Raw genomic sequence first — 57,671 nt, forward strand, 5'->3', positions numbered from 1 at the left:
CTGGAAGATCGAGAGGTCGATCGCCTGGCTGTTCGGCTACCGCCGCCTCACCGTCCGATACGAACGCAAGGGCTCACACTTCCTCGCCTTCCTCGTCGGCCTGGCCGCCGCCCTGACCTGCTACAAGAAGCTGGCGAAGGCCACCACGTGAGACACCCTTTAAGACCGTGTCCTATGTGGTGAGGCGGAGAAGTCGTTTGTAGCAGCAGAGGGCGGCGGCGAGGCCGAGAAAGGCCAGGTAGTTGCGGGGATCGCGCTCGTAGCGGGGGCTGAGTCGGCGGTAGCCGGACAGCCACGACATGGTGCGCTCGATGACCCAGCGGCGACGGCCCAATCGTTCGCTCGACTCGATGCCTTTGCGTGCGATCCGTACGCCGATGCGTTTGCCGCGTAACCATTTCCGCAGGTCGGCGCGGTCGTAGGCTTTGTCCGCGTGGAGGCGCTGGGGCTTGAAATGGCGGCCGCGGTGGGGGTCGTGTCTCGTTTGGTGACCCTCGACCATGGGCTTCGGCCCTTCGCTGTCGTGGGTGTTGCCGACGGAGACGCCGACAAGGAGGGGCAGTCCGTTCGCGTCCGACAGGACGTGCATCAGGAACCGGCGGTGGGCGGTCGGCTTCGAGATCCCGAAGCACGGCGGCAACGCCCGCCAGGCACAGCCGGACACCAGGACGTAGATGATGGCAGCGAACAGCGTCTCATCAGGTGTGTCCGGTGTCCCGCCGCCCTGCGGCCGCGCTTTCGACGGTGGGATCAGCGGCTCTGCGATCTCCCACAGGCCGTCCGGAACAATCCAACTCCACTTACCCCGCCCCCTGATGAGCCCAACGACCGCCTCCCCACGTAGGACACGGTCTTAGTCAGCTTTCTTGAAGCACTTTGAGTACACATTTACGTCAAGGAGGGGGGTGTTGCCGTCGAGCCCCTTGAGCCACCTGATCTCAAGTTGGCTGCGGGTCTTCCGGTGAACGGCCAGGACTTCGGGGTTCTTGTTCCGGCTGCCGTCGTCCCCGTCCTTCACGATCTTCCACCCCTGTTCGGGCAGAGATCGCTTCAAGTTGGAAAATGCCTCGCCGAGCTTGCTGTTGTCGATTCCGTACATGGACCAGGGATGAATGACCCAGACCGCCTTTCCGCCATCACCGCTACAGGCCGTGGTGGATGGTCCGGGTTCGGTAACTTTCCCCTTTACTTTGAACATCTCCAGTACGCGATTGGAGAGCGACGACACTTCGCCTTCCATAACGGAGACGTCGCGCACCGGAAGAGGTTTGTCTTCACCCCTGGCCATTGAACACCCGGCGGCGAGAAGGAGTAACGACATCACAAGCATGGCTATGAGCCCTGTTCGCCGAGCCTCGCGCCATCTATTCGAGCCTGACATCTCCATACCTTCCCGCAATGACATCGGCTTGGTTGCGCAGGCTTGCCGAGGCGTGCCCCTGCCGGTAATCCCATCAGGAATTCTGCCCCTTGGTGATGCCGGCGGCGGCGTTCCGGATCACGCGGGGAACAAGGTCATCGTCAGCGCCGGGAAACCCGGGCGCGGCTAATACACCGTGTTCAGGTCCGTTCCCTTCGGCGCCCTGAAGCAGCCGGAGACGACCGTGACCGAAAGAAGGGGTTCCTTCTTTCCGGACTCGCCGGTGACTTGCAGGGACGCGTTGACGGAGAACCGTTCGGTCCGGGAGTCCGCGGTCAGTTCCAGGTTCTTGTTGGGACTGCTGTCGGGCCCGTAGTCGACAATCTTCCAGCCGTGGCCCGGCAGCCTGTCCTTGAGCCTCTGGAATCCCGCCTTCAGTTCCTCGGGCCCCACCTGGTAGATCGACCAAGGGTGATATGCCTTGTACAGGTGGTCCGGGTCCTCGTCACACGCGGAGATTCCGGGTCCCGGTTCGGTGACCTTGCCCTCCTTGACGGCGATCATGTCGAGGATCTGGCTGGAGAGGGAACTCGCCTTCTCACGGGCCTTTTCCACGGAAAGGGTGGGGGGCTTGGAGCCGGGGTCGTCCTTCACGTCCTTGGAACATCCTGTCAACAGAAGCGGAAGCGCCGCGGCGACGGTGAGAGTCGCCCGCCGTAGGCCGGGCCGGTTCCTTGCCGGACTCACGTCATTCCTTCACGTTGCCGTACTTGCCGACCACCACGGCCGCCTGATTGTTCAAAGACATGGAGTTCTCGTCCCAGTAGCCACTGTGGCCGCCGGTGTCGACGTCCATGCGATGCGCCCCGAAGGACTCGTCGGAGGGGATGGAGATGATCGGCCCGGCGTTGTAGGGGATTCCGTGCCACGTCGATACGCCCATCTTGCGGCCTCCCAGAGCCTCTTGCCCGAGAACGGGGACCGGGTCGCTGCGAGCCGCCTCCGACCACACGTGGTCGCTTCCGACGTCGAGATCGGAAGCGTCACCGACCAGCATGCCAGGGCTGCCGACCACGACCATGTCGTCGGCGGCAATGTGGCCCGGCAGCTTCGCGGTCGCGCCCACCGTGGTGGTGCCGTAGCTGTGGGCGACCAGCGTGGTGTGGCTGCTGTCGGCGCCGCCCTGGGCGGTCTGGAGGCCGTCCATGAAGTTGTTGAGCGCGGGCGCCCCGTCGTAGGCATAGTGGCGTGCGAGGGCGTTGGGAATCTGGTCCGGGGCGTCGTAGCCGATCCAGGTGATCGTGGAGGTGGTCTCCCCGGGGGATGCCCGCTGCGCAGCCTGCCACAGCTTCGACATGCGGTCGATGTCACCGTGCGCGTTGGCGAGGCCGGCCCCCGTCCCCGGCACATAGACAGCCGTGTTGTCGGCGGTGTCGGGGTTTCCCGTGGCGACGATGGCGCGTCCGTCACCGTCGGTGTCGAAACCGAGGAGGTAAGCCTGCGGCAGCCCGGATGCCGGGTTGCCCTTCGTGTTCTTGCCCGGCATGCCGCTCGCGTCGAGGCGGGCCTGGATCGCCGCCATGCCCTTCATGTCGTCGCTCAGCTCGACCCACCTGCGCCACTGCGGGTTCACCACAGCGACGGGCGGGTCGCCCTTCTGGATGTACTGGGGCGGGTTCGCGGGCAGTCCGTCGAGTGCGAGCTGGGTCTGCGCCATCTCCTGGGCGAGCACCATCCGGTTCGACGTGTCGCGGGCGATGCTCGGAATGCCGTCAAGTGCGCCCACCTCTGCCGGGTACAGCGTCATGTACTCGTCGCGCTGCTCCTGGGTGAGATGGTCCCACCATCTCTTGTTGTCTGCCGGGGTCTTGCCGTGTGGGATGTCGCCCTTGTCGACCAGGCCACCGGCGGCCTTCTGCACCGCCCTCGTGTCCTTGCCCTCGTCGGCGAGCATTTCCTTGGTCACTGCCAGCCCGGCGGGTGCCTTGAGCCTGCGCAGCACCGCGGCGTAACGGCCGTCGATCTCGGCGGCTTCGTCGACGGCCGTGGAGATTCGCTCCGCGATGTCCTCCGCCCTGCCCTTGTTCTCGTTGCCCTGTCCCTCACCCTTGCCCGGCAGGAACGGCAGTTGTGAGCCCGGGGTGGCCTTACCGGTGCCCGGTAAGAGAGGGGCGGAGTCGGGATAGGTGACCGAGCCGTCCGGGTTCACGGTGAAGCCCAGGGTCTCGGCGTCTTCGAGGGCCTGCCTGAGCTTGCGCTGCGGGGCGGCCAGCTCCTTGCCAAGCGCGTCGAGTGTGGTGCGGATCAGGCCGCACTCGCTGTGCAGGTACTGGTAGTTGTCACTGAGCCGGTTCAGCCGTCCGACCGCGGCGTCGGGTGTCTCTCCATTCTGAGTGCCGCGGACGGGTGCGGACATCTCCTGGTCGACTCTGATGCGGGCGGCGTCGGCACGGTGGCTGACGTTGCCCCAGCCATCGGCGGCGTCCTCGTACTCGCTGATTCTCAGATCGCGCAACTGCTGCCATGTGGGCATCAGGGTCACCTGGCCCAGTCGGGCCTGTTGGGGAGGTGTACGCGGCCGACCTTGTCCTTGACGCCATGGTCGACCTCGCCGAACCTCTTGCCCGTCTTGCCGAGCGTCCCGTGCAGGCGGTCGCACTCGTCGCGAACCGCCGTCAGGCGCGCCTCCCAGGTCGGCTGGATCTCCTTCAGCGCGGCCGTGCAGTCGAAACCCTCGGTGCCGCCTCCGACGCCGTCGTCCGACTTCTTCAACGCGGTGAGGCCCCTCTGGGTGGAGGTGCGCAACTCCCTGGCCACTGCGGCTGCTCCGGTCCACGGGGTGGCGGTGACCAGCAGATCGGGACCGCCGCCCGCGGCGGTGGGTGCGGGGTGACCACCCTCGCCCGAGGAGCTGTTGAGCCGCATGCGTGCGGTGTGCCCATCGACAGCCTGCCTCTTGAACTGTTCCCACTCAACCCACGCCATGTACACGTCCCTCCCCACTGCCCGGGCTCCAGCCCGGAGAGCACCGCAGTTGCTGACGCTCGCCAGGAGCACCGCCGGACAGGTTACGGGCCGAACGCGCTGCGTCACCTCCGTAGGGGCACGCAACCCTGGACTGGGTATCCGTACCTAGGTGTACCGGCCTGGACGCTTGTTCCTGCGGGGGCTCGGGTAGGGGTGACGCAGTCCGGCCACGCCCCCGGAGGGCGTGGCCGGACTGTGTGCATCGGACGGGGCGTCAGGTCCTCACAGGATTTGGATCGCGGTGACCTTCGGGGGGCGGTTGGGGAAGGTGATGTCGTGCCAGCGTTCGATCTTTACCGAGTCGCCGTTGGCGTCGTAGTAGATGAGGTCGTTGTTGCCGGTGGAGATCCGGTCGACCCACCACCCGCCGAAGTCGGTCTTCCCGGCGTTCGCGTAGCAGTCGACGCTCTGGGTGCCGCCGCTGTGCGACCAGATCTTCAGGAAGTTCTCCCCACCTACGCACTGGACGTGGTTGATGGCGAAGGCGTTGCCGCTCGGCACGCCCACGGAGAGTGCGACGGCCACGGCGAGCGCCGCTCCGAGGGACCGAGCGGCCCTCTTGTATGTCGAAACCACGGATTCCCCTTCACGCATAGCCCGGCACAGGTGCCGAACCGGTCGACGGTCTCGATGTCACGCTATAGGGGAATACGGCGAAAGCGGCCTTGAGCTGGGTAAACGCACCGAAATGGTGATTACCGGGCGTGAAGCCGTGGCGCGGTAAGCCGGGAGCATCCGCGGTTACTTCTTCACCGTCAGCGGAAGCAGCTTCCTTCCCGTGGGGCCGATCTGGATGGACGTGTCCATCTGGGGGCACACCCCGCAGTCGAAGCAGGGGGTCCAGCGGCAGTCGTCGAGTTCCGTCTCGTCGAGGGCGTCCTGCCAGTCCTCCCAGAGCCAGTCCTTGTCAAGACCTGAGTCCAGGTGGTCCCAGGGCAGGACCTCCTCGTAGCCGCGCTCACGGGTCGTGTACCAGGCGACGTCCACGCCCTGTTCCGGGAGGGTGCGGGCGGCGCACTCCATCCAGCGGTCGTACGAGAAGTGCTCGCGCCAGCCGTCGAACCTGCCGCCGTCCTCGTACACCGCGCGGATCACGGCGCCGACCCTGCGGTCGCCGCGGGAGAGGAGGCCCTCGACGATGCCGGGCTTGCCGTCGTGGTAGCGGAAGCCGATGGAGCGGCCGTACTTCCTGTCGCCGCGGATCTTGTCGCGGAGCTTCTCCAGGCGGGCGTCGGTCTCCTCGGCGCCGAGCTGCGGGGCCCACTGGAAGGGGGTGTGGGGCTTGGGCACGAAGCCGCCGATGGAGACGGTGCAGCGGATGTCGTGGGAGCCGGAGACCTCGCGGCCCTTCTGGATGACGTTCATCGCCATGTCGGCGATCTGGAGGACGTCCTCGTCGGTCTCGGTGGGGAGGCCGCACATGAAGTACAGCTTCACCTGCCGCCAGCCGTTGCCGTAGGCGGTGGCGACGGTGCGGATCAGGTCCTCCTCGGAGACCATCTTGTTGATGACCTTGCGGATGCGCTCGCTGCCGCCCTCGGGGGCGAATGTGAGGCCGGAGCGGCGGCCGTTACGGGTCAGCTCGTTGGCGAGGTCGATATTGAACGCGTCGACACGGGTGGAGGGCAGCGAGAGACCGATCTTGTCCTGCTCGTAGCGGTCGGCGAGGCCCTGGGCGATGTCGCCGATCTCGGAGTGGTCGGCGGAGGAGAGCGAGAGCAGGCCGACCTCCTCGAAGCCGGTCGCGCGCAGGCCCTTCTCGACCATGTCGCCGATGCCGGTGATGCTGCGCTCGCGGACGGGGCGGGTGATCATCCCGGCCTGGCAGAAGCGGCAGCCGCGGGTGCAGCCGCGGAAGATCTCGACGGACATCCGCTCGTGCACGGTCTCGGCGAGCGGGACCAGCGGCTGCTTGGGGTAGGGCCACTCGTCGAGGTCCATCACGGTGTGCTTGGCGACCCGCCACGGCACGCCGGAGGTGTTGGGCACGACCCGGGAGATGCGGCCGTCCGGCAGGTACTCGACGTCGTAGAGCCCCGGGACGTAGACGCCGCCGGTCCTGGCGAGGCGCAGCAGCAGCTCGGGGCGGCCGCCGGGGCGGCCCTCGGCCTTCCACGCGCGGATCAGCCCGGTGATCTCCAGCACGGCCTGCTCGCCGTCGCCGATGACGGCGGCGTCGATGAAGTCGGCGACGGGCTCGGGGTTGAACGCGGCGTGGCCGCCCGCGAGGACGACCGGGTCCTTGTCGGTACGGTCCTTCGCCTCCAGGGGGATGCCCGCGAGGTCGAGCGCGGCGAGCATGTTGGTGTAGCCGAGTTCGGTGGAGAAGCTGAGCCCGAAGACGTCGAAGGCACGCACGGGGCGGTGGCTGTCGACGGTGAACTGGGGCACCTTGTGGGTACGCATCAGCTCTTCGAGGTCGGGCCAGACGCTGTAGGTGCGTTCGGCGAGGACGCCGTCGCGTTCGTTGAGGACCTCGTAGAGGATCATGACGCCCTGGTTGGGCAGGCCGACCTCGTACGCGTCCGGGTACATGAGGGCCCAGCGGACGTCGCAGTCGTCCCACTCCTTGACGGTGGAGTTCAGCTCGCCGCCGACGTACTGGATCGGCTTCTGTACGTGCGGCAGGAGGGCTTCGAGCTGGGGGAAGACCGACTCGGGAGACATCAGGGGGACCTTCGCTCGGGGCGCTGGGGACACGACTCCCCCAGCGTAACGGCTTCGGGGCGGGCCACCGGCCGCCGACGGGGGCCGCCGGGCGGGCCCCGGCGCCCCCGGCACGGCGGGCGCCGGCAGGCGGTCAGCCGAGCCGCCTGCGCAGCCGCGGCCGTGACACCCGGTGCCAGACGCGCGGCAGTTCGCGCTCTCCGGCCTCGGCGCACTGTTCCTCGCGCCCATAGAGCAGGCCCCAGGTGAAGGCGGTCTCCCCGGCGGCGTGGGCGCTGACGGCGAGGGCGCGCAGGGCGTCGCGGATGACGACGCTGTCGTGGTGGTCGCCGAGCAGTTTCTGCTGGTCCTTCACCCGGCGGGCGAAACGCGCCGCGGGGCGGCCGAGCGCGGGCCGTGCGGCCTCGGCGGCGTAGCGGGCGCGCTTGGCGGCCTTGCGGGCGTCGTGCAGGGCGCGGTCGCGGGTCTCGCCGGGCCGCAGGGCGAGGGCGTACTCGGTGCGGCGGGCCAGGCGCGCGTAGTCCTTGCGGACGCGGCGGGCGAGGACGGGGCGGGGCGCGGCGCGCGCGGCGCGGGTGAGCGGGGGCGCGGTGGTGAGCGTGTCGAGCCGGTCGAGCAGGGCCAGGTAGCGGTCGCTGTCGAGGACGGCGACGCTGCGCAGGTGGGCGTCGAAGCGCTCGCCGACGTCCCAGGCGCGCAGCCGGGCCTCGACGGGGCCGAGGAGCAGCGGGGTGGGCACCTCGGCGACCTGGGCGCGCAGCCGGTCGGCCAGGACCTCCTGGTCGCGGTCGGCGCCGAGTTCTGCGGCGAGCCACTTCAGCTCGTCGGCGAGGGGCCGGGTGACGGCGGGGTCGAGGAGCGGGCGGTACGAGCGCAGCGCGGAGCGCAGCCGCCGGGCGGCGACGCGCAGGCGGTGCACCGAGTCGGGCAGGTCGCGGCGGACGGCGGGGTCGAGCGCCATGATCCGCTCGGCCTGGGCACGTATGTACGCCATCACGTGGTCGCCCGCGGTGGCAGGTTCGCCCGGTTCCGGGGCGGGGGGTGTGGCGAGTGCCCTGGCCAGTTTCGACGGGGAGGAGGACGCCCGCAGCCCGGCGTCGCGCAGCCGCCGTCCCACGTCGCGCAGGACGGTGCGGGGGGCGCCGTCGGCCAGTTCGACCTCGACCTCGGTCCAGGCGCTGGTGGTGACGGGGGCGAGCAGCCGGGCGGCGCTGACCCGGTCGAGGCTGACCTCGGCGAGTGCGGTGCCGTCGGGCCCCGAGAGGACGGTGGTCTCGCGGGCCGTGCGCAGTCTGGCCACGGGGCCGAGGGCCCGGCCGCGGGTGCGGGCCCTGGTCAGCTCGGCGAGACGGGTGGGTACGGGGGTGGCGTGCGGGCCGGGTTCCGCGTCGCCGGGGGCGAGGGGGACGTGGATCTCCTCGCGTTCGTCGGCGGCGACGGGGAGCTTCAGGTGCCAGCCGGCGTCGTGGCCGCCGGTCCTGCGGCGCAGGGTGATGGCGGCGCGGGCGAGCGCCAGGTCCTCGGTGTCGTAGTAGACGGCGTCGAGTTCCGCGCTGTCGTCGGTGTGGGCGGCGGTGACGCCGGGCACGCTCGTGAGGTCGGGGAGGGCGGCGCGGCCCTCGCCGACGGCGTCCGCTATACGTCGCTTGAATTCAAACTTCCGTTCCACTTCGTGTTTGGTTTCCGCCATGTGAGGCTGATAGCCGCCTATGGCGGGGTCTAATCACATGCGGGACGACGGTGTGGCGGGCCCGTGGCGGGTGTGGGCGGCCGGGGACCGTGTCGCAGGCCATATTCCGGTCGTGGGCCGAGCGTGTCTACGATGGGCGGCATGTCCGCACCCGCCCGTCTGCTCGCTCTCGCGCTCTTCGCGAGTTCGGCGTGGTGCGTCGACGACGGTCTCTGTCGCCGCTGACCCGAGCCCGTGGGCCCGGTCCTGTGGCGCGGCAGGCATGTGCGCACGCGGCCCAGGACGGCCCTCTCCGCCACCCCCCTCACGCCCCTTGGCCTCCCCTGCTTTTTTCTCCCCGTCCGCTCGTGTGCCTCAGGCGCGCTCCCGTCCCGTCCCCGGAGAGACCGTGACCACCACCCCCTCCCCCGCGCCCACGCGCCTCGTCCCCGGCCCGCGCCGGGGCCCCGGGGTGCTGCTCGCCCCCGTGCTGTCCCCCGCGCCGACCCGGGTGCCCGCGCCCGAGGCTCCCGAGGCGCCGCCGGTGCGGCGGCTGCCGCTCGCGGTGTCGCTGCTGGTGGCCGCGGGGCTCGACGCATACGTCTTCGCCGCCCACGGCGCGAAGCCGGGCGTTCTGCTGCTGCTCGGCCTGGGGCTCGGCTTCGCGCTGTTCCACTCGCGGTTCGGCTTCACCTCGGCGTGGCGCCAACTGATCGCGGTGGGCAACGGGGCGGGGCTGCGGGCGCACGCGCTGCTCCTGGGCACCACGGCGTCGCTGTTCGCGCTGGTCATCGGCACCGGTACCGGGCTCTTCGGGTCGGTGCCCGCGCCGTCGGCGGGTCCTGTCGGGGTGGGGCTGCTCGTGGGCTCGTTTCTCTTCGCGGTGGGGATGCAGTTGGGCGGCGCATGCGCCTCCGGCACGCTGTTCGCGGTGGGCTCGGGGCAGACCTCGATCGTGCTGACCCTGGGCGGCTTCATCGTCGGATCGACGCTCGCGGCCTGGCAGTTCGGGCTGTGGGGCCATCTTCCGGCGTTCGACCCGTATGTGCTGTCGGACCACATCGGCTGGTTCGGCTCCTGGGCGGTGACGATCGCCGCGCTCGCCCTGGTCGTGGCCGTCAGCCGGGTGGTGCAGCGCCGCAGGACGCCGCCGCCCACCGGTGCGGTGCCCTCGGCGCGGCGGCGCCTGGCGCGGGTGCTGCGCGGCTCCTGGCCGCTGGCCGTGGGGGCGCTGGTGCTCGCGGTGCTGGGCGCCGGGGTGCTGCTGGTGTCGGGCGGCGCGTGGGGCATCACGAGCGCGTTCGCGCTGTGGGGCAGCGATGTGGTGGGGGCGCTCGGGGCGCACCCGGCGGGCTGGGAGTTCTGGCGGCAGCCGGGGAACGCGGCGATGCTGTCGGGGCCGGTGCTCGCGGACAAGACGAGCCTGACGGACCTCGGCATCATGATCGGCGCCGCGGTGGCCGCCTCCCTCGGCGGTACGTGGGCGCTGCACCGGGGCATCCCGGCGCGTACCGCGGTCGCGGCGGTGCTCGGCGGGGTGCTGATGGGGATCGGCGCCCGGATGGCGGGGGGCTGCAACATCGGCGCCTATCTGGCGGGGATCGCCTCCGGCAGCCTGCACGGCTGGGTCTGGGGGGCATGCGCCCTGCTCGGCACCTGGGCGGGGCTCAGGGTGCGACCGCTGTTCGGCCTCGCCAACCCGCGGCCCGCCGACGGGGTGTGCTGAGCACCGCCCCGGCGGGGCGGCACCCGGGGGGAGAGCGTACGGAACGGTCTGGGCCCGCTGGCGGTGGACGGCCGGCGCGCGGCGCGCGTGGGAGTCCGGGGAAGGTCCCTCAGGCCGAGACCGGCCGTTGCACGCGGATCGACTGGAGCAGGCCGATGGCCACCCACACCGCGAACATGGAGGAGCCGCCGTACGAGACGAACGGCAGGGGAAGGCCCGCGACCGGCATGATGCCGAGCGTCATGCCGATGTTCTCGAACGCCTGGAAGGCGAACCAGGCGATGATCCCGGCCGCGACCACGGTGCCGTACAGCTCCGTCGTCCCGCGCGCGATGCGGCAGGCCCGCCAGAGCAGCACCCCGAGCAGCAGCAGGATCACCGCCGCGCCCACGAAGCCCAGTTCCTCCCCCGCCACCGTGAAGACGAAGTCGGTCTGCTGCTCGGGCACGAACTGCCCGGTGGTCTGGGTGCCGTGGAAGAGGCCCGTGCCGGTGAGGCCGCCGGAGCCGATCGCGATACGGGCCTGGTTGGTGTTGTAGCCGACGCCCGCCGGGTCCAGGTCGGGGTTGGCGAAGGCGGCGAACCTGTTGATCTGGTAGTCGTCCAGGATGTGCAGTTGCCAGATCGCGACCGCGCCGAGCACGCCCGCGCCGATGAGGCCGAGCACCCAGCGGTGCGAGGCGCCCGAGGCCACGAGCACCGTCAGGATGATCATCACCATGACCATGACGGAGCCCAGGTCGGGCATCAACAGCACGATGAGGATGGGCACGAAGGCGAGCCCGAGCGACTGGAGCACGACGCGGTTGTCGGGGTGCTCCCTGTCCCCCGCGTCGACCCGGGTGGCCAGCAGCATCGCCATCCCGAGAATGATCGTGATCTTGACGAACTCGGAGGGCTGGAGCGAGAACCCGGCGGCGATGTTGATCCATGCATGGGCGCCGTTGACGGTGACGCCGAGCGGGGTGAGGACCAGCAGCACCAGCAGCACCGAGATCCCGTAGAGGATCGGCACGGCGGTGCGCAGGGTGCGGTGGCCGAGCCAGATCGTGCCGATCATCAGGGCGATGCCGATACCGGTGTTGAGCAGGTGCCGCAGCAGGAAGAAGTACGGGTCCCCGCCGTTCAGCTCGGTGCGGTTGCGGGTGGCCGAGTAGACCAGGGCGGCGCCGATCAGCGACAGCAGGACCGACGACAGCAGTATCGGCCAGTCCAGCCTGCGCATCACGGAGTCGCGGGCGAAGGCCCGGGTCCAGCCCTGCCGCTTGGGCCCGTACCCGGAGACGGAGAAGCCGTTGGTGCCTGCCATCAGGTGCGCCTCCACACGACGGGCTCGGCGGGCGCCATCCCGTGGCCGCCTGGCGATCCCCCGCCACCGTCCCGCGGTGGCGCGACGGCCTGGCGCAGTTCGTCGAGGCGGGGCGGCGCGGGTGGCGCGTAGGCGGCGGTCTGGGCGCCGACGGGGGCGTTCTCGGTCTGCGGCACGCCCTGGTCGGTACCGGGGTCGTCCGGGTTGGGCGCGTCGGGCTGGTCGGTGCCGCCGTCGGGCTTGTCGCCCTGGGTCTTCTCGTCGGCGTGCGGGTCGTACGGCTTCACCTTGGGCGCGGGGATGCTGCCGTCCTTCTTTATGGCCGGCAACTCCTTCTGCGGGTGCGGCAGCAGCGCCTTCTTGTCGTCGACTGAGCCGTCCTGGCCGACGCCGTAGAGCGCGTCGTAGATCTTGCGGACGGCGGGGCCCGAGGCGCCGGAGCCCGTACCGCCCTGGGAGATCGTCATGACGACCGTGTAGTCCTTGGTGTACGTGGCGAACCACGAGGTGGTCTGCTTGCCGTAGACCTCGGCCGTACCGGTCTTCGCGTGCATGGGGATCTGCTTCTGCGGCCAGTTGATGAAGCGCCAGGCCGCGGTGCCGCGGGTCGCCACACCCGCCAGTGCGCCGTCTATGTCCTTGTTGAGCTTCTTGCTCATCGGCAGCTTGCCCTGCTTGGTGGGCTCTATGTCGGTGACGTGCTTGCCGTCGGGGCTGACGACCGCCTTGCCGATGGTGGGCTGGTAGAGGGTGCCGCCGTTGGAGATCGCGGAGTAGATCCTGGCCATCTGGATGGGGGTGACGAGGGTGTCGCCCTGCCCGATGGAGTAGTTCACGGAGTCACCGGCGCGCATCTTGTTGCCTTCGAGGCAGTTCTCGTAGGCGATGCGCTGCACATAGTCGCCGTTCTTCTTGCCGGTCTTGCACCAGGACGCCTTCATGGCCTCCCAGTAGTCCTTCTTCCACTGCCGGTCGGGGACCCGGCCGTCGACCTCGTTGGGCAGGTCGACGCCGGTCTTCTTGCCGAGGCCGAACTGGTGGGCGGTCTTGTAGAACCAGTCGGCGGGGTGCTTCTTGGGGTGGTTGCCGCCGTCCTTCTTCCACTCGTCGTAGCTGACCCCGTAGAACACCGTGTCGCAGGAGACCTCAAGGGCCCGGCCGAGGCTGATCGGGCCGTAGTTCTCCGACTCGTAGTTCATGAAGGTCTGGCTGCCGATGTTGAAGGAACTGGTGCAGGGGTAGCGGCCGTCGAAGGGGTGGCCGCCATTGACGGAGGCGGTGGTGGAGATGACCTTGAAGGTGGAGCCGGGGGCCGACTGGCCCTGGATGGCGCGGTTGAGCAGCGGGTAGTTGGAGGACTTGCCGGTGAGCTTGGCGTAGTCCTTGCCGGAGATGCCGCCGACCCAGGCGTTGGGGTCGTAGGTGGGGTTGGACGCCATGGCCACCACCCGGCCCGTCTTGGCCTCCATCACCACGACGGCGCCCGCGTCCGCCTTGTACTTGCTGCCGGTGACCGGGTCGACCTGCTGGCGGGTGGTCTTCATCGCGTCGTTCAGCTCGTACTCGGCGACGCGCTGGACGCGGGAGTCGATGCTGGTGACCACGTTGCCGCCGGGCTGCGCCTTGTCGGTGGAGCCCTTGCCGATGACCCGGCCGAGGTTGTCCACCTCGTAGCGGGTGACGCCCGCCTTGCCGCGCAGCTCCTTGTCGTACTGGCGCTCCAAGCCGCTGCGGCCCACTTGGTCGGAGCGCAGGTAGGGCGAGTCGGTGTCCTCGGCCTTCTTCAGCTCGTCGTCGGTGACCGGGGAGAGGTAGCCGAGGACCTGGGCGGTGTTGGCGCCGCCCGGCGCCCCGTAGCGGCGCACCGCGGTGGGCTCGGCGGTGATGCCGGGGAAGTCCTCGGAGCGCTCCCTGATCTGGAGCGCCTGCTTCGGGGTGGCCTCGTCGGTGATCGGGATGGGCTGGTACGGGGAGCCGTTCCAGCAGGGCTGCTTGGTGTGCGCGTCGCAGAGCCTGACCTTGTCCGCCACCTCTTTGGGGTCCATGCCGAGGACCCCGGCGAGCTTGGTGAGGACCGCCTTGCCGTCGTCGGCCATCTTCAGCAGGTCGGTGCGGGACGCGGAGACCACGAGGCGGGTCTCGTTGTCGGCGATGGGCACGCCGCGGGCGTCGAGGATGGAGCCGCGCACCGCGGGGTCGACAACCTGCTGGACGTGGTTGCCCGACGCCTCCTTGGCGTACTCGTCACCGTTGCGGATCTGGAGGTACCAGAGCCGGCCGCCCAGGGTGAGCAGCAGCGACAGGACGAGGATCTGGATGACGACGAGCCGGATCTGCACCCGTGGGGTGCGCCCGGTCTCGGGAATGTTGCTCACAGGCGCTTGACCCCCTTGATGCGTCCGGCGCGCGCGACGCGCGCCCGCGCGGCCCGCATCCGCAGGCCGCCGCGCTGGTTGCCGATACTGAGCCCGGTACCCGAGGACAGCCAGCCGCTGGCGACGTCGCTCGACTTGCCGGACGGGGACGACGACGAGTCGCCGAGCGGATCGCTCTCGGCGCGCCGGGCAAGCGCCATGATGAACGGCACGGTGAACGGCGCGAGCAGCAGGTTGTAGAGCACGGCGGTCAGCAGCAGCCCGCCGAGGCCGACGTGGCGGGCCGCGGTGTCGCCGACGAGGGCGCCGACGCTCGCGTACAGCAGGGTGCTGGCGAGGGAGGCGGCGCCGACCACGAACAGCGGCCGCAGCGCCGACTGGAGGCGGCCGTTCTCGGGTCTGAAGAGGCCCGCGCAGTAGCCGACGACGCAGAGCACGAGCGCGTAGCGTCCCGCGGCGTGGTCGGCGGGCGGTGCGATGTCGAGGAGGAGTCCCGCGCCGAAGCCGGTGAAGGCGCCGCCGAGGTGGCCGTAGACCATGGCGAGGCCGAGGACGGTCAGCAGCAGCAGGTCGGGGACGGCGCCCGGCAGGTGGAGCCGCGCGAGCACGCTGACCTGGAGCACCAGCGCGACGACCACCAGGGCGGTGGAGAGCAGGATTCGGTTGAGGCGCATGGGTCCAGCTCCTACTGCTCGGGCTGCGCGGGCTGTTCGGGATCGCCCTGGCCGCCGCCGGGTTGGTCCCCGCCGTCGGCGTCCTGGTCGGCGTCCTGGTCGTTCTGGGGGGCTCCGGGGGTGACGGTCACGGTGACGGTGGGCGTCGGGGTGGTCTTGGGCGCGGGCGGCAGCACCTTGTCGCGCGGGTCCTTGCGGGGCGGCTGCACGACGACGCCGATGATGTCCAGCTTGGTGAAGGAGACGAAGGGCTGGACGAGGATCGTGCGGGTGAGGTCGCCGCCCGAGGGGTCGACCCGTACGACCTTGCCGACGGGGACGCCGGGCACGAAGGGGGTGTCCTTCTGGGAGCCGAAGGTGACGAGCCGTTCGCCTTTCTTCACGTCGGCCTTGCCGTTGAGGAGCTGGACGCGCAGCGGCTGGTCGCCGCCGCCGGAGGCGAAGCCCAGCTCGTCGGTGCTCTCCATGCGGGTGCCGACGGTGAAGTCGGGGTCGTTGGCGAGGAGCACGGTGGCGGTGCGGGGGCCGACGGTGGTGACACGGCCGACGAGGCCGTCGCCGTTGAGCACCGTCATGTCGCGCTTGAGACCGTCGCGGGAACCGGCGTCGATGGTGATGGTCCAGGAGAAGCCCTGAGCTGCTCCTATGCCGATGACCTGGGCGCCCTTGATGCCGTACTGCCCGGCCCCTGCCGTCGCCAGCATCTTGTCGAGCTGGCCGACCTTGCTGCGGGTGCGGGCGCTGCTGCCGAGCCTGGTCTTGAGGGCCGCGTTCTCGCGTTCGAGTTCGGCGATGCGGTCGTGGCGGCCGCCGGAGTCGCGGACGGCGGAGACCGCGTTGCCCACGGGGTCGACGACGCCGGCGACGCCGTCCTCGACGGGGCCGAAGACCGTGGCGGCGGCCTGCCTGGCGCCGTCCACCGGTGAGTCCTCGCCGCCCCGGATATCCACCGTGATCAGTGCGAACGCGATGGCGATCAGCAGCACCAGGAGCAGTCTGCTCTCTCGTGTGTCCCTCACGTGCGGCGGCCGTGCCTTCCTCGTCGGAATTCGTGGAGTTGCTGGAGTCGTGGTTTCTGCGGGGAGTCCGGTGGTTTTACGGCGGGTGGAGCGCCGGACTCTTCTCGCTTACGGATGGTGCTGGCGTTATGGACGTCGTTTGCTGTTCTTAACGTTTCGTGTGGCCGCCTGGTGTTCTGTTCCCGGCCGGCGGGTCGCCGTGTTCGCCGGCCGACTGCGCTTTTCTCCTGTTTACCGTCTTCCGCGGCCTTCCCGCCCCGCGGCGGTTCTCGCCGCCAATCAAGGAACCGCCGCACGGAGCGATTCGTCCGTACGGCGGATTCCCCGCGCCCGTGTCACCGCCGGGGCTGTGCGTCGAGCACCTGCTGGAGGGCCTCGAACTCCTCGACGCACTTCCCCGAGCCGAGCGCGACGCTGTCGAGTGGTTCCTCGGCGATGTGGATCGGCATGCCGGTCTCCCGGCGCAGCCGCTCGTCGAGCCCGCGCAGCATGGCGCCGCCGCCGGTGAGGACGATGCCGCGGTCCATCACGTCGCCCGACAGCTCGGGCGGGCACTTGTCGAGGGTGGTCTTGACCGCGTCCACGATCGCGTTGACGGGCTCTTCCATGGCCTTGCGGACCTCGCCCGCGGAGACCACCACGGTCTTCGGCAGGCCGGAGACCAGGTCCCGGCCGCGGATCTCGGTGTGTTCGTCGGAGTCGAGATCGTAGGCGGAGCCGATCGTGATCTTGATCTGTTCCGCGGTGCGCTCGCCCAGCAGGAGGGAGTACTCCTTCTTGATGTGCTGGATGATCGCGTTGTCCAGCTCGTCGCCCGCGACGCGGATCGACTGGGCTGTGACGATGCCGCCGAGCGAGATGACCGCGACCTCGGTGGTGCCGCCGCCGATGTCCACCACCATGTTCCCCGTGGCCTCGTGGACCGGGAGTCCCGAGCCGATGGCGGCCGCCATGGGCTCCTCGATGATGTGCACCTGGCGGGCGCCCGCCTGCGAGGACGCCTCGATCACGGCGCGCCGCTCGACGCCCGTGATGCCCGAGGGCACGCAGACGACGACCCGTGGCCTGGCGAGGTAGCGCCGCTTGTGGATCTTCAGGATGAAGTAACGGAGCATTCGCTCGGTGATCTCGAAGTCGGCGATCACGCCGTCCTTCAGCGGGCGCACGGCGACGATGTTGCCCGGCGTGCGGCCGATCATCTTCTTGGCTTCGGCACCGACCGCGAGGATGCCACCGGTATTGGTGTTGATCGCGACGACGGACGGCTCGTTGAGAACGATCCCCCGGCCCCTGACGTACACCAGCGTGTTGGCGGTCCCGAGGTCGACAGCCATGTCACGGCCGATGAACGACATCTTGTTCCCCATGAGGATGCGTCTGGCCTTCCCAGTTAAGCGTGTGAGGGCTATTACAGGTCGGCGAGGTGGGTGCTGAGTGGCGTGAAGGCTTCCATCGTAGTGCGGCCCGCACGCGCACTGTGCGAGGGTCGGCGCCCCACACAGCCCATGTCAGCAGATGGTCCGCCGCCTCGCTAAGAGAGACGTACCGATGGTGCCACGCGTTCCCCGGATCGGCACGCATATGCAAAGGCGTGGGCGGTTTTCGCCGCGCCGCAGGTCAGCGGCGGGCCGGGCTGACGGCCCGTCAGGAGGCGCGGAGGGTGTTTTTCCGGGAACGCGGGAGGCGCCCCCGGAAATCCGCCCGGAAGGGACATGATCGCTCAGGCGAGGCCGGGAAAGAAGATCTTCATCTCGCGCTGGGCCGACTCCTCGGAGTCGGAGGCGTGAATCAGGTTCTCCCGGGTGACCGTGCCGAAGTCGCCGCGGATGCTGCCCGGCGCGGCGGCGATGGGGTCGGTCGGCCCGGCGAGCTTGCGTACGCCCTCGATGACCCGCTCGCCCTCGACGACCAGCGCGACGACGGGGCCCGAGGACATGAACGCGAGCAGCGGCTCATAGAACGGCTTGCCGACGTGCTCCTCGTAGTGCTGCTCCAGGGTGTCCCGGTCGAGGGTGCGCAGTTCGAGTGCGGTGACTGTCCAGTCGGCCTTGCGCTCGATGCGTCCGATGATCTCACCGACCAGTGAGCGGCGGACCGCGTCGGGCTTGAGGAGGACAAGGGTGCGCTCGGTCACTGTGCTGCTCCTTCAGGTCACAGGGTTACGAGCGAAGGCTACCGCCCGTGGCCTGGCAGGGATTACGCACGGTGGGGCTGAGGGGACAGCCGGGCGGAGAGTGCAGGCACCGTGTCCTGGCGCGGTCTTCGGCCTGCGGGCACCGGGTCCCGGCCGGGTGTCAGAGGTGGCGCCGCGCGGCCTCGACGCTGTCGCCGCCGCTGGTGTTGAACGCGATGGCGGCCTGCGGGGCGTGCTTGCGCACCAGGTTCAGGGCCTCCTCGAACAGCGGGAGCAGTTGCTCCGTCTTGCGCAGTCCGCCGCCGACGACCACGACGTCCCAGGGCCGCTCGGCGAGCGCGGCGGCCAGCGTGGGCGCCGCGCTCTCGTCGAACTGCACGAGCGACATGCCCGCCTCGATCCCATACTCACCGAACCGCGCCAACTCGGCATCGAGCCCCGCCCGCAGAGCGTCCCCGTCGACACCGGGTATGCCTTGCGGGTCGTACCCGATCACCAGTACGGAAGCCATGAGCGAAGGCTATCCAACCCCCCCGACAAGCTCACCACCGGGTCGACCAAGCCCCTGAAGGGGCGCGGGGAACTGCGCACCCAGCCACGACGAGCCGTCGTCCGAAAACGCACCCCGCCCACCCCACCCCCGATCAGCCCATCACCTCACCGGGACGCGACACCCCCACCGGAGGCCCCCTCCCCGGAACCCCCCGGCTCCGCCCCCGCGAGGCGATTCCGCCGCTTCGCGGCATCAATCACGCGCCCATAGTGAATCGATGCCCACCACAGCCCCCCGAAGGCCACCCCGAGAAAGAACATCGCGGGCACCACGAACCCGGACCCGACCAGCGCGACCTGAAGCACCCAGCCCAGCGCAAGACCGCCGGGACGGCCCAGCACTGCGCACAGGAGCACGCAGAGCAGCATGGCGACCCCGCTCACCGTCCACACGGTGGCGCCCGTGAGATCGGGGTCCTTCATGGCCACGAGCCCGGCGAAGCCGATCACGAAGAACTCGCCGATGAGCGTCGAAGCGCAGAGCGTACGCACCCTCAGCCCCTCCCCAGCAGCAGCCTGGCGTCCCCGACGGTGAAGACGGAGCCGCTGACCAGCACCCCGGCCCCGGCGTACTCGCCCTCCTCCTCGGCGAGCGTGATGGCGGCCTCGATGGCGTCGTCGAGCCGGGGCTCCACCTGGACCCGCTCCTCGCCGAAGACCTCCACCGCGAGCGCGGCCAACGCGTCGGGGTCCATCGCGCGCGGCTGGGTGTGCCGGGTGACCACGACCTCGGTGAGCACCGGTTCGAACGCTTCGAGGAGGCCCTTGGCGTCCTTGCCCTCACTGACCCCGAGCACCCCGATCAGACGGCTGAAGCCGAAGACCTCGCCGACCGCGTCGGCGGCGGCGCGGGCGCCCGCGGGGTTGTGCGCGGCGTCCAGGATGACGGTCGGCGAGGTCCGTACGACCTCAAGACGGCCGGGCGAGGCCACCGAGGCGAACGCCTTGCGCACGGTTTCCAGGTCGAGGGTGCGCTCGTGCCGGGTGCCGACGCCGAAGAACGCCTCGACGGCGGCGAGCGCCACGGCGGCGTTGTGCGCCTGGTGGGCGCCGTGCAGCGGCAGGAAGACCTCCTCGTACGCGCCGCCGAGCCCGCGCAGCGTGACGAGCTGTCCGCCGACCGCGAGCTGCCGGTCGAGGACACCGAACTCCAGGCCCTCCCTGGCGACGGTGGCGTCCTGCCCCGCGGCGCGCTCCAGCAGCACCCGGGCGGCGTCCACCGGCTGCTGCGCCATGATCACGTGGGCGTCGTGCTTGATGATGCCGGACTTCTCGACGGCGATCTCGGCGGGCGTGCCGCCGAGCCGGTCCGTGTGGTCGAGGTCGATGGGGGTGATGACGGCGACCTGTCCGTCGATGACGTTGGTGGCGTCCCAGGTGCCGCCCATGCCGACCTCGACGACGGCGACGTCCACGGGCGCGTCCGCGAAGGCCGCGTACGCCATCGCGGTCAGCACCTCGAAGAAGGAGAGGCGGTACTCCTGGCGGGCGTCCACCATGTCGACGTACGGGGCGATGTCCCGGTAGGTCTCGATGAAGCGCTCGGCGCTGATGGCGGCGCCGTCCAGGCTGATGCGCTCGGTGATCGACTGCACATGGGGCGAGGTGTAGCGGCCGGTGCGCAGCTCGAAGGCGGTGAACAGGGCCTCGATCATGCGGGCCGTGGACGTCTTGCCGTTGGTGCCCGTGATGTGGACGGCCGGGTACGAGCGCTGGGGCTCGCCGAGCACGTCGAGCAGGGCGGCGATGCGCTCCACGGACGGGTCGAGCTTGGTCTCGCCCCAGCGGCCCGCCAGCTCCGTCTCGACCTCGCGCAGCGCCCTGTCGAGTTCGGGGTCGGCGGGCCTGGCGGGGATGTCGCCCTCGGGCGGGCCCGCCTGGGTGCGCAGGGTGCGGCTGCCGGCCTCGATCACGGCGAGGTCGGGGTCGCGGTCGGTCTCGGCGGCGACGATGTCGTCGAAACCGGTGTCGTCCGGGGTGCCGTGGTCGCCGTCGGGCGGGGGTTGCTCGCTCACGGGACCAGTCTACGAAGGGCGCGCCCATGCCGGGGAACGCCCCGGTGCCAAGGCGCGGCCCCACCGTGCGAAGGGGGGCCGCGGCCCTGGCGCGGTCAGGCCCTGGGCAGCGCTTCGAGCTGGCCGGTGAGGCGGGCGATGTCGGACTCGGCCTTGGCGAGCCGGGTGCGGATCTTGCCGACGACGTGCTCGGGCGCCTTGGCGAGGAACGCCTCGTTGCCGAGCTTGGCCTCGGCCTGGGCCTTCTCCTTCTCGGCGGCCCCGAGGTCCTTGCTGAGGCGCCCCCGCTCGGCGGCGACGTCGATGACCCCGGAGAGGTCGAGCGCGACGGTGGCGCCCGCGACGGGCAGGGTCGCGGTGGCCGTGAACGCCTCGCCCTCGGGCTGAAGCCGCAGCAGTTGCCGCAGCGCGGCCTCGTGCGCCGCCAGGGCGGTGCCGTCGAGGGTGAGCCTCGCGGGGACCCGCTGGCCGGGCTGCACCCCTTGGTCGGAGCGGAACCTGCGGACCTCGGTGGCGACCTCCTGGAGGGTGCGGATCTCCCGCTCGGCGTCCGCGTCGCGGAAGCCCGCGTCGGCCGGCCACTCGGCGACGACGAGGGACTCGCCGCCGGTGAGCGTGGTCCACAGGGTCTCGGTGACGAAGGGGACGACGGGGTGCAGCAGCCGCAGCGTCACATCGAGGACCTCGCCGAGGACGCGCCTGCTGACCCGCGCGGGCTCGCCGCCCGCCTGGAAGGTGGTCTTGGACAGCTCCACGTACCAGTCGAAGACCTCGTCCCAGGCGAAGTGGAACAGCGCCTCGGAGAGCTTTGCGAACTGGAAGTCCTCGTAGTACGCGTCGACCTCCGCGACGACCGCGCCGAGCCGGGACAGCACCCACCGGTCGGTGGCCTGCATCTCGGAGGGGGCGGGCAGCGGGCCCTCGACGGTGGCGCCGTTCATCAGGGCGAAGCGGGTCGCGTTCCAGATCTTGTTGGCGAAGTTGCGCGAGCCCTGGACCCAGTCCTCGCCGATGGGGACGTCGACCCCGGGGTTGGCGCCGCGTGCCAGGGTGAAGCGGAGCGCGTCGGAGCCGTACTTGTCCATCCAGTCGAGCGGATTGACCGCGTTGCCGAAGGACTTGGACATCTTCTTGCCGAACTGGTCACGGACCATGCCGTGCAGGGCGATGGTCGCGAACGGCGGGGTGCCGTCCATCGCGTAGGTGCCGAACATCATCATCCGCACGACCCAGAAGAAGAGGATGTCGTAGCCGGTGACGAGGACGGAGTTCGGGTAGAACTTCGCGAGGCTGTCGGTCTCCTCGGGCCAGCCCAGGGTGGAGAACGGCCACAGGGCGGAGGAGAACCAGGTGTCGAGGACGTCGGAGTCCTGGTACCAGCCCTCGCCCGTGGGCGGCTCGTCGTCGGGTCCGAGGCAGAGCGTCTCGCCCGCGGGCCCGTACCAGACGGGGATGCGGTGGCCCCACCAGAGCTGGCGTGAGATGCACCAGTCGTGGAGGTTGTCGACCCAGTCGAAGTAGCGCTTCTGCATCTCCTGGGGGTGGATGGCGACCCGGCCGTCGCGCACGGCGTCGCCCGCGGCCCTGGCGAGGGGGGCGACCTTGACCCACCACTGGAGCGAGAGGCGGGGTTCGACGGTGGTGTTGCAGCGCGAGCAGTGGCCGACGGAGTGGACGTACGGACGCTTCTCGGCGACGATCCGGCCCTCGGCGCGCAGCGCCGCGACGATGGCGCTGCGCGCCTCCATGCGGTCCTGGCCCTGGAAGGGGCCCGGGACGGTGATGACCGCGTGCTCGTCCATGACGGCGAGGGCGGGCAGGTCGTGCCTGCGGCCGATCTCGAAGTCGTTGGGGTCGTGCGCGGGGGTCACCTTGACGGCGCCGGTGCCGAACTCGGGGTCGACATGGGCGTCGGCGACGACCGGGATGGAGCGGTCGGTCAGCGGCAGCCTGAGGGTGCGGCCGACGAGGTGGCGGTAGCGCTCGTCGTCGGGGTGGACGGCGACGGCGGTGTCGCCGAGCATCGTCTCGGCGCGGGTGGTGGCGACGACCACACTGTCCTCGCCGTCGCCGTAGCGGATCGAGACCAGCTCGCCCTCGTCGTCCTGGTATTCGACCTCGATGTCGGAGAGCGCGGTCAGACAGCGCGGGCACCAGTTGATGATGCGCTCGGCGCGGTAGATCAGCTCGTCGTCGTAGAGCCGCTTGAAGATGGTCTGGACGGCGTGCGACAGGCCCTCGTCGAAGGTGAAGCGCTCGCGCTTCCAGGCGACGCCGTCGCCGAGGCGGCGCATCTGGCCCGAGATCTGGCCGCCGGAGCTCTCCTTCCACTGCCAGACCCGCTCGACGAACGCCTCGCGCCCCAGGTCCTGGCGGGACTTGCCCTCCTTGGCCAGCTCACGCTCGACGACGTTCTGAGTGGCGATGCCCGCGTGGTCCATGCCGGGCTGCCACAGCGTCTCGTAGCCCTGCATGCGCTTGCGGCGGGTGAGCGCGTCGATCAGGGTGTGCTCGAAGGCGTGGCCCAGGTGGAGGCTGCCCGTGACGTTCGGCGGGGGGATGACGATGGTGAACGGCGGCTTGTCGCTGCCCGCGTCGGCCTCGAAGTAACCCCGCTCGACCCAGCGCTCGTACAGCGGTCCCTCTACCTCAGCCGGGGCGTACTGGGTCGGCAGTTCGGTGGCGGGCGCTGGGTGCTGAGTGTTCTCGGTCACGGGCCAAGTCTAAGGGCGTGCGCCGACGGCTCCGTACCGCCTTTTCCCGGCGTCACGAGCACGTACGGAAACCAGCGGGTTTGGTAACGGTGCGGGACCCGCGTCCCCACATCCACGCCTCTTGAGCGAGGATGTCGGGAAGGAATGAGTTTTGGAGGGGGAATCCCGTCATGAGTCACAACCAGCCGGGCCCGTACGGCGGGCAGCCCCAGCAGCCCGGACCGTACGGCCAGCCGGGCCCCTACGGCCAGCAGCCGCAGGCTCCGCAGCCCGGCTACGGCTACCCGCAGCAGCCCCCGCAGCAGGGGCCCGGCTACGGGTACCCGCAGACGCCCCCGCAGCAGCCGCAGCAGCCCCCGTACGGGGGTCAGCCGGGCACGCAGCCGATGTACGGGCAGCAGCCCGGGCAGCAGAACCCGTACGGCCAGCAGCCTCCCTACGGGATGCCCCCGCAGCCCCCGGCGCCCGGCGGCGGCCGCAAGAAGACGGGAATCATCGTGGCCGTGGTGGTGGCGCTCGCCGTGATCGGCGGCGGTGCCTACTTCCTGACCTCCTCAGGCGACAGCGACGACAGCGCGAAGGGCGGCGGCAGCAACAGCAGCGACATCAAGGACGACGGGCCGCACAAGCTGGACAAGCCGCAGACCGTGCTCGACGAGTACAAGCTGGCGCCCGACTCGATGCTCGGCAGCACCGCCAAGTCGGAGAAGGTCGTGCAGGGCGTGGGCGTGGAGAACGAGGAGTCGGTGATCGGCGCCTACTCCACCGCCGACCTCAGCGGCTTCGACCCGAACGACCCCAACTCGATCCCGGACGACGCCGCGACCGCGAAGGGGCTCACCTTCATCGGCGCCTACGGCAAGATCTCCGACCCCGAGAAGACCCTGGACGCCTTCCTCGCGAAGATCGCGAAGACCACCGAGAGCGGCAACAGCACCGACGGCTCGTCCAAGACGACGCTGGAGGGCAAGCCGGAGCTTGTGCACCCCTCCGGTCTCGACAACGCGCTGATGAAGTGCCAGGCGGCGACGGCCACGTCGACGGACCCGACGACGCAGAAGAAGCAGTCCAAGACGGACTGGTACTGCGCGTGGAGCGACCGCAGCACGCTGGCGATGGTGTCGCCCGGCGACACCCAGCAGGGTGTCTCGAAGGACGCCGCCATCGAGAAGAGCGTCGGGCTGCGCAAGGAGATCCGCGTGGACATGTAGGCCCTGGGCGGCACCCGGGCACCGCGGGCGCGGGGCGCCGCCGGGGAGCCGCAGGGCAGTTGAGACGACGGGAGGGGCGCCGGGCCGTGAAGCCCGGCGCCCCTCCCGTCGGTTCGCGCCGCGGGTGGTGCGCCGCTCAGGCCGACTTCTGCTCGCCGGTGCCCCGGCCGCGCGCGTCCCTGGGGATCAGCGTCGGGTTGACGTGCGAGTGGACGACCTCGGCGGTGATGACGACGCGCGCGACGTCCTTGCGGGACGGCACCTCGTACATCACGGACTGGAGGACTTCCTCCATGATGGCGCGCAGCCCGCGTGCGCCGGTCTGGCGCAGGATCGCCTGGCTCGCGATGGCCTCCAGCGCCTCGCGCTCGAAGTCCAGTTCCACACCGTCGAGTTCGAACAGCCGCTGGTACTGCTTCACCAAGGCGTTGCGCGGCTCGACGAGGATCTGGAGGAGCGCCTTCAGGTCGAGGTTGTGCACGGAGGTGATGACGGGGAGGCGGCCGATGAACTCGGGGATCATGCCGAACTTGACCAGGTCCTCCGGCATGACGTCCTCGAACTGGTCCTTCTCCTCGCGCTCGCGCTTGGAGCGGATCGTGGCGCCGAAGCCGATGCCCTTGGCGCCCGCCCTGCCCTCGATGATCTTCTCAAGGCCCGCGAAGGCGCCGCCGACGATGAACAGGACGTTCGTCGTGTCGATCTGGATGAACTCCTGGTGCGGGTGCTTGCGCCCGCCCTGCGGCGGCACCGAGGCCGTGGTGCCCTCCAGGATCTTCAGCAGGGCCTGCTGGACGCCTTCGCCCGAGACGTCGCGCGTGATCGACGGGTTCTCGCTCTTGCGGGCGACCTTGTCGATCTCGTCGATGTAGATGATGCCCGTCTCGGCCTTCTTGACGTCGTAGTCGGCGGCCTGGATGAGCTTCAGCAGGATGTTCTCGACGTCCTCGCCGACGTAGCCGGCCTCGGTGAGGGCCGTGGCGTCGGCGATCGCGAAGGGGACGTTGAGCATCCGGGCCAGGGTCTGGGCGAGGAGGGTCTTGCCCGAGCCCGTGGGGCCCAGCAGGAGGATGTTGGACTTCGCCAACTCGATGGCGTCCTCGCGCCCCTGGGCCCCGCCGTTCTCCCCGGCCTGGACCCGCTTGTAGTGGTTGTACACCGCGACGGAGAGCGCCTTCTTCGCGGCCTCCTGGCCGACGACGTAGCTCTCCAGGAACTCGTAGATCTCGCGGGGCTTGGGCAGTTCCTCCCAGCGCACCTCGCTCGTCTCGGCGAGCTCCTCCTCGATGATCTCGTTGCAGAGGTCGATGCACTCGTCGCAGATGTACACACCGGGTCCTGCGATGAGCTTCTTGACCTGCTTCTGGCTCTTTCCGCAGAACGAGCACTTGAGCAGATCGCCGCCGTCACCGATGCGTGCCACGAGGTGCTTCCCCAATCGCCTGGGAGACGCCGCGCTCGGGCGACTCCTGGTGCCTCATATCCGACGGTACCTTGCCTGGCCCCCGGTTCGGGCCCCCCTTGGCACGGTTCATGTCTCGCGCGGTGCGCCAAGGGGGGAACCGCTGGTGTCGCCGGTCCTCAGGCGACGGTCGAGTTGTTCAGCTTCCGCGTCGACACGATCTGGTCCACCAGGCCGTACTCCAGGGCTTCCTCGGCCGTGAGGATCTTGTCGCGCTCGATGTCGTCGCGGATCTTCTCGATGGTGGTGGTCGAGTGCTTGGCGAGCATCTCCTCCATCTGGGACCGCATCCGGAGGATTTCGTTCGCGGCGATCTCCAGGTCGGACACCTGACCGCGACCCGTCTCACTGTACGGCTGGTGGATCAGCAGGCGCGCGTTGGGCAGGGCCATGCGCTTGCCGGAGGTGCCGGCGGCGAGCAGCACGGCGGCCGCGGAGGCGGCCTGGCCCATGCAGACGGTCTGGATGTCCGGCTTCACGAACTGCATGGTGTCGTAGATCGCGGTGAGCGCCGTGAAGGAGCCGCCCGGGCTGTTGATGTAGATCGAGATGTCGCGGTCGGGGTCCATCGACTCCAGGCACAGGAGCTGCGCCATGACGTCGTTGGCGGAGGCGTCGTCGATCTGCACGCCGAGGAAGATCACCCGCTCCTCGAAGAGCTTCGCGTACGGGTCGTACTCGCGCACGCCCTGCGAGGTGCGCTCGACGAAGCGGGGGATCACGTAACGCGACTCGGCGGTAGGGCCGGTGTACCTGGCCTGCTCCCGCTCGGCGCGCATACGGTCGTACAGGCCGCTGCCGGGGAAGTCGTTCACTTGGGTCTCCTAAGGGCTGAGGCGGTTGCGGTGGGCTTACGGGGCCGTGGCGCGCCGCGCGCGTGAGGCGCGGGCGGCCGGGCCCTCGTGGCGGGCCTCAGGCCCCCGTGCCGCCGCCGCCCGGCATTCCGGCGGCCGTGGGCATGATGTCGTCGATCAGGCCGTACTCCTTGGCCTCGATCGGGTCGAACCAGCGGTCGCGGTCCGAGTCCCGGGTCACCTGCTCGAAGCTCTGCCCGGTGTGCTGGGCGGTCAGCTCCGCCATGCGCTTCTTGGTGTGCAGCAGCCGCTCCGCGTGGATCTTGATGTCGGAGGCGGAGCCCGCGAGGCCCGCGGACGGCTGGTGGATCAGGATCTCGGCGTTGGGCAGCGCGAAGCGCTTGCCCGGGGTGCCGGCGCTGAGCAGGAACTGGCCCATGGAGGCCGCCATGCCCATCGCGATGGTCACCACGTCGTTCTTGATGTACTGCATGGTGTCGTAGATCGCCATGCCCGCCGTGATCGAGCCGCCGGGGCTGTTGATGTAGAGGAAGATGTCCTTCTCGGGGTCCGCGGCCAGAAGAAGCAACTGCGCGGTGATCTTGTTCGCGATGTCGTCGTCGACCGGCTGGCCGAGGAAGATGATCCGCTCGTTGAGCAGCCGGTTGTACACCTGGTCGCCGAGGCCACCGCCGATGGAGGGCTCACCGGCGGCGGAGGGCATCACATTCGTCACGTATCCACCTGCTCGTCTTGCGACGGCGCCGGGCCGTCTCACGTCTCCTGCGGGGCGGCGGGGCCCCTGCCGTGCCGCCGTGCGGCGGGCTCGCGGGACTCCCCTGCCCTCGTACTGAAGGACCCTAACGCGCAGGCAGGCGGGTGCCATCCCGGTCGGGGAACTGTTCGCTGTCAGCGCAGGTCGCCCCTGCGGGGTGGGGGCATGTCGGTTCGCCTGGGCGGCGGGCCTCCTCGCCTGGCGGCGGGCCGGGCCGTCCTCGCCTTGCGGCGGGCTCCCTCGCCTGGCGGCGGGCTTCCTTCGCCTCGCGGCGGGCCGGGGGTGGTTCGCCTTGCGGCGGGGGGCGTTCGGAGCGGGACTGGGTTCTTCGTGTGCGTGTGCGTGTGCGGGTGGGGGCGTGGGTGTCGGGGGGCGGGGTGAGTGGGGATTCCGCCGGACACTCGCCGTGGGGGTTGAGCGCCGTTGCGGCGGAGGAGGGGTGGGGAGGAGGGGCGGAGGGAGGAGGGGTGGGCGGAGGAGGGGCGGAGGGAGGAGAGGCGGGCGGAGGAGAGGCGGGGTGGGGTGGGCGGAGGAGGAGTGAGGAGAGGAGAGGTGGGCGGAGGAGAGGAGGAGTGGGCGGAGGAAGGGTGGGCGGAGAAGGGGTGGGGGCGCCACGCCCCCCTGTGGGCTCTCTGGCGGTCTCAGGAGCCCCCGGAGCGCCCGGCCCCCGGGAAACCCCACACGTCGCGCAAATGGCCTTCAGGCGGCCTCCTGGAGGCGCGGGGGCGTCTGTCGGTGGCGCGGACACGGCGAAGGGGGCCCGCGCCGGTGGCGTGGGCCCCCTTCGGGGGGTGTCGGGGGTCAGCTCTCCGGCTTGTCCTCCGGGGTCGCCTCCACGGCAGCGGGGGTCTCCGCTTCGGCCGGCTCGGCCAGCTCGGTGGACTCGGCGGCCTCGGCCGCCTCTTCCTCCTCGTCGCTGAGGTCGACGACCTCGCCGTTGGTGTCCTTGACCGTCGCCGCCTCGACGACGACCGCGAGCGCCTTGCCGCGGGCGACCTCGCCGACCAGCATCGGGACCTGGCCGCCCTCGACGACGGCCTGGGCGAACTGGTCGGGGGACATGCCGGAGGAGGCCGCGCGTCGCATGAGGTGCTCGGTCAGCTCCTCCTGGTTGACGTTGAGCTTCTCCTTGTTGACCAGCTCGTCGAGGACGAACTGGGTCTTGATGCCCTTGACCGCCGCGTCCTTGGTCTCGGTCTCGAACTCTTCCTCGGTCTTGCCCTGGATCTCCAGGTACTTCGCGAGGTCGAGGCCCATCTGCCCGAGCTGGTGGTGCTCCAGGTTGTGCTTGCGGGTGTTGACCTCGTCCTCAAGCAGCTTCTCGGGGACGGGCACCTCGACGAGGTCGAGCAGCTTGTCGAGCACGCGCTCCTGGGCCTGGGTGGCCTGGTCGTACTGGCGCGTGTTCTCCAGCCGGTCCCGGCTGTCCTTGCGCAGCTCGTCGAGCGTGTCGAACTCTGAGGCGAGCTGGGCGAAGTCGTCGTCGAGCTCGGGCAGCTCGCGCTTGGCGACCTGGCTGACCTTGACCTTGACCTCGGCCTCCTTGCCCGCGGCGGAGCCGCCCTTCAGCTCGGAGGTGAAGGTGGCCTCCCCACCGGCCTCGACGCCCTTGACCGCATCGTCGATGCCGTCGAGCAGCTCGCCGGAGCCGATGGTGTACGAGACGTCGCTGGCCAGGCCGTCCTCAAGGACCTCGCCGTCGACCTTGGCCTCCAGGTCGAGGGTGACGACGTCGCCGTCCTCGGCGGCGCGCTCGACCGGCGCGGTGGTGGCGAAGCGCTCGCGCAGCTCCTCGACGGCCTTGTCGACGTCCTCCTCGGTGACCTCGATGGCGTCGACCTCGACCTCGATGCCGGAGTAGTCCGGGATCTCCAGGGTCGGGCGGACGTCGACCTCGGCGGTGAAGGAGAGCAGTTCGCCGTCCTTCAGCTCGGTGATGTCGACCTCGGGCTGGCCGAGGACGTTCAGGTCACCTTCCTGGACCGCGTCGGTGTAGAACTTCGGGAGCGCCTCGTTGACGGCCTCGCTCAGCACGCTGTCGCGGCCGAACCGCTGGTCGATGATCCGTGCCGGGATCTTGCCCTTGCGGAAGCCCGGCACCGACACCTGGTCGTTGATCTTCTTGTACGCCGCGTCGAGGCTGGGCTTGAGCTCCTCGAAGGGCACCTCGACAGTGAGCCGAACCCGAGTCGGGTTCAGGGTCTCCACGGCGCTCTTCACGGTTCGGTCTCCTTGTGGCTGACATCTTGGGGTGTGCGCGGGACACGCTGGCGCGTGAGTCGCGACTCGGCCCTGTCCCCCGCGGGAGCTTCCGACGGCCGTCCGACGGCGTCGTGGAGGTGCGCGGACACACGGGCACGCAGCTTGCATAGTAACCGCGCGTGGCACGCGGCCCACAAGATGATCATGGCCCGAGGCCGATGGTCGGGGTGGCGGGATTTGAACCCACGGCCTTCCGCTCCCAAAGCGGACGCGCTACCAAGCTGCGCCACACCCCGTTCGGTGCGACACGTAGGGTACATGGCCGCAGGCAGTGCGGCCGCCGCATTCCGGGGAGCGCCCCGGAGCGCGCCCGGCGGCCGGGCCCGTACGCGCGGGCGGACGGGACGGCGGGAGGCCCGGGGCGTTCGGGAAGCGGTGTGCGGGCCCGGCGCAGGACCGGCTACGATGCATCCGTGCCGCGGGGCCCACGGGCCCTTCACGGTGCGTTTCGCGGGCGTAGCTCAATGGTAGAGCCCTAGTCTTCCAAACTAGCTACGCGGGTTCGATTCCCGTCGCCCGCTCCAATGCACGATCGCGAACCCCTCGTCCGCGGGCGGGGAGGGCTTCCCGAGGGCCGGTTCCGGGCGTTCCCGGACGGCCCTTTTGCGTTTTCCGGACACTTTTCGTCCCCGGGTCGTCCCCGATCGGGACAGTTTTCGTCTCCGGTCGGGACAGTTTCTGTCCCGCCCGTGCCGCCGCCGGTCCCCCTCGCCTCTACGCGACGCGCTCGCCCGTACGCGCGCATGCGTGCGTACGGGCTCGGGCATACGGGGCCGGACCGCCCGGGCCGCGCCGGGAGCGGACCGGGCGGGCGGGTGCGAGGGGGCCCGCCGGGGGACGGCGGCGGGTGGCGGGGCGGCCGGGGCGGGGAGTGCCCGCGGCGCCCGGATCAGAAACTGATCTGGTTGATGGTGTCCGCTATCGAGTCCAGGAAGCGCTGGATCGACGGGGCCATGCCGGTCGACGCGAGGAAGAACCCGAAGAGGACGGCGACCACGGCCGGGCCCGCCTTCAGCGATCCTCCGCGCACCAGGACGACGAGGACAATCGCCAACAGAAGCACCACAGACAGAGAAATGGCCACAACTGATCACACACCCTAGGTCGGTCGCTCTCCCGGCCCGGGGGGTACGACCCCGTACTCCCCCGCCACAGTCATCGTGCCACCAACGCGCCCGCGCTATGCGACGGGTGACACAACGTTGGCACCCCGCGCCGGGAGTTGCGCCTGCAAGCAGGCGCGTTCACGCCACTCCGCCGTCACACCAGACACACGCGCGACTCGTCCACCGTGCGTGTCACGCGCCCCGTCCCGCGCCGCCGCACGGCGGCCCGCAGCCGCCCAAGATCGGGAATTGGCGGGCGTCCCCGGATACCGGGGAAAGGCCGCGGAGGCGGCGTGGGCGGGCGCGGCCGGTAAATGGCGAAGGGGCCGCGGGAGTTCGGGCGCCGGTCACAGACAATTCACAGGGGGCACACAACGCCGACCACGGCGACCGGGGTCGATCATGTGGCGTGGAACACAGCGCGAATACGGCCCCGCCGCCGATGACTTCGCGAATCCCGGGTAGCCGCGTACGGGTAACCAGGGCAACCCCCGGAATACACCCGGGGTTTTACTGACTCGCCGCCTCGACGCTAGGGTGCTTCGAATGTTCCTCGCCGCCATCATCCCCGGAACGGACAGATCGCCGACAGCGGCCCCGCACTGCCGACGGGAGGTCCCGTGACGCACTCGCTGCGCCCCCACGGCAGCGGAGGGACACCGCTTCCCCCGGAGCAGGCCGTAAGGCCCGAGGCCCCCGGGGACACGGAACAGACGCCACAGGACCGGCAGGGACGGGCCGGCGGCCGCCGGGCAGACGCCTCGGGCAGGGGCTCGGCGGGCGGGAAGCCACAGCCGGGCCGGGCCAGGGACGCGTTCTTCGACAACGCGAAGTTCCTGGCGATCGTACTGGTCGCGGTCGCCCATTCCTGGGAGCCGCTGCGGGACGGAAGCCGGGCCGTCACCGGCCTCTATATCTTTGTCTATGCCTTCCACATGCCCGCGTTCATCATCATCTCCGGCTATTTCTCGCGCAGCTTCGACACCCGCCCCGACCGGCTGCGCAGGCTGGTCACGGGGGTCGCGGTTCCGTATATCGTCTTCGAGACCGCCTATCCACTGTTCAAACGGTGGGGTGATCACTCGCCGTCACAGGACATCAGCCTGCTGGAGCCGTATTTCCTGACCTGGTTCCTGGTGGCGCTGTTCATCTGGCGGCTGACCTCCCCGATCTGGCGCTCCATGCGCTGGCCGCTCCCGGTGGCCCTCGCCATCGCCATGGCGGCCTCGGTCACGCCGAGCATCACCGACGGCCTGAACCTCCAGCGGGTCTGCCAGTTCCTGCCGTACTTCGTCCTCGGACTGATCCTTCGGCCCGAACACTTCGCACTGCTGCGCCAGCGAACCGCACGCGTGATCGCGGTCCCCGTGATGCTGTGCGCGGCCGTGTTCGCGTACTGGGCGGCCCAGCACATGAACGACGCCTGGCTCTTCCACCGCGACGCCGCCCAGGAGCTGGGCGCGCCCTGGTGGGCCGGGATCGTGATGACGCTCGCGGTGTTCGGCTGCTCGCTGGTGCTCACCGCCTGCTTCCTCGCCCTGGTGCCGAGCCGCAAGACCTGGTTCACGGCGCTGGGCGCGGGCACGCTCTGCGGCTATCTGCTGCACGGGTTCGTGATCAAGGCGGCGCAGTACTACGGCTGGTACGACGACCACCCGATCGTGCACGACCCCGTCGGCGAGATCATGGTGAGCCTCTTCGCGGCGGTGCTGATCACGCTGCTGTGCACGCCGCCGGTGCGCCGGGTGTTCCGGTTCGTCGTGGAGCCCGAGATGAAGTGGGCGTTCAAGAAGGAGGCCGCGGGCCCTCCCCCGCGCCCGAAGACACCCGCCTCCTCCTGAGAGACCCCGGCCCCACGTGGCCCCGTAAGTGCCCCTCGCCCGCCGCGGGTGAGGGGCACACGCGCGTGTGGCGCGGCGGCGCTCCCGCGCGGGCGGCGCTCACGCGCGTGCCGGGGGGGGTCAGCCGTGGCGGCAGATCAGCAGCAGGGCGCGGTCGTCGTTGACGTCCTTGGCGACCGCCTCGATGAGGTGCCAGGCGGCGCCGTGGAAGCCGCCGGCGACATAGCGGTCGGCCTCGCCCGTGAGGCGGTCGATGCCCTCCGCGATGTCCCGTTCCGCCGTCTCCACCAGGCCGTCCGTGAACAGCATCAGGACATCCCCAGGCCGCAGCGTGCCCTTCGTGGGGTCGAACTGCGCCCCGTCGTACACCCCGAGGAGCGGCCCCTCCGCGGACATCTCCTCCCAGCGCCCCGTGCCCGCGTGGAGCTGGAGGCCCGGCGGATGGCCCGCGGAGAACAGCTCGTAGTCGCCCGACTCCAGGTCGAGGACGAGGTGAATGGAGGTCGCGAAGCCCTCGTCCCAGTCCTGGCGCAGCAGATAGCCGTTGGCGGCGGGCAGGAAGGCATGCGGCGGCAGCGAGCCGAGCAGGCCGCCGAACGCCCCGGAGAGCAGCAGCGCGCGGGAGCCCGCGTCCATGCCCTTGCCCGACACGTCGGTCAGCACGACCTCAAGGGTCCGGCCACCGCCGGTGCGCGCCGCGACCACGAAGTCGCCCGAAAACGACTGCCCGCCCGCCGGGCGCAGCGACATCTCCCGGTGCCAGCCGGGCGGGAGTTTCGGCAGTTTGCTCTGTACCCTGATGCGTTCACGGAGGTCGAAGAGCATGGTCCCGCCGCGCCGCCACGGCACCCCGACGCGGCTGCGGAACTGCGCGATGAGCAGCCCGAAGAGGCCGGAGGCCGCCACCACGAACACCACGCCCGGCGTGACCCTGGAGGGCCCCTCCGTATACGGTCCGAGGCGCACCGACTCCACGATGAGCGCGACGGCCGCGGCCGCGTAGAGGCCGAGCAGGCTGGCGGGGCGCAGCAGCAGGCCGCCGGTGACGATGGGCAGCACCAGCAGCGCCGGCTCGCACCAGATCGGGTTGAAGAGGGTGCAGGCCGTGAGGAACGGAATGGTCAGCAGCAGGCCGACGAGGGCGATCCAGTCGGAGCCGTCGCCGCGGAAGTAGTCGACGCCGGACTTGCGCAGGCCGGTACGGACCCGGTGGAACCGTCTCTTCAACCGGGCCGGGAACGTTTCCGCTGCCGCGCGTCGTCCTGCCATCGCTCGTGGACCCTATCCAGCGAGGCGCCCCCTGTGCACGGGCGGGTTGGGCGCTCCCCCGCCGCGACCGGCGTTCTCCGGCCGCGTCGGCGCGGCGCGTACGGGCCCGCGCGGGGCGCGCGTGCCGCTCCGCGGCGGGGCCGGTGAGCGGCGAAAACTCGCTCGCTGCCGCGGGGGCGGCCCTGGTAGGGATGCCCTCATGGGAACGGAGATTCGAGAACTCAAGCAGAGCGACTGGGCGGTCTGGTTCGCCACCCTGGAGCGGGCGTTCGGCGGTGTGCCCGAGCCGCCGGAGGAGCACGCGCTGCGGAACGCGCTCACGGAACTCGACCGTTCGCTCGGGATATGGGACGGCGCGGACTGCGTCGGCACCTCGGTCGTCAACAGCTTCCGGGTCACCGTGCCCGGCGCCGCGGCCGTCCCGGCCGGGGGTCTCACCATGGTCAGCGTCGCGGCCACGCACCGCCGCAGGGGGCTGCTGACGGGCATGATCCGGCGGCAGTTGGCGGACATGCGCTCCCGTGGCGAGCCGCTGGCGGTCCTGTACGCCTCGGAGCCCGCGATCTACGGCCGCTTCGGCTTCGGCCTCGCGACCAGGGAGATATCGCTGAGCATCGACACCCACCGGGTGCGGCCCGCCGTCCCCGAGGGCACCGACGGCGTACGGCTGCAGTACGCGGCGCCCGCCGACGTGCTGGACGAGTGCGAGGCCCTGTACGCCCGTCTTGCGGCCGAACGGCCCGGGATGCTGGTGCGGATGCCCGGCTGGGAGCGGCTGCCGCTCCTGGACCCGCCCGCGGCCCGTCAGGGCGCCTCGCCGCTCCAGTGCGTCCTCGCGGAGCGGGAAGGCGAGCCGCTCGGCTACGTCCGCTTCCGGCACCGTCCCGAGTCGGACGAGAAGGGCCCGAAGGGGGCGCTCGAAGTCCGGGACCTGGACGCGGTGGAGCCCGCGGCGTACGCGGCGCTGTGGCGGTTCCTGTTCGACGTGGACCTGACGTCGTGGGTGCGGGCCCGCAGCCGCCCCGTGGACGACGCGGTGCTGCACCTGGTGTCCGACGTGCGGCGCTGCTCGCCCCGGCTGCGGGACGCGCTGTACCTGCGCCTGGTGGACGTCGCGGGGGCGCTGCGCACGCGCGCGTACCGGGCGCCCGTGGACGTGGTGCTGGCGGTCGACGACCCGTTCTGCCCGTGGAACGAGGGGCGGCTGCGGCTGAGCGGCGACACCGGGGGCGCGGTGTGCGAGCCCACCCGGGACCCGGCCGACCTGGCGCTGTCGGCGCGTGACCTGGGCTCGGCGTACCTCGGCGGCCTCTCGCTCACGGAGCTGGCGGCGGCGGGCCGGGTGGTGGAGCTGCGGCCGGGTGCGCTGGCGCGCGCGTCGCTCGCGTTCGGCTCCGACGTCGCGCCGTGGGCCGCCCACGACTTCTGACGGCACGCGCGCGTGCCGTCAGGTCAGCGGCGTTGGCAGTCGGGGCACCAGAAGAGGTTGCGGGCGGCGAGACCGGCGGTGCTGATCTCGCCGCCGCACAGATGGCAGGGCTGCCCGGCCCTGCGGTACACGTACACCTCGCCGCCGTGGTCGTCGACGCGCGGCGGGCGGCCCATCGCCTCCGGGGTGTGCTCGGGCCGCACGGTGTCGATGCGGCCCGTGCGCACGCCCTCGCGCATCAGGGCGACCAGGTCGTCCCAGACGGCGTCCCACTCGGCGCGGCCGACGTCGCGTCCCGGGCGGTACGGGTCGATGCCGTGCCGGAAGAGGACCTCGGCGCGGTAGACGTTGCCGACGCCCGCGATCACCTTCTGGTCCATGAGCAGCGCGGCGACGCTGCTGCGGCTGCGGGACACGCGCGCGTACGCGCGTGCCGCCCCGTCGCCCGCGACGTCCGCCGCGCGCAGCGGGTCGGGCCCGAGCCGGTCGTGCACCGCCTGCTTCTCGGCGTCCGTGACCAGTTCGCAGGCGGCGGGCCCGCGCAGGTCGGCGTAGGCCCCGGGGGCGAGCAGCCGCAGCCGCACAGTGTCGGTGGGCGGCGGCACGGGCGGCCCGCCGAGCGCGGTCTTGCCGAAGAGGCCGAGGTGGATATGGACCCAGCCGAGCGGTCCGAAGCCGAGGAACAGGTGCTTGCCGTGCGCCTCGGCCTCGGTCAGCACCGCGCCGTCGAGCAGCGTCGCGGCGTCGGAGAACTTGCCCTGGGGGCTGCTGACGGCGACGCGGCGGCCGCCGAAGCGCTCGCCGTAGCCGGCCGCGAGCCGGTGGATCGTGTGCCCCTCGGGCACGGGCCGCTCCTTGCGCTCGTACGTTCACGGACTCCCGCGCCCGGCGCCGTGACGCGCGCGCGTGAGGTGGCTCAGGCCCCGGGCAGCGGGGGCAGTTCGCGGGTGCGCTCGTAGCCGGTGAGCATGTCGATACGGCGCTGGTGGCGCGCCTCGCCGGTGAACGCGGTGCCGAGGAAGGCGGCGACGATCTTGGTGGCCTCCTCGGCGGTGTGCATGCGGGCGCCGACGGAGACGACGTTGGCGTCGTTGTGCTCGCGGCCGAGCGCGGCCGTCGCCTCGCTCCAGGCGAGGACGGCGCGCACGCCGAACACCTTGTTGGCGGCGATCTGCTCGCCGTTGCCTGAGCCGCCGATGACGACGCCGAGCGACCCGGGGTCCGCGGCCGTACGCTCGGCGGCGCGCAGGCAGAACGGCGGGTAGTCGTCCTGCGCGTCGTACCCGAGGGGGCCGCAGTCCACGGCCTCGTGGCCCTGGTCGGTCAGCCACCGCGCCAGGTGGTTCTTGAGGTCGAAGCCCGCGTGGTCGGAGCCGAGGTAGACGCGCATGGGTCGAGTGTGGCACGTCAGGGGGCGGGCCGCCTGCGCCGGGGTGGCGGGGTGCGGCGAAGGCGCCGGGGCGGTGCTCCGGCGCCTTCGAGGGGGGCGCAGTCGCGGGGGCTCAGTCGAAGATGGGCCCCACCGTGCGGGTGCGCTTGATCTCGTAGAAGCCGGGGGTGGCCGCGACCAGCAGCGTGCCGTCCCACAGCCTGAGGGCGGCCTCGCCCTTGGGCGCGGGGGTGACCACGGGGCCGAAGAAGGCGATCTCCTCGCCGTCGGGTCCTGGCACCGCGATCACGGGCGTGCCGACCTCCTGGCCCACCTTGTCGATGCCCTCCTTGTGGGAGGCGCGCAACTGGGTGTCGTACTCGTCGGATTCGGCGTAGTCGGCGAGCGAGACGGGCAGGCCCACGTCCTCCAGCGCCCCGACGACGGCCTCCTTGGTGTGGCCCTCGCCGCGGTTGTGGAAGCGGGTGCCGAGCGCCGTGTAGAGGTCGCCCACCACCTCGTCGCCGTGCTGGTGCCGGGCGGCGGTCACCACACGCACGGGGCCCCAGGCGGCGCCCATGAGTTCGCGGTAGTTCTCCGGCAGGGTGTCGAGCTTGGGCTCGTTGAGCACGGCGAGGCTCATCACGTGCCAGCGGACGTCGATGTCGCGCTGCTTCCGCACTTCGAGCACCCAGCGGGAGGTCATCCAGGCCCACGGGCACAGCGGGTCGAACCAGAAGTCGACGGGGGTCTTCTCCGACATGTCTCTCCTCGTGATCGCGGTCATCGCCCCGGCTCCCCGAGGGGGCGGCGCGGCGCGCAGGACCGTGACAGACGCCACGGCGCAGAACAGGTGCAACGCGCCCGGGCGGCGCGCCATTCCCCCGGCCCGCGGGCCGTGTCGAAGGCGCCCCGGCGGGTTGTCGCAGGCGCGTGGGAGGATCATCCGTGTTCCGTACCGCGGCGGGCGCTACGCGCGTCGCCGCGGCCGCCAGCGAGTTCGAGGGAGTGCCGCCCGTGCCCGGTGAGAACCTGTCCCGTGACGAGGCCCGGGAGCGGGCCGCGCTGCTGTCCGTCGACGGCTACGAAATCGCGCTCGACGTGCGCTCCGCGCTCCCCGCGGCCGACCCGGGCCCCGGCGGCCGGCCGCGCACGTTCCGCTCCGTGACCACGGTCCGCTTCCGCTGCTCGGAGCCGGGCGCCGCCACCTTCGCCGACCTGCTGGCGCCCGCGGTCACCTCCGTGTCGCTGAACGGCAGGGACCTCGACCCGGCCGCGGTCTTCGACGGCACCAGGATCACCCTGGAGGACCTCGCCGAGGAGAACGAGCTGGTGGTGGACGCCCGGTGCGCCTACAGCCGCACGGGCGAGGGCATGCACCGCTTCGTCGACCCGGAGGACGGCGAGGTCTACCTGTACACGCAGTACGAGCCCGCGGACGCCCGCCGGGTGTTCGCCAACTTCGAGCAGCCCGACCTGAAGGCGCCCTACCGCTTCGAGGTGACGGCGCCCGAGGGCTGGACGGTGTGGAGCAACGGCGCGGGCCGGCAGGCGGACGGCGTCTGGCGCTTCGACGAGACGAAGCCGATCTCCACGTACATCACCGCGGTCGTCGCGGGCCCGTACCACGTGGTGTCGGACACGTACACGCGCACGTTCGACGACGGCACGACGCTTGAGGTGCCGCTCGGCGCGATCTGCCGCAGGGGCCTCGCGCGGCACTTCGACGCGGAGGACGTCTTCCTGGTCACCAAGCAGGGCCTCGACTTCTTCCACGACCACTTCGACTACCCGTACCCCTTCGGCAAGTACGACCAGGCGTTCGTGCCCGAGTACAACCTCGGCGCGATGGAGAACCCGGGGCTCGTCACCTTCCGCGAGGAGCTGATCTTCCGCGGCAGGGTCACCGAGGCGTCGTACGAGCGCCGCGCGGACGTCATCCTGCACGAGATGGCGCACATGTGGTTCGGCGACCTGGTCACCATGCGCTGGTGGGACGACCTGTGGCTGAAGGAGTCGTTCGCGGACTTCATGGGCTCCCTGTCGCTGGTGGAGGCGACCCGCTTCACCGACGGCTGGATCACCTTCGCCAACAAGCGCAAGGCGTGGGCCTACCGCGCCGACCAGCTCCCGTCGACGCACCCGATCGCCGCCGACATCGGCGACCTGGAGGACGCGAAGCTGAACTTCGACGGCATCACGTACGCGAAGGGCGCCTCCGTACTGAAGCAGTTGGTGGCGTACGCGGGCCGGGACGCGTTCATGGAGGGCGCGCGGCGCTACTTCAAGCGGTACGCGTACGGCAACACCCACCTCGGCAACCTGCTGTCGGTGCTTGAGGAGACCTCGGGCCGGGACATGACGGCCTGGACCGAGGCATGGCTGAGCACCGCCGGGCTCAACTCCCTCACCCCGCACCTCGTCCTCGGCGCCGACGGCAGGCTGGCCGAGCTGGCCGTGGTCCAGGAGGCGCCCGAGGCGCACCCGCGGCTGCGCCCGCACCGGGTCGCGATCGGCCTGTTCCGCCTCACCGCGGACGGCGCGCTTGAGCGGTACGCGCGCGTGGAGACCGATGTCGAGGGGCCCCGCACCGTGGTGGCGGAGGCGGCCGGGGCCGAGGCGCCGGACCTGGTGCTCGTCAACGACGACGACCTGACCTTCTGCAAGATCGGCTTCGACGAGGGCTCGCTCGCCACCCTGCGCGAGCACCTCGGGGACCTCACCGACCCGCTCGCGCGGGCGCTGTGCTGGTCGGCGCTGTGGAGCCTGACGCGCGACGCGCGGCTGCCCGCGCGCGACTTCGTGGCGCTCGTGCTGCGCTTCGCGGGCCGGGAGAGCGACATCGGCGTGCTGCAAATGGTGCACACCTGGGCGCGTTCGGCGGTGGAGACCTACGCGGACCCGGGGTGGCGTGCCACGGGCGGGCGGCTGCTGGCCGAGGCGGCGGCCCGCGAGCTGCGCGCGGCGGAGCCCGGCGGGCAGCACCAGCTCGCGTGGGCCGCGTTCTTCGCGCTCGTGGCGTTCGACGAGGCGGATCTGGCGACGCTGCGTGGGCTGCTCGACGGCACGGAGAGCGTCGCGGGCCTCGATGTCGACCAGGAGCTGCGCTGGAGCCTGCTGAGCACGCTGGCGGCGCACGGCGCGGTGGACGAGACGGCGCTGACGGCCGAGTGGGAGCGGGACAACACGGCGTCGGGCAGGCGGCACCAGGTGCGCTGTCTGACGGCGCGCCCGTCCGCCGAGGTGAAGGCCCGTGCGTGGGAGTCCGTCGTGGAGTCGGGCGAGCTGTCCAACGCGCTCGTCGAGGCGGTCATCGCCGGGTTCGCGCAGCCGTCGCAGCGCGCGCTGACGGCGCCGTACGCGGCGCGGTACTTCGAGGTGATCGAGCGGGTATGGGCCGAGCGCACCATCGAGATCGGGATGCGGGTGGCGCGCGGCCTCTACCCGTACCTCCAGGACAGTTGGGACACGGTGCGCGCCACCGACGCCTGGCTTGAGGCGCGGCCGGGCGCGCCCGCGGCGCTGCGCAGGCTGGTGCTGGAGTCGCGGGACGACCTGGCGCGTGGCCTGCGGGGCCAGGAGTGCGACGCGGCCGCGGGCTGAGCGCCGCGTCCGGCGCGGGGCGCGCACGGCACCGGGCCGACGGGCCGGATTCGCCCCGGTGTTCGGGAAACCTACCGGGTCGTCCCGGTTCGGGTACGGGCGCGTAACAGCGGGTCGGCCCGGGTGTCGCGCCCCGGGCGGCGGGCATCGACGCCGCATGAGACGCGACACCCCGAATCCCGCACGCCCCCTGAGCCATCTCGGCGCCCTCCAGTACGGGGTGCTGTCCGCGGCGGAGCTGCGGCAGCACGGCGTCACACCCGCGCAGGCCGCGGCCCGCTGCCGCGGCGGAGGACCCTGGCGGCAGGTGCTGCCCGGTGTGTACCTGCTGCACCCGGGCCCGCCGACCGGCGGCGAGCGGCTGCGGGCCGCGCTGCTCTACGCGGTCCCCGCCCCCGCGCGGCGCGACCCGTCGCGGGTGCCGCCGCAGCCGCCCCTCGGGGTGCGGCCGGGCGAGGCGCCCGGCGGGTTCCGGGGCGTGATGGTCACGGGCCTCGCGGCGCTCGCGCTGTACGGGCCTGGCTGCGGCGTGCCCGCGGGGTTTCTGGAGGAGGGCGCGGTCGACGTCCTGGTGCCGCACACCCGGCGGCTGCGCGGCACCGGTTTCGTACGGCTGCTGCGCTCGCCGCGGCTGCCGATGCCGGTGCGGGTCGGGGGGCTGCCGGTCGCGCCGCCGCCGAGGGCGCTCGCGGACGCCCTCGCGGGGCCCGGGGACCCTGCCGCGGCGCGGCTGCTGCTGCCCGCGGCGGTGCGCGGCGGCCTGTGTGAGACGGGGCCGCTGATCAGGGAGTTGGGCGAGGCGGGGCTGCTGTCGCGGCCCGCGGTGGCGGACACGGTGGACGCGCTACTCGCCGAGGGGCGGGCGCGCGCCGAGGACCTGCTGTACCGCACGGTGCGCGGGCACGGGCTGCCTGAACCGCTGTGGAATGTCGGCCTGCGGCTGCCGGGGGGCGGTCCTGGGCTCGGCGGCGTGGACGCGTACTGGCCCGCGCAGGCGGTGGCCGTGGAGCTGGACACCCGGGCCGCCGCGGGGCCCGCGGACGGCGGGCGCTGGGCGGCGGGCGCCCGCAAGCGCGACCGCCTCGAACGGCTGGGGATCGCCCTGGTCCGGCTGACCCCCCGGGGTCTCGGGGAGTATCCGCGCCAGCAGGCGCAGCGGATCGGCGCGGCGCTGCGGGCCGCGCGCGGGCGCAGGCCCCCGGCGTACGTGGTGGTGGTGCCGCGGTGACGGCCGCTCAGCGCGCGGGCAGCAGCAGTTCGGTGTTGCGGTCGTGGGCGGCGCCCGCCAGGTCGGTGCGGCCGCCGGGGGCGTTGAAGGCCAGTTCGCGGTAGAGCGCGGCGAGGCCGGTCTGGGAGAGGTCGGTGTAGTCGGTGCCGTGCGGTGCGGCGGCCTCGACGAGGGTGGTGATCAGGGAGAGCGTGCCGTCGCGATTGTCGGTGATCTCCACCACCCGGGCGAGCTGGGGGTAGTCGACGTGCGAGGCGGTGGTGACCTCCCAGAACGAGCCGTGCGGGGTGATCTCGTTGCGGTGGCTGTGGCCGTTGACCCAGGCGAGCACGGAGGGGTGGCGGCCGAGGAGGCGCACGAGGTCGTCGCCGTCGTGGCGGGTCTCGCCCGGGTGGGCCGGGTCGGGGTTGGCGTTGCCCATGGTGGTGCTGGTGTGGTGGCTGAAGACGACGGTGCGGGTGCCCGCGTTCTCCGTCAGCGTCCGTTCGAGCCAGGCCAGTTGGCCGGCCCCGACGGAGCCCTCGTAGAAGCCGCCCGGGTCGGTGGTGTCGAGGCTGACGCCGAGGATGTCGTCGCTGATCCTGAAGGTGTAGTACTGCGTGCCGTCCGCGGTGTTGGCCTCGGTGTAGCCGTGTCCCACGGGTCCAGGGCCGGTGTGCCGGGGGTCGAGGTGGGCGCGCAGGTACTCGGCGGGCGTGAAGGGGGCGCGCGCGTCGTCGGGGGTGATGGCGCGCAGTGCGCCGCGGCGGGCCCTGAGGACGTCGGAGAGCAGGGCGCCGTCGCGGTCGGCGCCTCGGTGGATGCCGTTGTAGACGGTGGTGGCGTCGGAGGCGTCGAGGGACATCAGCTTGCGGTCGCCGACGGCGAAGTCGGCGAGGTGGGCGGCGCCCGGCGCGTAGCAGCCGCCGGGCAGCGCGTCGTGGTTGCCGACGGTGGAGTACCAGGGGAGGTTGAGGCCGGGGCTGTGCACCTCGCGGATGGCGGCGGCGAGGAAGTCGGGCACGGTGGGGAAGCCGAGCCGCTTGTCGGCGTCGCGCAGCGCGTCCTCCGGCTGCCAGTACAGGCCGAGCCCGGAGTTCTGCACGCCCTCGTAGCGGTGCGGGTCGCCGGTGTTGGGGACGATGCGGCCGCCACTCATCACGGTGAGGAACCAGTCGAGTTCGCAGCGCGCGCTGTTGTCCGTGTTGTCGCCGGTGGTGACGGCGCAGTGCAGCGGCGTTCCGGTGACGGGCGCGCCGCGCAGCGCGTTGATCCGCTCCACGAGCGAGACGGCGCCCGGCACGGAGAGCGCCTCGTGGGGGCGCCAGGCGTTGGCGACGTGGGAGCGCAGGAACTCGGTGCGCACCGGGTGCTGGACGTCGGCCAGGTGGAGGTCGGTGAGCTGCACGAACGCGGCGAGCGTGGTGCGCCTGGTGTCGCGTCCGGCCCGCGCGGGGGCGAGGTCGCCGCGCACGACGCGGCCCCAGGCGGGCCCCGCGGCAAGCCGCCTGTAGCCGCCGCGGCGGCCGTTCGGGGCGGCGACGGCGGCCAGCGTGGTGCCCTGCTCGTACGGGGCGAGCGGCGGGGGCGGCGCCTTGCGGGAGGTGCCTGAGGGGGCGGTGGCGCCGGCGGCGGGGTCGGAGCCGAGGGCGGCGTAGCCGATGCCCGCGGTGAGGGCGGCGGCGCCCGTGGCCGCGAGGAGGGTTCTGCGGTTGAGGGCTGCGGTGGCGACAGAGCGTGGGCGCGGCATGGCGCGGCCTCCCCGAGTGCGAACGCGTCAGCGGTGGACGGCGGCGGCGGCAGGCGTCCGCCGTTGCGGACGCCGCGGCCCCACTCGATGCTTGGCACCCGGGGTGACCTGCGCGTAAACGAGGCGGCAACGGCTGACGCCGATCGCCCGACGTGGATCTGGTCGGGGGCGTCAGGCCATGGAGCGCTCGTGTGCGGGAGGCAGTCCGGTCACGGGCTGTTCATGTTGCGGGGTAGCACGGAGGGTTCACTCGGGTCCTTCGGCGGCGCGTAGGTGGCCGTCGGCGGGGCGCTCGCGCCAGAGCGCGAGTCCGCGGTCGACGAGTTCCACGCGGTCGAGTCCTGGGACGTCGGCGAGCGGGTGCCAGGCGGCGAGGTCGGTGGAGCCGTCGGTCTCGTTGCGGAGTCCGCCGCCGGTGAGACGGCCCTCGTAGACGAGGCGCACCCCGTGGAAGCTGGTGCCGCGGCCGAGGGCACCGGGGTCGTGGCGCACCCGGGAGTGCACGCCGAGGAGGGCGGCGGGTTCGACGGTGTAGCCGGTCTCCTCGGCGACCTCGCGGATCACGGTCAGGTACGGGTCCTCGCCGTGCTCCATGCCGCCGCCCGGCAGGGTCCAGTGCCTGCCGCCGTCGGGGGCGACCCAGCGGGCGAGGAGTATCCGTTCGTCCACGACGCACACGGCGTACGCGGCGACCCTCAGTACGTTGCGTTCTTTGACCATGCGGCCATTCCTACCGGCCGGCCGGCGGGGGCCCTCACGGGGGCGGGGCGCGGACGCGCCCGCAGGGGCCTTCCGGCGGGCGGTGTCCGCGCCGGTTTGCGCCGGTATCGCCCCGGTGGCGTATGGCGGGAGTACGCCATGGTCCGATCCCGCGACGGGCAACTCTCCCCAAACACCCGCCGTTTACATAAAGCTGAGCGATCGTCCGGTTTCAAGACCGGACCCGGACAGACCATTCCCGATCGATGCGGTCAGGGGCAGACGGGCCCCCGGGCGCATCGGTCATCGACGTGTACAGGGATGCCGATGACCCCCGAGCCCCAGCGCGCGCCGTCCGACGGCGCGAGACGCATGGCCCGTATCGCCACGGCGGCCGGTCTTGTGACCGCCCTCCTGGCCGCGGGCCCGATACCCGCGGCCTTCTCCGCCGACGCCGCACCCGCCTCCGCTTCCTCCACCGCCTCCTCCGCCGACGCCGCCTCCGGCACCGGCCCGGGGAACCCGGGCAAGGCGCACAGGTCCGACAAGCTCGGCGCGCCCGACGCCGCGCTGCTCGCGGGCGCCAAGGCGGCGGGCGACAAGAACGTGACGCTGATGGTCGCCACCGCGCCCGGCGCCACCCGCCAGGTCGCCGACCAGTTGGACGCCGTGCAGGGCGGCTCGGTGGGCCGCACCTACGACAAGCTCGGCTATGTACGCGCCACCGTGCCCACGGGCCGCGCCGACGCCGCCATCAAGGCCGCGGAGAAGCTGTCCTCGGTGCACGGCATCGACCTCAGCCAGCACATCCGGCTGGACGACCCGAACCCGAACGGCGGGGCCGAGGACGCGGGGAAGGCCGCGGCGGGCCGCGGCCACGGCGGCGCCCACTACCCGGCGCCCGGCAGGAGGACCCCGGCCAGGAACCCGTACAACCCGTCCTTCGAGACGGGCGCGGTCGACTTCGTGAAGAAGAACCCCCGGCTCGACGGCCGCGGTGTCACCATCGGCATCCTGGACACCGGCGTCGACCTGGCCCACCCCGCGCTCCAGAAGACCAGCACCGGCGAGCGGAAGATCACCGACTGGGTGACCGCCACCGACCCGATCGTGGACGGCGACGCCACCTGGCGGCCCATGACCACCGCCGTCGAAGGGCCCGCGTTCACCTACGACGGCAGCGCCTGGAAGGCGCCCGCGGGCAGCTACGGCATCAGCACCTTCAAGGAGTCCGCGACCGCGGGCGGCGACGCGGCAGGCGACGTCAACCGCGACGGCGACACCACCGACTCCTGGGGCGTGCTCTACGACGCCGCCGCGGGCACCGTGCGCGTCGACACCGACGGCGACCACGACTTCACCGACAACCCCCCGATGAAGCCCTACAAGGACGGCCACCAGGTCGGCTGGTTCGGCAAGGACGACCCGAGGACCGCGGTCGCCGAGCGGATGCCGTTCGTGGTGGAGGTGCGCAAGGACGTCCCGATGGACCCCTACGGGGGCGACTGGGCCGGCAAGAAGGCCGACTTCGTCAACATCGGCATCGTCGCCGCGGAGCACGGCACCCATGTCGCGGGCCTCACCGCGGGCAACGGCTTCTTCGGCGGCGCCATGGACGGCGCGGCGCCCGGCGCGAAGATCGTCTCCTCGCGCGCGTGCACCTTCTCCGGCAGTTGCACCAGCGTCGCGCTCACCGAGGGCATGATCGACCTGGTGGCGAACCGGGGAGTCGACATCGTCAACATGTCCATCGGCGGTCTGCCCGCGCTCAACGACCCCAACAACGCGCGCGCGGAGCTGTACACCCGGCTGATCGACACCTACGGCGTCCAGATGGTGATCTCGGCGGGCAACGACGGCCCCGCCGTCAACACCATCGAGGACCCCGGCCTCGCCGACAAGGTGATCTCCGTCGGCGCCACCGTCTCCAAGGAGACCTGGGCGGCCGACTACGGCTCCGGCGTGACGACGAAGTACCAGATGATGCCGTTCTCCTCCGGCGGCCCCCGCGAGGACGGCGGCTTCACACCGACCCTGTCGGCGCCCGGCGCCGCGATCGCCTCCGTGCCGACGTGGAAGGAGGGCGAGCCGGTCGCCGAGGCCGGCTACGGCCTGCCGCCCGGCTACGCCATGCTCCAGGGCACCTCGATGGCGTCCCCGCAGGCCGCCGGCGCCGCCGCGCTGCTGCTCTCCGCTGCCAAGGGGCACCATGTGGCACTGCCCCCCGCCGCGCTGCGCACCGCGCTGACCTCCACCGCGCACCACATCCCCGGGGTGCAGGCGTACCGCGAGGGCGCGGGCCTCATCGACATCGTCGACGCCTGGAAGTCCGTGGAGCGCGGCGCGCACCGGCACAGCGCCCCCGCCCACACGTACACCGTCGAGGCGCCGGTGGACACGGCCATGTCCGACCTGCTCGCGACGCCGGGGCAGGGCCCGGGGCTCTACGACCGCGAGGGCGGCACGAAGCCGCACCAGAAGAAGACGTACGCCGTCAAGATCACCCGCACCAGCGGCCCCGAGGGCTCCGTGCGGCACACCCTGCGGCTCGCCAACAACGCGGGCCACACCTTCCGCATCCTCGGCCCGAGCCGGGTCGGCCTGCCGCTGGGCAAGCCGGTCACGGTGCGCGTCGAGGCGCGGCCGCCAGCCGAGGGCACCCACAGCGCCGTGCTCACCGTGGACGACGGCCGCACCGAGGGCGTCGACCAGCAGATCCTGACGACGGTCGTCACCGCGGCGCCGCTGTCCCCCGCCGCCACGCCCGCCGCCACGCTGCGCAGGACCGGCAGCGTGGAGCGGAACGAGACGACGTCGTACTTCGTGCGGGTGCCGGAGGGCGCCAAGTCCCTCGAACTGGCGATGGACGGCCTGAAGAAGGGCAGCCAGACCCGCTTCATCGCGATCCACCCGTACGGGGTGCCGTCCGACAGCACCCAGACCCCCGACTGCTACCCGAACTACGACAACCCGGCCAACACCTGCCGCCCCGACCTGCGCTCCTACGCCGACCCGACGCCGGGCGTGTGGGAGGTCGAGGTGGAGGCCCGCCGCACCTCGCCGATGCTGGACAACCCCTACCGGCTGACGGCGACGGCGTACGGGGCCGCGTTCGACCCCGCCACCCGGACCGTCCCCGAGGCCGAGGTGGGCACGCCCGCGCCGGTGTCCTGGACCGTGCGCAACAACTTGGCGGCCGTCTCCGGGCACGTCGAGGGCGGCCCGCTCGGCTCCGAGCTGTCCGAGCGGCCCACCATCGCGCAAGGCGGGTCCCAGACCCGCGAGGTGGAGGTGCCGAAGGGCAGCACCCGGCTCGACGTGTCCATAGGCAACGTCTCCGACCCGGCGTCCGACCTGGACCTTTCGGTGTTCGACAGCACCGGCGCGCTGGTGGGGCAGTCCGCCGACGGGGACGCGGAGGAGTCGGTGAGCATCGCCGACCCGGCCCCCGGCACCTACACCGTCCAGATCGACGGGTACGCCGTCCCGTCGGGCTCCACCGAGTACGACTACCGGGATGTCTTCTTCTCCGGCTCGCTCGGCGCGATCACGGTCGACGAGGACACCCCCGTGGTGCTCGGCCACGGGGACAGCGCGGACGTCTCGGCGTCGGTGACCGCCGCCGCGGTGCCGCCCGCGGGGCGTGAGCTGTTCGGCGAGGTCCGGTTGGTCACGGACCGCGGCACGGTCGCGGGCGTGGGCAGCGCCTCGGTGACAAGCGTCACACCGTAGGGCGCGCACGGCGCGAAGGAGGGGGCGGGCCGTCCGGGCCCGCCCCCTTTCGCGCGTCCACCGGTCGGCTTCAGGACAGCCCCGCCCGTGCACCGGGCGGCCGCCTCCGGAATACGGACAATGGATTGGACAGCGCCGCCCAGGACAGACGCATGATGGGCGGCGGCAGGGGCGGCGGGCCGCCCCCGGCGTCAGCGAGCGGCGCAGGCCACGCGCCGCCCCGTACAGAGGGAGTCCCCGTGAGAGTCGGAATCGTCGGAGCCACCGGTCAGGTCGGCACAGTCATGCGCAGGGTCCTGGCCGAGCGCGCCTTCCCCGTGTCCGGGCTGCGCCTGTTCGCGTCGGCGCGCTCCGCGGGCCGCACCCTCGAATGGCAGGGCGCCGAGGTGCCGGTGGAGGACGCGGCGACGGCCGACTACAGCGGCCTCGACCTGGTGCTGTTCTCCGCGGGCGGCGCCACGTCAAGGGCGCTGGCCGAGAAGGTCGCCTCCCAGGGCCCCGTGGTGATCGACAACTCCTCCGCGTGGCGGCGCGACCCCGACGTGCCGCTGGTGGTCTCGGAGGTGAACCCGCACGCCGCGGCGGTACGCCCCAAGGGCATCATCGCCAATCCGAACTGCACCACGATGGCCGCCATGCCCGTCCTCGGACCGCTGCACGCGGAGGCGGGCCTGGAGGCGCTGGTCGTGGCCACCTACCAGGCGGTGTCGGGCTCCGGGCTCTCGGGCGTGGCGGAGCTGCACGGGCAGGCGCAGAAGGCGGCCCCCGACGCGGACCGGCTCACCCACGACGGGGGCGCGGTCGACTTCCCCGAGCCCGCCGTCTACAAGCGGCCCATCGCGTTCAACGTCCTGCCCTTCGCCGGCTCGCTCGTCGACGACGGCCTGCTGGAGACCGACGAGGAGCAGAAGCTGCGCCACGAGTCCCGCAAGATCCTGGAGATCCCGGGTCTCAAGGTGTCCGGCACCTGTGTGCGCGTCCCGGTCTTCACGGGCCACTCCCTCCAGATCCACGCGCGCTTCGCCCGCCCCCTCGGGGTGGAGCGGGCGACCGAGGTGCTGGCCGGGGCGCCCGGCGTGGAGCTGTCCGACATCCCCACCCCGCTCCAGGCCGCGGGCCGCGACCCCTCCTACGTGGGCCGCATCCGCCGTGACGAGACCGTGGAGAACGGGCTCGCGCTGTTCGTCTCCGGCGACAACCTCCGCAAGGGCGCGGCGCTCAACGCCGTGCAGATCGCGGAGCTGGTGGCGGCCGAGCGGGGCTGACCCACCCCGTCGCAGGCCGGGCCCGCACCGTCGGGCCCGGCCGGCGTCACAGGGCGAGCTGCCTGCGCAGGGCCGTGTCGATCCGGTCCAGGGTCTTCGCCGGAACCGCGCCGAGGCGATGCAGCAGCCTGCTCACGTCAACGGCCCTCAGTTGCTCGCACTGGGCCTTCGAGTCCCGTGTCAGACCGCACTCGATCCCGTCGAGCAGGACCTGGAAGGGCAGGACCCGGGTGACGTTCGAGGTCACGGGGACCACCGTCAGGACACCCCGGCGCATCCGCTCGGCCACCCTGTTCGCGGCGTCGTTGGTGACGAGCACCGCGGGGCGGGCCCTGTTGGCCTCGCCGCCCCGTACCGGTTCGAGATCGACCAGGTAGATGTCGCCGCGCCTCACGATCCGGCACGCTCCTCACCCTCGCCGGACAGTCCGTCCGACGTGGTCGTGTCCCACAGGGCGGCGTCGTCGCCCGCGTACCACTCGTCCCAGGCCGCCGCGTAGTCGTCCTCAAGACGCGCCTCCCGCAGCATCTGGATCGCGGCGTGTATCACGGCCGAGCGGGATCTGGCCCCGGAACCCTTCCCGTACGCGTCGACGAACTCCACGTCCTCCTGCGACAGGCTCACACTGATCTTCATACCCTCGATGCCACCCACCGGGGCACCGAAGGTGCCACTCCGTCGGAGACCCGTGGCATGGAAGGATGGCCCGAACGCCGCGACCCGGCGGGCACCGAGGAACTAGGAGATGAGCGCGTGCCTGGCACCAATCTGACCCGTGAGGAAGCGCAGCAGCGGGCGAAGCTGCTCACCGTGGACTCGTACGAGATCGATCTTGATCTGAGCGGCGCGGAGGCCGGGGACGGCCCCGAGGGCGGCCAGGGCACGTTCCGGTCGGTGACCACGGTGCGCTTCGACGCCTCGCAGGAGGGCGCCGACACCTTCATCGACCTGGTGGCGCCCACCGTCCACGAGGCCGTGCTGAACGGCAGGGCGCTGGACCCCGCCGCCGTCTTCGCCGACTCCCGCATCGCCCTGGCCGGCCTCGCCGCGGGCCGCAACGAACTGCGGGTGGTCGCGGACTGCGCCTACACCAACACCGGTGAGGGCCTGCACCGCTTCGTGGACCCGGTGGACGGGCGCACGTACCTCTACACGCAGTTCGAGGTGCCGGACGCCCGCCGGGTGTTCGCCAGCTTCGAACAGCCCGATCTGAAGGCCGCGTTCACCTTCACCGTGAAGGCGCCCGAGGGCTGGACGGTGGTGTCGAACTCGCCGACGCCCGAGCCGGTCGACGGGGTCTGGTCGTTCACGCCCACCCCCCGCATCTCCACGTACATCACCGCCCTGATCGCGGGCCCGTACCACTCGGTGCACAGCACGTACGAGGGCGGCGGGCGCAGCGTGCCGCTCGGCGTCTACTGCCGGCCCTCGCTCGCCGAGTTCCTGGACGCCGACGCGATCTTCGAGGTGACGCGGCAGGGCTTCGCCTGGTTCGAGGAGAAGTTCGACTACGCGTACCCCTTCGAGAAGTACGACCAGCTCTTCGTGCCCGAGTTCAACGCGGGCGCCATGGAGAACGCGGGCGCGGTCACCATCCGCGACCAGTACGTGTGGCGCTCGAAGGTCACCGACGCCGCGTACGAGAGCCGGGCCGAGACCATCCTGCACGAGCTGGCCCACATGTGGTTCGGCGACCTGGTCACCATGGAGTGGTGGAACGACCTCTGGCTCAACGAGTCGTTCGCCACCTACACCTCCGTGGCCTGCCTGGCGCACGCGCCGGGCTCGCGCTGGCCGCAGTCGTGGACCTCGTTCGCGAACACCATGAAGACCTGGGCCTACCGGCAGGACCAACTGCCGTCCACGCACCCGATCATGGCCGAGATCGGCGACCTCGACGACGTGCTGGTCAACTTCGACGGCATCACCTACGCCAAGGGCGCGAGCGTCCTCAAGCAGCTCGTCGCCTACGTCGGCATGGACGAGTTCTTCCAGGGCGTGCAGGCGTACTTCAAGCGGCACGCCTTCGGCAACACCCGCCTCACCGACCTGCTGGGCGCGCTGGAGGAGACCTCGGGGCGCGATCTGAAGACCTGGTCGGCGAAGTGGCTGGAGTCCGCGGGCATCAACGTCCTGCGGCCCGAGATCGAGACGGCGGCCGACGGCACCCTGGCGTCCTTCGCGATCCGCCAGGAGGCCCCCGAGCTGCCCGCGGGCGCGAAGGGCGAGCCGCGGCTGCGTCCGCACCGGATCGCGGTCGGCCTGTACGACCTGGACGAGGCGAGCGGCAAGCTGGTGCGCACCGAGCGCGTCGAACTGGACGTGGACGGCGAGCTGACCGAGGTCCCGCAGCTCGCGGGGGTACGGCGGCCCGCGGTGATCCTCCTCAACGACGACGACCTCTCCTACGCGAAGGTCCGCCTCGACGAGGAGTCGCTGCGCACCGTCACCGCGCACCTGGGCGACTTCGAGTCCTCGCTGCCGCGCGCGGTGTGCTGGGCCGCCGCCTGGGACATGACCAGGGACGGCGAGCTGGCCACCCGCGCCTATCTCGACCTGGTGCTCTCCGGCATCGCCAAGGAGTCCGACATCGGCGTGGTGCACTCGCTGCACCGGCAGGTGAAGCTGGCGCTCGACCTGTACGCGGCGCCCTCCTGGCGGGAGACCGGGCTCACCCTGTGGACCGAGGCGACGCTGGCGCACCTGCGGGCGGCGCAGGCGGGCAGCGACCACCAGTTGGCGTGGGCGCGCGCGTTCGCGTCCACCGCACGCACCCCCGAGCAGCTCGACCTGCTCGAAGCGCTGCTGGACGGCACGCAGACGGTGGAGGGTCTTGCCGTCGACACGGAGCTGCGCTGGGCGTTCGTGCACCGGCTCGCCGCGGTGGGCCGCTTCGACGAGGCGGAGATCGCCGCCGAGTACGAGCGGGACAGGACGGCGGCGGGCGAGCGGCACGCGGCCGCGGCGCGGGCCGCCCGGCCGACCCCGGAGGCCAAGGCGGAGGCGTGGGAGTCCGTGGTGGGCTCCGACAAGCTGCCGAACGCCGTGCAGGAGGCCGTCATCGGCGGCTTCGTGCAGACCGACCAGCGCGACCTGCTCGCCGCGTACACGGAGCAGTACTTCACGCACGTGAAGGAGATCTGGGACGGCCGCTCGCACGAGATGGCCCAGCAGATCGCGGTGGGCCTGTACCCGACCCTCCAGGTCGACGAGGCCACCCTGGCGGCGACGGACGCCTGGCTGGAGTCGGCGAAGCCGAGCGCGGCGCTGCGGCGCCTGGTCCTTGAGGCACGCGCGGGCGTGGAGCGTGCGCTGCGGGCGCAGGCCGCGGACGCGTAGCGGTTGACGCGTACCGGTTGCGCGGACGCGCAGCCGGTACGGGGCGGGCGGGGCCGGGGGGTTCCGCCCGCCGCTCGCGGGCCACGCGCGCGCGTGCGCCCCGTACGGGCCGGGCCCCACACGCCGAAAGCCGTCCCACGCGCGTGGGACGGCGAAGGCGGGGGCGTGGCCCTACTTGCTCTCGGCGTTCTTCTTCGTGCCCGAGCGGGTGCCGAGCACCACGAGGCCCGCGATGACCAGGAAGATCGCGAGGGGGGTCAGGACGTAGAGGCCGAGGGTCTCGGCCACCGAGAGCCCTGAGCCCGGGTCGTCGCCGTCGTCGCGGGTCAGGGCGAGCGCGGGGGACGACAACAGCAGCATCATCAGCGTCGTGCCTGCGCCGATGGCACCGGCGCGCAGGGCGTTCTTTTTGTCCACGGTGCCAACGTAGCGAACGGCCCCGGGCGCCGCGCGTCCGGGGTCGGCCGCAGGCGCCGTCCGGGGCCGGTTCAGTCCGTGCGCAGCACCTGCATCAGGGCGTGCAGCCGGGGCGACGCGGTCAGTTCCTCGAAGCCGACGGGGGTGCCGGTGGCGTCGGCGACGGGCAGCCGCCAGTTGGGATACTCGTCGCTGGTGCCCGGCACGTTCTGCGGGCGCCTGTCGCCGACCGTGTCCGGCAGCCAGACGCCGACGAGCAGCGCGGGGGTGCGCAGCAGGAAGCGGTGCACGGCCCTGATCTCCTCCTCCTCGGCGGCCCCGTCGTCGAGGAGCCCGAGGCGGCCGAGCGCCCGCAGCCACTCCCCCGTCTCCGCGGCGGCGGCCGCGCGCTCCTCGGCGAGCGGGCCGGTCAGCAGCCCGAGGCGGTGCCGCAGCTCGACGTGGTCGCCGTTCAGCCGGGAGGCGGTCGGTGGCAGGTCGTGGGTGGTGGCGGTGGCGAGGCAGCCAGGTCTCCAGCGCGCGGGGCGCAGCGGCCGCCCGTCGCCTTCCCAGTCCCGCTCGAACCAGAGGACGGAGGTGCCGAGCACGCCGTGCTCGCGCAGCGCCTCCCGTACCCCGGGGGCGACGGTGCCCAGGTCCTCGCCGATCACCAGGGCGCCCGCCCGGTGCGCCTCCAGGGCGAGGACGGCGAGCATCGCCTCGGCGTCGTAGTGCACGTAGGTGCCGTCGGTGGGCGGGCGGCCCGGGGGAATCCACCAGAGCCTGAACAGGCCCATCACATGGTCCACGCGCAGCGCGCCGGCCCGCCGGAGCAGGGCGCAGAGCAGCTCGCGGAAGGGGGCGTAGCCGGACTCGGCGAGCCGGTCGGGGCGCCAGGGCGGCAGGCCCCAGTCCTGGCCGTGTGCGTTGAACGCGTCGGGCGGCGCGCCCACCGAGATGCCCTCGGCGAAGTGGTCGCGCTGCGCCCAGGCGTCGGCGCCGTCCGGGTGGACGCCGACGGCGAGGTCGTGGACGAGGCCGATGGGCATACCGGCGTCGGCGGCGGCCCGCTGCGCCGCGGCGAGCTGGGCGTCGGTGAGCCAGGCCAGCCAGGAGTACAGGTCGACGCGGTCGATCAGCTCGCGGCGGGCACGCTCCACGGCCGCCGAGCGGGGGTCGCGCAGCCCCTCGGGCCAGCGGTGCCAGTCGGGCCCGTACAGCTCGGCGAGCGCGTACCAGGTGGCGTGGTCCTCCAGCTGCCTTCCGCCCGCGGCCAGGAAGTCGACGTACGCGGCCTGGCGGCCGGGGGCGAGGGGGACGGCGTGCACGAGTTCGAGGGCGCGGCGCTTCAGCTCCCAGACCGCGTCGCGGTCGATGAGGGCGCCGTCGCCGAGGACGGCGTCACGGAGGGCCGCGGCGCGGGCGCGGAGCCCGGCGGCCTCCTCGCGGTCGGCCCCCGCCAGGTGGGCGTACTCGTCGACGTCCTCGACGCGCAGGTGGACCGGGTCGGGGAAGCGGCGCGAGGAGGGCCGGTAGGGAGAGGGGTCGGTGGGGTGTCCTGGCACGGCCGCGTGCAGCGGGTTGACCTGGATGAAGCCGGTGCCGAGCACCCGCCCCGACCAGGAGGCGAGGTCGGCGAGGTCGCCCAGGTCGCCCATGCCCCAGGAGCGCCGCGACAGCAGCGAGTAGAGCTGGACGAGCAGCCCGTGGGACCGCTCCCCGGGCGCGGGCAGCTCGGGCGGTGCGACGACGAGGTGGGAGCGGGCGAGGCGCCCGTCGGGGGTGCGGGCGGTGAGGGCGTGCACGCCGAGCGGCAGCCGGGGCCAGCCGCCGCCGGCCCGGGGCTCGGGGATGGGCTCGGCGGGCGGCTGCGCGGGCGGCGGCTCGTCGGCGGGGGTGTCGGCTGCGGGGCCCGGGCCGGCGGGGGGCACGGTGCGTACCGAGGGCACGGGCTCGGCGGTCTGGACCGCCAGGTCGTGGTCGGCGCCGTCCTCGGTGACCACCCGCAGCCGGGTGCCGGGCGGGAGCCCGGCGAGCGCGACGGGCTCCTGGCCCTGCCACCAGACGACGGTCGGCGGCAGCAGGCGCGCGGCCAGCTCCGCCTCCCGGGCCGCCAGGGCGTCGCGCACGGCCTCCGGGGTGCTCGCGTCCACGCCGAGCGCGCCGAGTGCCGCGACCACGGCGGCCTCGGTGGCCGGGACGGTCTCTCCCGGTGAGGGCGAGTAGGAGGGGGCGACGCCGTGCAGCTCGGCGAGGCGGGTCAGCGACACCTACGCCACCGAGGGGTCCGAGTCGGCCGCCATGCCGGTGGCCGTGGTCTCGCTGGTCAGCGGGGCGGTGTCGGCGAGCGGGGGCTCGCTGGTGAGGGGCGCGGCGTCGGCGAGCGGCGGCTCGCTGGTCAGCGGGGGCTCGGTGGCGGTGGGCTCGGCGCCGTAGGAGGCGTGGTGGAGCGCTCTGAGCGCCGGGTCGCACGCGGGCGTGAACGCGAAGCGGGGCTCGCGGGCGCGCGGGGCGGTGCCGGGCGCGGCGGCGTCGGTGCAGTCGGACGCGTGTTCGGCCTCGCGTTTGGAAGCGGACGGGAGCAGGAGATGTGCCGGTGCGGCCACGGGGGCCTCCTTGTCAGGGGCGGCTCGGTCAGGCTGTTGCCTACCCAGCGGGCTCGGCGACAGACGTCCCAGGGACGTACTCCGGCCGACTCTCACGTGGTTCTGCTCACATTCTTGCCCAATCAGGGGGGTCGATCCAGCAAATCTGTGCGCGGGAACGGCGGCTGGGCGCAGTAATTGCGGCGGGCCGGGACGGGCCTGCGGCGCCGGGCGGGTGGCGAGGCGGGGCGGGACGGCGCGGCCGACGGGGCGGCGTGGGAGCAGGCCGACGGGGCGGCGTGAGGAAAGGCCGACGGTGGGTGCGGGGAGGGGCCGTGGGCGGGCTGATTTTCGGCCTGGGCCGTGGGCGGGCGCGCCGGGGCATGAGAGGACCCCCGGCGGCCTGGGGAAGCCCCGGGGGACAACAAAGGCCCGGACTCAGGCAGAGATGCCGTCGATCCGGGCCAAGGCGTCATCCGCCCCGTATGGCTGCAAATATGGCAACCAGCGGGGGTCGCGATGCCCCGTGCCGATGATCCGCCAGGCGAGACCCGTGGGCGGCGCGGGTTTGTGCCGCAGCCGCCAGCCCAGCTCCATCAGGTGCCGGTCGGCCTTGACGTGGTTGCAGCGGCGGCAGGACGCCACCACGTTGTCCCAGGCGTGCTGGCCGCCGCGGCTGCGGGGAATGACGTGGTCGACGCTGGTTGCGACGCCACCGCAGTACATGCAACGGCCGCCGTCCCTCGCGAAGAGGGCACGCCGGGTGAGGGGGACGGGTCCGCGGTAGGGGACCCGCACGAAGCGCTTGAGCCTGACCACGCTGGGCGCGGGCACGGACAGGGTCGCGCTGTGCATCAGGGCGCCGGTTTCCTCAAGGCAGACTGCCTTGTTCTCAAGGACGAGGATGAGCGCGCGGCGGAGCGGTACGACGCCGAGCGGCTCGTACGACGCGTTGAGGACCAGGACATGCGGCACGGATGCCTCCTTGTACGCCGGCGGCGCGTGGCTCGCGCCGGGACGATCTGACGTCAGTCTCCCCTCATGCCTGGTCGTAGCGCCACCATGTACCGGTAACGGGCTGGAAGTGTTTTCGACCACACCCCGTTCTTTTCCCCGCGGCACGGGTCCTACCTGCCCCGCGGGCAGGCGGTGGGGGCGCGCTGCCCCGTTAGTGTGGTGCGCGGCCCGCACGGTGGCGCCCCCGCCCCCGCGTCCACCGGCTCTCTTCCGCCCCGGGGCCCCGCCAGGAGGTTGTGCACAGTGTTCCGGTCCGTCCTCGCGTCCTTCGCAGGCCGCGCCGCAGACCCCGACACGCCACGCTCGGCGACCGAGGCCGCCGACTGGATTCAGCGGAACTGGTCGACATGGCTCGCGGTCGGCCTGCGGATCGTGCTGATCCTGGTGATCGCGGTCGTGCTGCGCACCGCCATCCGACGCACCATCACCCGCCTCATAGACCGCATGAACCGCACGGTCCAGGCGGTGGACGGCACCGCGCTCGGGGGGCTGCTGGTCAACGCGGAGCGCCGCCGCCAGCGCTCCCAGGCGATCGGGTCCGTACTGCGCTCGGTGGCCTCGTTCCTGGTGCTGGGCACGGCGGCGCTGATGGTGCTGTCCACCTTCAAGATCAACCTGGCGCCGCTGCTGGCGTCCGCGGGGGTCGCGGGCGTGGCGATCGGCTTCGGCGCCCGCAACCTCGTCACGGACTTCCTCTCCGGTGTCTTCATGATCCTGGAGGACCAGTACGGGGTCGGCGACAGCATCGACGCGGGCGTCGCCTCAGGCGAGGTCATCGAGGTCGGCCTCAGGGTCACCAAGCTGCGCGGCGACAACGGCGCGATCTGGTACGTGCGCAACGGCGAGGTGAAGCGGATCGGCAACCTGAGCCAGGGCTGGTCCACGGCGCACGTGGACGTGACGCTGCACCCCGAGGAGGACCTGGACGCCGTGCGGGACCGGCTGACCGCCATCGGGCAGGACTTCGCGCGCGAGGAGCCCTGGAACGAGAAGCTGTGGGGCCCGGTGGAGGTGCTCGGCCTCGACAGCGTGCTGCTCGACTCGATGGTGGTGCACGTCTCCGCGAAGACCATGCCGGGCCAGGCCCTGTCGGTGGAGCGCGAGTTGCGCTGGCGCATCAAGCGGGCGTTCGACGAGGCCGGCATCCGTATCGTCGGCAACCCCCCGCTGCCCGACGACACCCCGGCGGCGGACCCGTCGGCCGGTGTCGCCCCGCCGTCCGCGTACGCCTCCTCGTCGTCGCCGCAGTCCGAGAACGCCTCCCCGATACCGCCGCAGTCGCCGCCGCAGGGCGGTCGGGCGAAGTAGCCGCGGGGCGG

45 protein-coding genes, 2 tRNA genes and 1 pseudogene are annotated in these 57,671 nt (G+C 71.8%); 12 read left to right on the plus strand and 36 right to left on the minus strand.

All coding sequences use genetic code 11. From position 1 onward, the window contains the following. Window positions 1-151 (plus strand): annotated as a pseudogene (locus tag ACIBIW_RS35040) (IS5/IS1182 family transposase); the annotation flags it as partial. 21 nt (window positions 152-172) lie between these two features. Here ACIBIW_RS35040 and ACIBIW_RS35045 read toward each other — a convergent pair. The 8 genes from ACIBIW_RS35045 to ACIBIW_RS35080 form a co-directional block, all read right to left on the minus strand. Next, entirely contained in the window at window positions 173-817 is a 645-nt protein-coding gene (locus ACIBIW_RS35045; protein WP_399342405.1) for a transposase, read from the minus strand. 36 nt (window positions 818-853) lie between these two features. Beyond that, the gene (locus tag ACIBIW_RS35050; protein ID WP_399342319.1) at window positions 854-1,381 is read right to left on the minus strand and encodes a hypothetical protein; all 528 of its coding nucleotides are present in this window, start codon (window positions 1,379-1,381) and stop codon (window positions 854-856) included. 165 nt (window positions 1,382-1,546) lie between these two features. Further along, the gene (locus ACIBIW_RS35055) at window positions 1,547-2,014 is read right to left on the minus strand and encodes a hypothetical protein (RefSeq protein WP_399342320.1); all 468 of its coding nucleotides are present in this window, start codon (window positions 2,012-2,014) and stop codon (window positions 1,547-1,549) included. A 94-nt stretch (window positions 2,015-2,108) separates the two neighbouring features. Further along, window positions 2,109-3,893, minus strand: coding sequence for an alpha/beta hydrolase (locus tag ACIBIW_RS35060; RefSeq protein WP_399342322.1), 1,785 nt, complete (start codon window positions 3,891-3,893; stop codon window positions 2,109-2,111). Between the two features lie 5 nt (window positions 3,894-3,898). Continuing rightward, entirely contained in the window at window positions 3,899-4,285 is a 387-nt protein-coding gene (locus ACIBIW_RS35065) for a hypothetical protein (protein WP_399342324.1), read from the minus strand. A 324-nt stretch (window positions 4,286-4,609) separates the two neighbouring features. After that, window positions 4,610-4,963, minus strand: coding sequence for a beta/gamma crystallin domain-containing protein (locus ACIBIW_RS35070; protein WP_399342326.1), 354 nt, complete (start codon window positions 4,961-4,963; stop codon window positions 4,610-4,612). A 165-nt stretch (window positions 4,964-5,128) separates the two neighbouring features. Beyond that, entirely contained in the window at window positions 5,129-7,054 is a 1,926-nt protein-coding gene (locus ACIBIW_RS35075; RefSeq protein WP_399342328.1) for a TIGR03960 family B12-binding radical SAM protein, read from the minus strand. Between the two features lie 133 nt (window positions 7,055-7,187). Next, window positions 7,188-8,744: a CHAD domain-containing protein gene (locus ACIBIW_RS35080; protein ID WP_399342330.1), complete on the minus strand. Its 1,557-nt coding sequence runs from the start codon at window positions 8,742-8,744 to the stop codon at window positions 7,188-7,190. Window positions 8,745-9,195: 451 nt separating this feature from the next. Between ACIBIW_RS35080 and ACIBIW_RS35085 the strand changes: the two genes are divergently transcribed. Beyond that, complete coding sequence (locus tag ACIBIW_RS35085; RefSeq protein ID WP_399342406.1) at window positions 9,196-10,449, plus strand: YeeE/YedE family protein; 1,254 nt, start codon at window positions 9,196-9,198, stop codon at window positions 10,447-10,449. Window positions 10,450-10,558: 109 nt separating this feature from the next. On the opposite strand, the gene rodA is transcribed toward ACIBIW_RS35085, so the two are convergent. The 10 genes from rodA to ACIBIW_RS35135 form a co-directional block, all read right to left on the minus strand. Continuing rightward, complete coding sequence (gene rodA / locus ACIBIW_RS35090) at window positions 10,559-11,758, minus strand: rod shape-determining protein RodA (RefSeq protein WP_399342332.1); 1,200 nt, start codon at window positions 11,756-11,758, stop codon at window positions 10,559-10,561. After that, window positions 11,758-14,133 (minus strand): penicillin-binding protein 2, encoded by a 2,376-nt coding sequence (gene mrdA / locus ACIBIW_RS35095; protein WP_399342334.1) that lies wholly within the window; start codon window positions 14,131-14,133, stop codon window positions 11,758-11,760. The genes rodA and mrdA overlap by 1 nt, the downstream gene beginning before the upstream one ends. Continuing rightward, window positions 14,130-14,807: a rod shape-determining protein MreD gene (gene mreD, locus ACIBIW_RS35100; RefSeq protein ID WP_399342336.1), complete on the minus strand. Its 678-nt coding sequence runs from the start codon at window positions 14,805-14,807 to the stop codon at window positions 14,130-14,132. The genes mrdA and mreD overlap by 4 nt, the downstream gene beginning before the upstream one ends. Before the next feature lie 11 nt (window positions 14,808-14,818). Continuing rightward, window positions 14,819-15,826 carry a rod shape-determining protein MreC gene (gene mreC, locus ACIBIW_RS35105; RefSeq protein WP_399342338.1) on the minus strand — a complete coding sequence of 336 codons (1,008 nt, stop codon included), beginning with the start codon at window positions 15,824-15,826 and terminating at the stop codon, window positions 14,819-14,821. A gap of 335 nt (window positions 15,827-16,161) precedes the next feature. Continuing rightward, entirely contained in the window at window positions 16,162-17,181 is a 1,020-nt protein-coding gene (locus ACIBIW_RS35110; RefSeq protein WP_399342408.1) for a rod shape-determining protein, read from the minus strand. Between the two features lie 365 nt (window positions 17,182-17,546). Beyond that, the gene (ndk, locus tag ACIBIW_RS35115; protein ID WP_399342340.1) at window positions 17,547-17,960 is read right to left on the minus strand and encodes a nucleoside-diphosphate kinase; all 414 of its coding nucleotides are present in this window, start codon (window positions 17,958-17,960) and stop codon (window positions 17,547-17,549) included. A gap of 160 nt (window positions 17,961-18,120) precedes the next feature. Next, the gene (locus ACIBIW_RS35120; RefSeq protein ID WP_399342342.1) at window positions 18,121-18,471 is read right to left on the minus strand and encodes a hypothetical protein; all 351 of its coding nucleotides are present in this window, start codon (window positions 18,469-18,471) and stop codon (window positions 18,121-18,123) included. Between the two features lie 146 nt (window positions 18,472-18,617). After that, window positions 18,618-19,004, minus strand: a complete 387-nt coding sequence (locus ACIBIW_RS35125; protein ID WP_399342344.1) for a DUF4233 domain-containing protein — start codon at window positions 19,002-19,004, stop codon at window positions 18,618-18,620. A 2-nt stretch (window positions 19,005-19,006) separates the two neighbouring features. After that, a complete protein-coding gene (locus tag ACIBIW_RS35130; protein WP_399342345.1) occupies window positions 19,007-20,527 on the minus strand; it encodes a bifunctional folylpolyglutamate synthase/dihydrofolate synthase in 1,521 nt (506 codons plus the stop codon). 95 nt (window positions 20,528-20,622) lie between these two features. Continuing rightward, window positions 20,623-23,241, minus strand: a complete 2,619-nt coding sequence (locus ACIBIW_RS35135; protein WP_399342347.1) for a valine--tRNA ligase — start codon at window positions 23,239-23,241, stop codon at window positions 20,623-20,625. Between the two features lie 170 nt (window positions 23,242-23,411). On the opposite strand from ACIBIW_RS35135, the gene ACIBIW_RS35140 reads away from it, so the two are divergent. Then, window positions 23,412-24,452 carry a hypothetical protein gene (locus tag ACIBIW_RS35140; protein WP_399342348.1) on the plus strand — a complete coding sequence of 347 codons (1,041 nt, stop codon included), beginning with the start codon at window positions 23,412-23,414 and terminating at the stop codon, window positions 24,450-24,452. Between the two features lie 136 nt (window positions 24,453-24,588). Here ACIBIW_RS35140 and clpX read toward each other — a convergent pair whose 3' ends face one another. The 5 genes from clpX to ACIBIW_RS35165 form a co-directional block, all read right to left on the minus strand. Beyond that, entirely contained in the window at window positions 24,589-25,875 is a 1,287-nt protein-coding gene (clpX, locus tag ACIBIW_RS35145; RefSeq protein WP_399342350.1) for an ATP-dependent Clp protease ATP-binding subunit ClpX, read from the minus strand. Between the two features lie 158 nt (window positions 25,876-26,033). Continuing rightward, window positions 26,034-26,729 carry an ATP-dependent Clp protease proteolytic subunit gene (locus ACIBIW_RS35150; RefSeq protein ID WP_399342351.1) on the minus strand — a complete coding sequence of 232 codons (696 nt, stop codon included), beginning with the start codon at window positions 26,727-26,729 and terminating at the stop codon, window positions 26,034-26,036. A gap of 97 nt (window positions 26,730-26,826) precedes the next feature. After that, entirely contained in the window at window positions 26,827-27,432 is a 606-nt protein-coding gene (locus ACIBIW_RS35155) for an ATP-dependent Clp protease proteolytic subunit (protein ID WP_399342410.1), read from the minus strand. 852 nt (window positions 27,433-28,284) lie between these two features. Then, the gene (gene tig / locus ACIBIW_RS35160; RefSeq protein WP_399342352.1) at window positions 28,285-29,703 is read right to left on the minus strand and encodes a trigger factor; all 1,419 of its coding nucleotides are present in this window, start codon (window positions 29,701-29,703) and stop codon (window positions 28,285-28,287) included. Between the two features lie 201 nt (window positions 29,704-29,904). Beyond that, a tRNA-Pro gene (locus tag ACIBIW_RS35165) sits at window positions 29,905-29,981 on the minus strand. Between the two features lie 214 nt (window positions 29,982-30,195). On the opposite strand from ACIBIW_RS35165, the gene ACIBIW_RS35170 reads away from it, so the two are divergent. Then, window positions 30,196-30,269, plus strand: a tRNA-Gly gene (locus ACIBIW_RS35170). A 365-nt stretch (window positions 30,270-30,634) separates the two neighbouring features. Here the strand turns inward: ACIBIW_RS35170 and ACIBIW_RS35175 are convergent. Next, complete coding sequence (locus ACIBIW_RS35175; protein WP_399342353.1) at window positions 30,635-30,829, minus strand: hypothetical protein; 195 nt, start codon at window positions 30,827-30,829, stop codon at window positions 30,635-30,637. A gap of 642 nt (window positions 30,830-31,471) precedes the next feature. On the opposite strand from ACIBIW_RS35175, the gene ACIBIW_RS35180 reads away from it, so the two are divergent. Beyond that, window positions 31,472-32,692: an acyltransferase family protein gene (locus tag ACIBIW_RS35180; protein ID WP_399342354.1), complete on the plus strand. Its 1,221-nt coding sequence runs from the start codon at window positions 31,472-31,474 to the stop codon at window positions 32,690-32,692. A 120-nt stretch (window positions 32,693-32,812) separates the two neighbouring features. Here the strand turns inward: ACIBIW_RS35180 and ACIBIW_RS35185 are convergent, their stop codons facing one another. Next, entirely contained in the window at window positions 32,813-33,961 is a 1,149-nt protein-coding gene (locus tag ACIBIW_RS35185; RefSeq protein WP_399342356.1) for a PP2C family protein-serine/threonine phosphatase, read from the minus strand. 199 nt (window positions 33,962-34,160) lie between these two features. Between ACIBIW_RS35185 and ACIBIW_RS35190 the strand changes: the two genes are divergently transcribed. Beyond that, window positions 34,161-35,390 carry a GNAT family N-acetyltransferase gene (locus tag ACIBIW_RS35190; RefSeq protein ID WP_399342358.1) on the plus strand — a complete coding sequence of 410 codons (1,230 nt, stop codon included), beginning with the start codon at window positions 34,161-34,163 and terminating at the stop codon, window positions 35,388-35,390. A 23-nt stretch (window positions 35,391-35,413) separates the two neighbouring features. On the opposite strand, the gene ACIBIW_RS35195 is transcribed toward ACIBIW_RS35190, so the two are convergent. The 3 genes from ACIBIW_RS35195 to ACIBIW_RS35205 form a co-directional block, all read right to left on the minus strand. Beyond that, window positions 35,414-36,235 carry an Fpg/Nei family DNA glycosylase gene (locus ACIBIW_RS35195; RefSeq protein WP_399342359.1) on the minus strand — a complete coding sequence of 274 codons (822 nt, stop codon included), beginning with the start codon at window positions 36,233-36,235 and terminating at the stop codon, window positions 35,414-35,416. 71 nt (window positions 36,236-36,306) lie between these two features. Next, window positions 36,307-36,780, minus strand: a complete 474-nt coding sequence (locus ACIBIW_RS35200; protein WP_399342361.1) for a ribose-5-phosphate isomerase — start codon at window positions 36,778-36,780, stop codon at window positions 36,307-36,309. A gap of 112 nt (window positions 36,781-36,892) precedes the next feature. Further along, window positions 36,893-37,522 (minus strand): DsbA family protein, encoded by a 630-nt coding sequence (locus ACIBIW_RS35205; RefSeq protein ID WP_399342363.1) that lies wholly within the window; start codon window positions 37,520-37,522, stop codon window positions 36,893-36,895. A gap of 254 nt (window positions 37,523-37,776) precedes the next feature. Between ACIBIW_RS35205 and pepN (ACIBIW_RS35210) the strand changes: the two genes are divergently transcribed. After that, window positions 37,777-40,362, plus strand: a complete 2,586-nt coding sequence (pepN, locus tag ACIBIW_RS35210; protein ID WP_399342365.1) for an aminopeptidase N — start codon at window positions 37,777-37,779, stop codon at window positions 40,360-40,362. Between the two features lie 157 nt (window positions 40,363-40,519). Then, complete coding sequence (locus ACIBIW_RS35215) at window positions 40,520-41,590, plus strand: hypothetical protein (protein ID WP_399342367.1); 1,071 nt, start codon at window positions 40,520-40,522, stop codon at window positions 41,588-41,590. Window positions 41,591-41,597: 7 nt separating this feature from the next. On the opposite strand, the gene ACIBIW_RS35220 is transcribed toward ACIBIW_RS35215, so the two are convergent. Further along, on the minus strand, window positions 41,598-43,319 hold the full coding sequence (locus tag ACIBIW_RS35220) for a TIGR03767 family metallophosphoesterase (RefSeq protein WP_399342368.1): 1,722 nt from the start codon (window positions 43,317-43,319) through the stop codon (window positions 41,598-41,600). 246 nt (window positions 43,320-43,565) lie between these two features. Further along, window positions 43,566-44,039 carry an NUDIX hydrolase gene (locus tag ACIBIW_RS35225; RefSeq protein ID WP_399342369.1) on the minus strand — a complete coding sequence of 158 codons (474 nt, stop codon included), beginning with the start codon at window positions 44,037-44,039 and terminating at the stop codon, window positions 43,566-43,568. 306 nt (window positions 44,040-44,345) lie between these two features. On the opposite strand from ACIBIW_RS35225, the gene ACIBIW_RS35230 reads away from it, so the two are divergent. Together ACIBIW_RS35230 and ACIBIW_RS35235 are read left to right on the plus strand one after the other, a co-directional pair. Then, the gene (locus ACIBIW_RS35230) at window positions 44,346-47,750 is read left to right on the plus strand and encodes a S8 family serine peptidase (protein ID WP_399342371.1); all 3,405 of its coding nucleotides are present in this window, start codon (window positions 44,346-44,348) and stop codon (window positions 47,748-47,750) included. Window positions 47,751-47,989: 239 nt separating this feature from the next. Continuing rightward, window positions 47,990-49,015 carry an aspartate-semialdehyde dehydrogenase gene (locus tag ACIBIW_RS35235; protein WP_399342373.1) on the plus strand — a complete coding sequence of 342 codons (1,026 nt, stop codon included), beginning with the start codon at window positions 47,990-47,992 and terminating at the stop codon, window positions 49,013-49,015. A 46-nt stretch (window positions 49,016-49,061) separates the two neighbouring features. Here ACIBIW_RS35235 and ACIBIW_RS35240 read toward each other — a convergent pair whose 3' ends face one another. Together ACIBIW_RS35240 and ACIBIW_RS35245 are read right to left on the minus strand one after the other, a co-directional pair. After that, entirely contained in the window at window positions 49,062-49,409 is a 348-nt protein-coding gene (locus tag ACIBIW_RS35240) for a type II toxin-antitoxin system PemK/MazF family toxin (RefSeq protein WP_399342375.1), read from the minus strand. Then, complete coding sequence (locus tag ACIBIW_RS35245; protein ID WP_399342377.1) at window positions 49,406-49,651, minus strand: ribbon-helix-helix domain-containing protein; 246 nt, start codon at window positions 49,649-49,651, stop codon at window positions 49,406-49,408. Before ACIBIW_RS35245 ends, ACIBIW_RS35240 begins: the two co-directional genes overlap by 4 nt. A 117-nt stretch (window positions 49,652-49,768) precedes the next feature. On the opposite strand from ACIBIW_RS35245, the gene pepN (ACIBIW_RS35250) reads away from it, so the two are divergent. Further along, window positions 49,769-52,354: an aminopeptidase N gene (gene pepN / locus ACIBIW_RS35250; RefSeq protein ID WP_399342411.1), complete on the plus strand. Its 2,586-nt coding sequence runs from the start codon at window positions 49,769-49,771 to the stop codon at window positions 52,352-52,354. A gap of 171 nt (window positions 52,355-52,525) precedes the next feature. On the opposite strand, the gene ACIBIW_RS35255 is transcribed toward pepN (ACIBIW_RS35250), so the two are convergent. The 4 genes from ACIBIW_RS35255 to ACIBIW_RS35270 all read right to left on the minus strand — a co-directional run bounded on the left by ACIBIW_RS35255 (window position 52,526) and on the right by ACIBIW_RS35270 (window position 56,310). Then, window positions 52,526-52,771 (minus strand): hypothetical protein, encoded by a 246-nt coding sequence (locus ACIBIW_RS35255; protein WP_399342378.1) that lies wholly within the window; start codon window positions 52,769-52,771, stop codon window positions 52,526-52,528. Between the two features lie 71 nt (window positions 52,772-52,842). Beyond that, window positions 52,843-55,020 (minus strand): 4-alpha-glucanotransferase, encoded by a 2,178-nt coding sequence (gene malQ / locus ACIBIW_RS35260; RefSeq protein WP_399342380.1) that lies wholly within the window; start codon window positions 55,018-55,020, stop codon window positions 52,843-52,845. Further along, window positions 55,021-55,356: a hypothetical protein gene (locus tag ACIBIW_RS35265; RefSeq protein WP_399342381.1), complete on the minus strand. Its 336-nt coding sequence runs from the start codon at window positions 55,354-55,356 to the stop codon at window positions 55,021-55,023. It abuts the gene before it with no gap. A 417-nt stretch (window positions 55,357-55,773) separates the two neighbouring features. Beyond that, window positions 55,774-56,310 (minus strand): HNH endonuclease, encoded by a 537-nt coding sequence (locus tag ACIBIW_RS35270; protein WP_399342383.1) that lies wholly within the window; start codon window positions 56,308-56,310, stop codon window positions 55,774-55,776. 285 nt (window positions 56,311-56,595) lie between these two features. Here ACIBIW_RS35270 and ACIBIW_RS35275 point away from each other — a divergent pair, with 285 nt between their 5' ends. After that, window positions 56,596-57,660 carry a mechanosensitive ion channel family protein gene (locus ACIBIW_RS35275; RefSeq protein WP_399342384.1) on the plus strand — a complete coding sequence of 355 codons (1,065 nt, stop codon included), beginning with the start codon at window positions 56,596-56,598 and terminating at the stop codon, window positions 57,658-57,660. The last annotated feature ends 11 nt before the right edge of the window (window positions 57,661-57,671 follow it).

This window comes from Streptomyces sp. NPDC050560 (assembly GCF_044457285.1).
Taxonomy (GTDB): domain Bacteria; phylum Actinomycetota; class Actinomycetes; order Streptomycetales; family Streptomycetaceae; genus Streptomyces.

Bases quoted from the DNA above. Each gene is read 5' to 3' on its own strand.
- ACIBIW_RS35050 (WP_399342319.1), bottom strand. From the start codon at position 1,381: ATGTCAGGCTCGAATAGATGGCGCGAGGCTCGGCGAACAGGGCTCATA.
- ACIBIW_RS35060 (WP_399342322.1), bottom strand. From the start codon at position 3,893: ATGCCCACATGGCAGCAGTTGCGCGATCTGAGAATCAGCGAGTACGAG.
- ACIBIW_RS35065 (WP_399342324.1), bottom strand. From the start codon at position 4,285: ATGCGGCTCAACAGCTCCTCGGGCGAGGGTGGTCACCCCGCACCCACC.
- ACIBIW_RS35075 (WP_399342328.1), bottom strand. From the start codon at position 7,054: ATGTCTCCCGAGTCGGTCTTCCCCCAGCTCGAAGCCCTCCTGCCGCAC.
- ACIBIW_RS35080 (WP_399342330.1), bottom strand. From the start codon at position 8,744: ATGGCGGAAACCAAACACGAAGTGGAACGGAAGTTTGAATTCAAGCGA.
- rodA (WP_399342332.1), bottom strand. From the start codon at position 11,758: ATGGCAGGCACCAACGGCTTCTCCGTCTCCGGGTACGGGCCCAAGCGG.
- mreD (WP_399342336.1), bottom strand. From the start codon at position 14,807: ATGCGCCTCAACCGAATCCTGCTCTCCACCGCCCTGGTGGTCGTCGCG.
- ACIBIW_RS35110 (WP_399342408.1), bottom strand. From the start codon at position 17,181: ATGTCGTTCATCGGCCGTGACATGGCTGTCGACCTCGGGACCGCCAAC.
- ACIBIW_RS35120 (WP_399342342.1), bottom strand. From the start codon at position 18,471: ATGGCTTCCGTACTGGTGATCGGGTACGACCCGCAAGGCATACCCGGT.
- ACIBIW_RS35140 (WP_399342348.1), top strand. From the start codon at position 23,412: ATGAGTCACAACCAGCCGGGCCCGTACGGCGGGCAGCCCCAGCAGCCC.
- ACIBIW_RS35155 (WP_399342410.1), bottom strand. From the start codon at position 27,432: ATGCCCTCCGCCGCCGGTGAGCCCTCCATCGGCGGTGGCCTCGGCGAC.
- ACIBIW_RS35185 (WP_399342356.1), bottom strand. From the start codon at position 33,961: ATGGCAGGACGACGCGCGGCAGCGGAAACGTTCCCGGCCCGGTTGAAG.
- ACIBIW_RS35190 (WP_399342358.1), top strand. From the start codon at position 34,161: ATGGGAACGGAGATTCGAGAACTCAAGCAGAGCGACTGGGCGGTCTGG.
- ACIBIW_RS35200 (WP_399342361.1), bottom strand. From the start codon at position 36,780: ATGCGCGTCTACCTCGGCTCCGACCACGCGGGCTTCGACCTCAAGAAC.
- ACIBIW_RS35205 (WP_399342363.1), bottom strand. From the start codon at position 37,522: ATGTCGGAGAAGACCCCCGTCGACTTCTGGTTCGACCCGCTGTGCCCG.
- ACIBIW_RS35215 (WP_399342367.1), top strand. From the start codon at position 40,520: ATGAGACGCGACACCCCGAATCCCGCACGCCCCCTGAGCCATCTCGGC.
- ACIBIW_RS35220 (WP_399342368.1), bottom strand. From the start codon at position 43,319: ATGCCGCGCCCACGCTCTGTCGCCACCGCAGCCCTCAACCGCAGAACC.
- ACIBIW_RS35225 (WP_399342369.1), bottom strand. From the start codon at position 44,039: ATGGTCAAAGAACGCAACGTACTGAGGGTCGCCGCGTACGCCGTGTGC.
- ACIBIW_RS35230 (WP_399342371.1), top strand. From the start codon at position 44,346: ATGACCCCCGAGCCCCAGCGCGCGCCGTCCGACGGCGCGAGACGCATG.
- ACIBIW_RS35245 (WP_399342377.1), bottom strand. From the start codon at position 49,651: ATGAAGATCAGTGTGAGCCTGTCGCAGGAGGACGTGGAGTTCGTCGAC.